This window comes from Vibrio sp. 10N.261.51.F11, from assembly GCF_041471665.1.
Lineage (GTDB): Bacteria > Pseudomonadota > Gammaproteobacteria > Enterobacterales > Vibrionaceae > Vibrio > Vibrio crassostreae_C.
This window is the reverse complement of the sequence record NZ_JBFROW010000017.1, coordinates 1-57671: the sequence shown is the minus strand read 5'-3', so window position 1 is coordinate 57671 and position 57671 is coordinate 1. Positions and strand designations below refer to the sequence as shown.

Below are 57671 nucleotides of genomic sequence, written 5' to 3'. Positions count from 1 at the left end.
CGCCTGGCTCGTGAAATCCATACTAAACTATGACCTTATACTGACACATATAGTGTTTTGTAAACTATACTTTGAACCCATCAAGTTACACTTATCCGGTAACTTCGTTCTTTCCTTTGGAGCCTTATAATATGAAGTTTAGTTCAAAAAAATTACTAGCAGTAGCCGCTTTACCTATGATGCTAGCAGCATGCACAACAACAGGTGACAACGCGATGCAAGTAACACCAACCGATCTACAGCACCATAATTGGGAACTTGCGCAAATTGATGGCAAGGACATTGTGAAAAGCGAAGACCAAGCAGCTCCTCGTCTAGAGATCGGCGAAAAGATGACTGCAAACGGCATGGCTGGTTGTAACAACTTCTTCGGTCAAGGCGAGCTGAAAGACGGTCAATTCCGTATCAAGCAAATGGGCATGACAATGAAAATGTGTCACGGCTCTGCGATGGAAATCGAACAATCGGTTTCTGCTACTCTAAGCGAGTGGAGCGACGTAACGCTAACAAACGATACGCTAGTACTGAAAAACGATGTACACACGCTAACGTACACAATTCGTGACTGGGTAAACTAATCCGTCATCGAAACCAAATACTGATTAAAGGAGCCTGATGGCTCCTTTTTTATTGTCAGCTTGCCCTCACTACTTCTTCAAAATTGACGCTCATCGCCGACTTTTCGTACCAACCTCCAATAAACCTCAAAAATCTCTCATTTAGATGCAATAAATTCAACGGTTCAGCGGTCTGTTGCTAGGATGGCAAAAGCCTAGAGTCTGTCGAGTTTTCGAGATGATTACGTATCGAACAAAACTCGACCGCGAACTCCCTGCTTGTTCTCAAGTAATTGATTGAATTTACTGTTGAATTAGAATTTATTTCAGAAACAGATAGAATAACTATTAGGGCATGTTGATCTTTCGTTAACCACGAAGGGTCAATACGCACTGGGGAGTTCGAAAATACAATGCTCTTGCCCGTTCACTACCAAATGGAAAAGTTTATGAACAAGATAGTAAGTACGTTAGGAATCATGGCAACCGTTGCATACAGCGCAACCATTTATGCTGATGAAGCAACATCCACCGACAGCTGGAACCAAATAGAACAGCAGGCAGAGGGAGAAACTGTCTACTTTCACGCTTGGGGCGGAAGCCAAGAGATCAATCGTTACCTACAGTGGGCAGGCAAGAAATTACAAAGTGACTACGGTGTCACGTTAAAGCATGTGAAAGTGACCGATATTGCGGAAACCACCACTCGACTGCTTGCTGAAAAAGCAGCAGGAAAGAACAGTGAAGGCAGCGTCGATATCGTCTGGATTAATGGCGAGAACTTCCGCTCGATGAAAGACAACGCGCTATTGTTTGGGCCATTTACAGAGTCACTTCCAAATTGGCAGTATGTCGATAAGTCTCTGCCGATTGATGTTGATTTCTCAGAGCCGACAGAAGGCTTGGAAGCACCGTGGGGCGTGGGACAACTTGTGTTCATTCACGATCAAGAGACACTACACAACCCGCCACAATCGTTTTCAGAGATGTTGAGCTACGCTCAAGCTTTCCCAAATCGCTTAAGCTACCCTCGCCCACCAGAATTTCATGGCACGAGCTTCATTAAGTCTCTATTGATTGAACTAACAAACAATAACCCTGCACTGGCTCAGCCGGTTTCAGAAGACAACTTCCAAGAAGTGACGGCACCACTGTGGGCTTACTTAGATAAATTCCATAAAGTGGCTTGGCGCGGTGGCAAACAATTCCCAGCAGGCACATCGGAAAGCATCCAACTTCTGGATGACGGACAGATCGATCTCGCGATTACGTTTAATCCAAACTCTGTTTATTCAGCACAAGCCAGTGGTCGCTTAGCCGAAACCACTAAGGCTTATGCTCTAGAAAGCGGCGCTCTATCTAACATTCACTTCCTGGCGATTCCTTGGAATGCCAATGCAACCGCAGGTGCTCAAGTGACCATTAACTTCTTATTGAGCCCGGAAGCACAATCTCGCAAGGGTGACCTCAATGTTTGGGGCGATCCTTCGGTTCTGAGCAGCAAATACCTGACTGGCAGCGCTAAAAACACCCAGCAATTTAAATCGGTTGATGAACCACACCCTAGCTGGCAAAACGCGCTCGAGAAAGAGTGGCTTAAGCGATACGGTAACTAGTCTTCATGCTACGCGCTCTATATTTTGTTGTTATAGCTGTATGCATTATCCCGACCATTCCTGGGGTAGCGGGAGTCGTGGCTTCGTCACTGAGTTTCATCCCGCCCCTTGGTTTAGAGGAGCCGACACTCAACGGTTTTAGCCAAGTCTTTCAATGGGAAGGGGCTTGGCACTCTATTGGCTTAAGCCTAGGTTCAGCAATTGCAAGCAGCTATATAGCCTGCTTCCTGACCTTTTGTATTCTTCAAGCCTCTTGGGGAAACAAGTTTTGGAGAAAGATTGAGTTTACGCTATCGCCAATGCTTGCCATTCCACATGTAGCTTTCGCTATCGGCTTTGCTTTTCTGTTTAGTCCAACGGGGCTTGGCGCAAGAGCGGTACATCACTTGCTCGGCGAATCGGCTACCAGCTCTGAATTGGCGTTATTGGTGAAAGACCCATACGCGTTCGGCTTAATTATTATGCTCGCACTCAAAGAAGTCCCCTTCTTATTGCTGATGAGCATTTCGATACTTCAGCAAATTGATGTAGAGCGTATCACCAAGGTCAGTGCATCGCTCGGTTACAGCCGCGCTCAGATCTGGTGGAAATGTATTTTCCCACAATGGTTTACTAAGCTTCGTTTCCCAATGCTGGCGGTACTCGCTTACAGTGTCTCGGTTGTCGATATTGCTTTGATCATAGGCCCAACCAACCCGCCGACCTTTGCCGTTTTGGTATGGCAATGGTTCAACGATCCGGATCTTAACCTACTTCCGCGAGCTGCTGCTGGTGCCATCGTTTTGTTTGGTTTAGCTTCGTTGATCATCGCCTTGGCGCGTTTAGTTGAATGGGCGGTTCTTAAGTACTTTCGAACTTGGCAGTATTCCGGAAGAACAGGGGCAAACCTTCCGGGGAAAACGGTATTCACTGTCCTTGCTAGCCTTTCACTGCTGATCATTCCTTTAATGGTAATTTGGAGCGTTGCTCAGCGTTGGCGCTTCCCTGATTTACTGCCGAGCCGCTACAGCACGCGCTTCTGGGAGTTCGAGTGGGAAGGCATCATGAGCACCGTTGGTCAAAGCTTATGGATTGGTCTGATTGCTGCTTCAATCGCTTTGTTGCTTGCGCTGGTTGCTCACGAATACAGAATCAAATACAAGTGGCAAGTTCCGGGCTTCATTATCGCTATTCCAATGCTAATACCACAGCTTTCAGTGTTGTTTGGTATGCAAGTCACGACCCTCTACATCGGCAGTAGTGCCTATGAGTTCTGGGTGATTTGGGCGCATGTTTTCTTTGCTTTCCCGTTTGTGTACCTGTCTTTGGATGGCCCGTGGAAAAGCTTCAATGATGGGTTGATTAAAGCCTCGCTGAGCCTAGGTAAATCGCCATTTCAGAGTTGGTATTCGATCAAACTACCAATCTTGCTTCCTGCGATTGCCTTTGCTTGGGCGGTCGGGATCAGCGTGAGTTTGGCCCAATACCTTCCAACATTAATGCTCGGCGCGGGCCGTATTAGCACGATCACCACAGAAGCCGTTGCACTTACCAGTGGTTTCGACCGCAGGGTGACAGCAATCTATGCCATTTGGCAGGCCCTATTGCCTCTGTTCTTTTTCTCTTTAGCGATATTAGTCAGCCGACTTCAACTCAGATATCGCCGTCTTACTTTTAAAGGTTTCCTAAGTAATGAGTCTGTACCTCAACGACCTCGCCATCCGTAAAACCGATGGAGATTCGCTGTTCTCAGCGCTAAACGTCACATTAGAATCTGGCCAAATACTGGCTTTGATGGGGCCGAGTGGCTGCGGAAAGTCGACCTTACTGGATGCGATTGCTGGTCACTTAAGTGAAGAGTTTTCGTACTCTGGCACCGTTGTGTTGAACAATATTCAGCTCGACGAGCTTCCATCACATCAGCGTGAAGTCGGTATTTTGTTTCAAGATGACTTGTTGTTTCCGCACCTCAAAGTATGGGAAAACTTGGCCTTTTCGTTACCGAACTCTGTTAAAGGTTCCGCTCGCCAAAAACAAGCAATGGCTGCACTAAAAGACATAGAGCTAACTCACTTAGCTGAATCTTTCCCGGATCAAATATCCGGCGGTCAACGCGCAAGAATAAGCTTGACTCGTATGTTGTTAGCCAAGCCTAAACTCGCCCTGCTTGACGAACCGTTCAGCAAGCTAGACCAAGAGTTAAGAGCACAATTTCGCGATTGGGTCTTCGAACAGCTGACCAAAGCGAATATCCCTACATTAATGGTCACGCACGACGAAGCCGATGTACCTCAAGGGGCAGAAGTACTGTCTTGGCCATGGAGAAGTAACCATGCTGGATAAGTACTCCATTAAGGTCATTAAGTGGCCATTAAATCAGTCTGCTAAGTTACTAAACCAATTGGGTATCACGGCCAATCAAACCACGTTATTCGGATTTCTGATTGGGTGTTTAGCGTTTCCAGCGTTGGCATTTCAACAATATGAGTGGGCGTTAGGCTTCATTGTGTTTAATAGAGTATGTGATGGGCTTGATGGAGCCTTGGCTCGAATCCAAGGCATTAGTGATGCGGGTGGTTTCCTCGACATCAGCCTAGATTTCCTATTCTACTCGTTGATCCCTTTTGGATTTGTCATTGCCAACCCAGAACACAACGCCATTGCCGGTGCGTTTTTGATCTTCTCTTTTATCGGCACAGGCAGCAGCTTTTTAGCGTTTGCGGTTATGGCAGGCAAGCGAGGCATTGAAAACCCAGTCTATAAGCATAAGTCTCTGTACTACATGTCAGGGCTAACCGAAGGCACTGAAACCATCGCTTGTTTCATCGCGTTTTGTATTTGGCCTCAACACTTTGCGGTTATCGCTTACACCTTTGGTGCAGCTTGTTGGCTAACCACGTTCATGCGTATTTATTTTGGTTTTCAGACACTAAAAAACCAAGCTAGTTAATAAATGAGTTAGTTTCTTGCACCTATAAAAACGCCGCTCATTGTGAGCGGCGTTTTCTATATTAGTATGGATAATGCCCGCTAAATCATGACATCAAGCTTCAGCTGAAGCCGTGATTTTAAACCTCAATACCTTTAGGCTTGAATCAAGGTCGACATCGACAAACTCAGGCGGGTTGTCCAGACGCTCAATGAACTCAACGCTTGGTGCTTCTTCTGCCATCGTCTCAATCAGGAAGTTTGGTGATACTGCTGGTGAGTTCACACACGCAATCACTTCACCGCCTTCAGTTAGAAGTTCAGGCAAACGACGTAAGATTTTTTTGTAATCTTTGGTTAGAGCAAAGCTGCCTTTTTGGAACGAAGGTGGATCGATGATAACGAGCTCGTAAGGACCGCCCTTCTTGATTTTCCCCCACGACTTAAAGATATCGTAGCCAAGGAAGTTAACCGAGCGCATATCGTGTTCATTCAGACGGTGGTTATCGCGACCTTTGTTTAGCGAGCCACGTGACATGTCCACGTTCATGCATTGACGAGCGCCACCAGCGATAGCCGCGACAGAGAAACCACAAGTGTATGCAAACAGGTTAAGAACGTTCTTATCCTTGGCATTATCTTGTACCCACTGACGACCATTACGCATGTCTAGGAACAAACCGAAGTTCTGATTACGGCCAATGTCTAATTGGTACTTAAGGCCATGCTCAACCACAACCGGAGAGTCATTCAACTCACCCCATAGAACCTCTGAAGGCGCACCATCGGCATAACGGTGTTGCAGAACAATGCTTGTGCCCTGCTTTGATTGCCAGATATCTTTGTTGGTGAGTTGAACCAATCCAGCTTTAAGAGATGACAAGAATTCGTCGTCTACTTCTTTGAACACGTTAACCAGTAGCTGTCCATCAACCCAATCACATGTCAGTTGTTCCAGACCAGGCCAAAACTTACCGCGACCGTGGAAAATACGGCGTAGTTCGTTTGGTACTTCATTAAGTTGCTGTTCAATATGACTAAAAAACAGAGGTAAAGCTGATGCTTCCATTATTTCACTCACTTAGTGTTTAGCTTTGGCCAAGTTAATGACCAAGGTTCAAGCCAACTGTCCAAACCGTTCGACACGGTTTCTTGATGCCACTTCTCACCCAAAGAGTTTAAGCTCCTTGGGTCGCAGACATATTCGTAGGCTTGTGATTGATAGGCAAATCGAATCGCGAAGGCATGTAGATAACCTCTGTCAGCCTCACTCGATGGATTATAAATAGGGTCACCAACAATGGCTGAGCCGATCGACTTCATCGCGACACGGATCTGGTGAGTTCGCCCTGTATAGGGTTTGCATAACAGCAGACGCTCACCGGGTTCAGCCGTTGCTGATAAAAACTGAGTAATCGCAGGGTTCTCTTTGGATGTCAGAAGTTTCCAACTTGAGCGTCGTGAACGCTCCATGTCTCCTGAGATCAAACCTTGCTTTTTCTTTGGCTTCTTAGAACCGATCGCAAGGTAGTATTTCTCTACTTCACGCTTTGCAAATAGCTGTGAAAGCTCGCTCGCCGCCGACGCATTTTTTGCCAGCAGCAGAATGCCCGAAGTCATTTTATCTAGTCGATGAACGAGATACAGCTTAGGCTCATTAATTGCCTTAGCAACTTCTTGAAGCAACATGGTATCGCCATCGTCTTTGTGGACGCTGACTCCAGGGTGCTTATTGATAAGTAAAAAATCAGAGTGGTTCAGAAGAATATCGAACATTAAAGGCTAGCTCCATTGTAGAACGTGGAGTATACCGCGTCTGAACCCAGATTCCAGCTACGAAAAAGCCCAACTCACTCAATAAATATTGAATCGTTGGGCTTCTTTTCAGCAACTAGCGATCAGTGCGTGGTCTTTACTCGATTACCAATAGGTAAATAGAACCAAGCTACCGCTTTACGCCAGTTTAAACTTACCAACTAATGCTTCTAGCTCAGCAACCTTAGCGTTCAAGCCTGATGTATTTTCGGAGCTACGAGTTGCTAGCTGCAGAGATTGCTCAGAGATATCGCTAATCGCGGTAATGTCCGCTGCAATTTCTTTGGTCACAGCCGTCTGTTCTTCTGCCGCAGTCGCAATAGAGTTAACCATGCTTTGTACATTGCCCGCACCGCTCACAATCGCTTCTAGAGCCGAAACAGCACCTGAGCTTTGCTCAACACCAATCTCAACTAAACGACAGTTATCTTGAGTGTAAGTCACCGCTTCTTGAGTGCCCGATTGAATCGATTGAATGATGCCCGAGACTTCTCGTGTCGCTTTGGTTGTTCTTTCTGCTAGCGCTCGCACTTCATCGGCTACCACAGCAAAACCACGACCAAACTCGCCAGCACGCGCAGCCTCAATCGCAGCGTTAAGAGCTAACAGGTTAGTTTGCTCAGCAATGTCTTCGATTACCTTGATAACGCTACCAATCTGCTCACCGTGAGAACCTAGAGTATTCATTTGCAACGACATATCGCTCATTTGAGTCGACACTTGTTGAATACTCGCCACCATCTCAACAATCACGTTGCGGCCATCTTCTGCAGAGGTTTCTGAGCGACGTGCTTCTTCATAAGTTGAAGTACCTTGCTGCGCCACTTCAGAAATGGTCAAGCTTAGCTCTTCAGCAGCCGTTGCAATCAAGTTAGCTTTGTCTGCTTGAGCTGATGCACCAGTAACGATGTCTTGGCTAATAGAAGAGAGCTCCCCTGTCACCGATTGGACTTGGTGAGTCACAGACGAGATTGAACCTAATAGGTCTACTAGTGATTTCTGCATCTGGTTAATCGACTTAGCCAGTTCAGCCAATTCATCACCAGAATCATCAATAATGTCGCCTGCCGTTAGGTCACCATTTGCTACACGTCGTGCTACTTGTTCTACACGAGTAAGACGATTGGTAATAGAGCTAGACAATAGATACGCAATCACACAACCAAAGACAATCGCAATAGCAGACAACACCATGATGGTGCGCTCGATGGTAGTAAACGTGTCGGTTAGTGTCAGTAGTGACTGTTCTGTATCTGCGCGCTCACTTGCTGACGCTTGATCCAGTAAGTTCTCAATAGGGATAAGATTGCTCTCATACAAAGATCGTAGCTGTTGAATATTGGCTAGTAGCGCAGCTTCATCATTGATCTTCGGCACAAGCTTTGATTCAAACTCTTGAGTGAAACGCCCCATCAGGTCTTCAATTCGCTGAATACGGCGGTGGTCTTCCGAACCTCTACTCTCCAAACGCTTAGCCTGCTCGATAGCTTGAGCAAATTCGTTCTTGTTGGTTCGATAATCATTGAGTGCATTATCGACCAGAGTGATTGCACCCAGAGCATCTCGATAGACATCTCCAGCTTCATCGATCAAAACAAGGTAGGTAACGGTACCCGGTACATCATCTAATCTAATCTCATCGGCGCTCTTATGAGCGCCAATAACTTCCATCCATACAATACCGACTAACGTGACAAGCACCGCCAATATAGAGCCAAAACCGGCATACAGTTTCTTTCTCACTGACAATTTCAAACAACACCTACCTAAATCAAAATATAGCTCTAACAGCTATTCGTTCCATTTATATCGGCTATCAGACGGATACCCTTAATGGTTATTTTTCTTAGATAATTAAGTTCCAGACATAAAAAAACGGGAGCTAATGAGCTCCCGTTTATCAAATTACTTTATCTTGCGATTAGAACTTCTTAGAAATCAGCGCAAAACCGGCAATGATACCAATACCTAGTAGCATGATTGCACCTTTACCGCTATCGAAGCCAGAAGAGATACCCATGAACGCAACGATTGCGATAGCTACAGGGATGATGTACTTAACTAGTGTGTACCATAGACCAAATAGTGGGAAAGAGACTTCACCGTCGTTAGTGATTTCTTTCTCTAGGTCTGCACGGTTTAGTCTCCAACCAGCGAAGATACATACCAACATACCGCCAACCGCTAGGAAAATCTTATCCGTTAGTAGGTCGAAAATGTCGAACGCGCCAGTATCAAACAGTGTTGGACCGAAGCCGCCAAGTGATAGAGAAGCGAAGATACATAGAATCGCCATTACAACACTTGCAGACAGTACCGCTGTTACACGCTTCATGCCTTTCTCATCGATTAGGTAAGAAACCACAACTTCAAGTAGAGATACTGAAGATGTTAGTGCCGCAACACTCAAACCAACGAAGAACATAAGAGCAAATAGAAGACCGATTACGCCGCCCATTTCAGCGAATAGCTGAGGAACAACAACGAATACTAAACCAGGGCCCGCTGCAGGTTCCATACCGAACGCGAACATTGCAGGGAACATTGCAACACCAGCTAGAATAGCAACACCAGTATCCATTGCGGTTACCATTGCTGTTGTCTGAACTAGGTTCTCTTTCTTCTTAAGGTAAGAACCGTATGTCATCATACAACCCATACCAAGACTTAGAGAGAAGAATGCTTGACCTAGAGCGGCTAGGATTACATTGCTGTCTACTTTAGAGAAGTCAGGACTGAATAGGAACTCAAGACCAGCCATCGCGCCCGGAAGCATAATGCCTTTGATTGATACTACAATAAGGATAATGAAAAGAAGCGGCATCAGGATCTTACCTGCTTTCTCAATACCACCAGAGATACCTTTCATAACGATAACAACGTTAAGTAGTAGGTATAAGCCCATCCACATTAGTGGTTGAACTGGGTTTGAGATAAAGCCACCAAAGCTATCACCAATTGCTTCTGGTGCGTCTAGAAGACCACCTGCAATTTTACCGATGTATGCGATTGACCAACCGCCTACTACTGGGTAGAAACCCATGATAAGTAGACCACTGAATACGCCGATAACGCCAGCGAACGTCCAACGACGGTCAGTTGTTTTAAATGCACCTACTGCTGATTTTTGCGTATGACGGCCAATCGCAAATTCAGTCAGCATGACACTGAAACCAATAAAAATTACAAAAAACAGGTAAATGGCAACGAATGCACCACCGCCACTTTCGCCTGCTGTGTATGGGAATTTCCAAATGTTACCTAAGCCAACAGCAGAACCTGCTGCAGCCATTACGAATCCTAACTTCGAACCCCAGGTATCGCGGGGTGTTGTGGTTGTATTACTAGTAGCCACGTGTACTCCAAACTTTTGTGTTATGTGATGTTGTGTTTTGCTTTGGGTGGCGTCTTTAAAAGGAAGGTGTATAAATAAATTTACACACCTAAAAGATTTGATTGACGCTCGTTGTCTAGCAAGTAAACCAGTTTAAGAATAAAATTGGAAGAGCATACCGTACAAATTTCGTTAAAGATGTAAATTTTTATGGTTAAATGCCGACTTTTCATACAAAACAATCGTTTTCTTCTTAAGTTGACCAAAACTTAACAACTTTAACCTATTTACATCTTTTGCTCTATTTTGTAAATAGTTGAATCCTTAAATTCCCATATCCGTTAAATAGCATTACTATCTAAGTGTCTCTTTTTTCGAGTATTCAATGTGGATAAGCTTTATCATTTTTTAACTTTGGCCTCTGTTGTTTTGTACTGGGTTCTCGTAGCCGGTGTGACGTTTCGTGTTGTACTAAAACGACGCTCTGTCAGCGTTTCTCTTGCTTGGCTAATGGTTATCTACATTATCCCGATTGTTGGTGTAGCTTGTTACTTCCTTTTTGGTGAGCTAAACCTAGGCAGAAAAAGGGCTGAACGCGCTCATCGTATGTTTACCCCTTTCGGCGACTGGTTCCGTCAATTGAATGATTGCCAACTTCACCAACCAGGGAAAGTCGGCTCCCCTATCCATAAGATTGACGAGCTTTGTAACAATCGAATGGGCATCCCTGCACTCAGTGGAAACACTCTATCGCTGCAATCTTCACCAAACGAGATCCTACACGCAATTATCGAAGATATAGAAAATGCACAAACCAGTATCAAGATAGTTTTCTATATTTGGCATCCAGGTGGCCTGACCGATTCGGTTGCCTCTGCGCTGATTCGCGCTGCAAAACGTGGCGTAGATGTTAAAGTTTTGCTCGATTCAGCCGGTAGCCCTCGCTTTTTCAAAAGCCACTGGCAGTCAATGATGAAGGACGCAGGCGTTCAAGTCGTACAAGCACTAGAAGTGAGCCCATGGCGTATTTTTTTACGTCGCCTAGATTTAAGACAACACCGCAAAATCATTGTGATTGACGAGACTATCGCCTATACGGGTTCAATGAACATGGTCGATCCTGCTCACTTCAAACAAAGTTCCGGCGTTGGTCAGTGGATTGATGTAATGGTCAGAGTGACTGGGCCAACCGTTAATGTGTTATCCGCTATTCATGGCTGGGATTGGGAAGTTGAGACTGGTGAACGCATTCTCCCTGATATACCTGAATGCCCAGTTGAAGAAATCATGACACATCATCCGGTTCAAGTAGTGCCGTCTGGCCCTGGCATGCCGGAATATTTGATCTTACAAGTACTGACCATCGCCATCAATCAAGCGAATCATTCTGTACGTATTACTACACCTTATTTTGTGCCAAGTGCTGACTTACTCGAAACACTTAAGATGACAGCTCAACGCGGCGTAACTGTAGAACTGATCATTCCACACAATAACGATTCACTAATGGTTAAATGGGCTTCTCGTGCGTTTTATACCGAGTTGCTTGAAGCTGGCGTGAAGATCTATGAATTTTACGGTGGCCTTCTTCATACCAAATCGGTAGTGATCGATGAAGAGTTTTGCTTGATCGGAACCGTCAATATCGACATGCGCAGTTTGTGGCTCAACTTTGAAGTGACTCTGGCTGTGGATGATGTGCATTTCACGCAAAAACTGTCTGAGCTGCAGAAATCTTATATCGCTTCATCCCACTCTGTAGAGTTAGAACAGTGGGAGCAAAGAAACCTTAGTAATCGCTTCTTTGAGAGGCTGTTCTACTTGTTCAACCCACTCCTATAATTCCAGCAATGAGTCGATTATGGCTCGTTGTTTCCCCATCGATCATTTTTAACCTTTCACTGTTAACTGAGTGAAAGGTTAAAAATCGTAAGAAAAGCGCAAAAATCCCCGCTCCGCTCTTGCTTTGAACACTCTTGGCATGTTTTAAATAGGACATAACCGATTGATAAGGAATTCACAGCATGTCCGAGAACAAAACCACTAAACTTATCACTGCCGGTCGTGATAAGAAGTGGACCAATGGTGTTGTTAACCCACCAGTACAACGCGCTTCAACTGTCGTATTTAACTCAGTAGAAGAGAAGCGTAAAGCTACGATTAACCGCGCTAACAAGACCCTTTTTTACGGACGTCGTGGAACCAACACTCATTTTGCCTTCCAAGATGCGATGGTTGAAGTAGAAGGCGGCGCGGGTTGTGCACTGTACCCGTGTGGTACAGCAGCAATTTCGAATGCCATTCTCTCTTTTGTAGAAACAGGTGATCATATTTTAATGGTTGACACCTGCTACGAACCTACTCGTGATTTCTGTGACACCATCATGAAAAAGATGGGGGTAGAGACAACTTACTACGAGCCAACGATTGGTGAAGGTATCCAAGACCTTATCAAGCCAAACACTAAGGTGCTGTTTACTGAGTCTCCAGGCTCTGTCACCATGGAAGTGCAGGATATTCCAACACTAGCGCGTATCGCTCATGAACATGACATCATCGTTATGCTAGACAATACTTGGGCGGCTGGCGTGAACTTCTCACCGTTTGATTTTGGTGTTGATATCTCGATTCAAGCAGCGACCAAATACATCGTGGGTCACTCTGATGTGATGCTAGGTACGGCAGTCGCCAATGAGAAATGCTGGGATCAACTAAGAGAGCAAAGTTACTTGATGGGGCAATGTGTCTCACCTGATGATGCTTATTTAGGGCTTCGCGGCATTCGTACTCTTGATGTGCGTCTACGCCAACACGCAGAAAGCAGCTTGAAGGTCGCAAAATGGTTAGAGACTCGTCCTGAAGTTAACCACGTTCGTCACCCTGCTCTTGAGTCTTGCCCAGGCCATGAATTCTTCAAACGAGATTTTACTGGCGGTAATGGCTTGTTCTCTTTTGTACTAAACAACTCTAATATCAAAGCGACGACAGCGTTACTTGATGGAATGACACATTTTAGTATGGGTTACTCTTGGGGTGGATTTGAAAGTTTGATTCTAGCTAACGAACCAAGCAGTTTTGACAGCTTGAGAACTGTTGCCAATCCTAATTTCGAAGGTACCTTGATACGTGTTCATATTGGGTTAGAAGATGTTGATGACCTGATTGCTGATCTAGAGGCGGGATTAGAACGTTATAGCGCTCTGATTTAATCTGAGACGATAGGTCTAATATGCAAAAAAGGCAGGATATTCCTGCCTTTTTCTGTTTAAAGCATAACTCAAAATACTCATATTTAGATACTTCAGCTCATAATACAAACCGCTCATAGTCCAGAAGCTTTCAAAGCCAATATTGAACCTTAAAGCACATCCACTTAAAGATCTCAGAGCGATGAAAAAATGGCTATGAATTTTTCAATTTCTAAGTGATTGTTCCGCTGAAATAAATAACACTTTATTTGTGTGGGCAACCGACTAAATGATCATTGACCATACCTGTTGCTTGCATAAATGCGTAACAGATTGTTTCTCCTACAAACTTAAAGCCTCTCTTCTTCAAAAACTTACTCATCGCTTTAGATTGCTCGGTAGAAGCGGGAACTTGAGACATCTCAGTCCATTGATTCACGATCACTTCATTATCAACAAATTGCCATAAGGCATTAGAAAGAGAGCCGAACTCTTTCTGTAATTCAAGCGTTGCTCGTGCATTGTTGTATACCGAAGCAATCTTACCCCTGTGTTTAACCACATCGAAGTTTTCAATGATGTGCGGCACGTTGTCTTCATTCAGCTCAGCTAGCTTGTTTAGATCGTAATCATCGAACGCGGCACGATAGCCTTCACGCTTTTTAAGGATCGTAATCCAACTCAGACCGGCTTGAGCACCTTCTAAAGTAATGAACTCAAACAGAACTTGGTCATCATAAACAGGCACGCCCCACTCTGCATCGTGGTACTCCCTTTCAAGCTCATGTTTAAGCGCCCATGCACACGTTCTATCCACTGTATTCGCTTCCATTTCGATAGTCTCTTTTAGTAATCGTACATAAAAATAATGCCCCAATTAGGGGCATTATTTCAAAGGTTAGTTGACGTTAAGCCACTTCAATTTTATGGAATAAACGATACAGCACAGGTACTACGATTAGCGTGAGTACAGTCGCAAAGCCTAAACCAAACATGATGGTTACTGCCATTGGTTTAAAGAAGATGTCCGGTAGTAGAGGGATCATACCAAGAATGGTGGTGATCGCAGCCATACATACCGGACGAACACGACTCAGTGCCGCATCAACAACCGCTACATATGGATCTTTACCGGACTTCATCTCAATCTCAATTTGGTCAAGCAGTACGATACCGTTCTTAAGTAGCATCCCGGATAAACTCAAGAAGCCTAGCAATGCCATGAAGCCAAATGGTGTATTCAAGGCTAATAAGCCTGTCGTTACCCCGATTAGCGCTAATGGAACCGTTAGCCAAACAATTAGCGGTTCTTTGACCGAGTTGAACAAGAACACGGTAATCAAGAACATGAACAGGTAACCCATCGGCATAGTGGTAAACAGAGACGCTTGTGCATCAGCAGATGACTCATATTCACCACCCCACTCCAACGAATAACCCGGTGGCATCTCAATCGCTTCAATTTGTGGCTGTAAGCGTTTCTGTAACGTCGAAGCCGTTTCTTCACCCAATAGGTCGTTGTCGGCCATTACCGTCAGCATACGCTTACGGTTCTTACGGATGATAAGTGGATCTTCCCATTCCAATTCGTAGCCAAGCGTCACTTGCTGCAACGGAATATATTCGCTTAATGCCGGGCTCCAAATCTTCATACCTTCGATGTTGCGAATATCAACTCGCTCATCTTCAGGTAAACGAGCCACAATAGGCATCAACGTAGTACCATCACGATACACACCAATCGACTTACCAGAGAAAGACATCGCTAGGAAATCATCAACGTCAGACTTGGTAATACCATAACGACGCGCTTGGCTTTCATTGAACTGAGGCTCTAATACCTTAGTTCTTTCACGCCAATCATGACGAACGTTAAATGCTCCGTCATCAGCACGCATGATGTCCATAACTTGAGCTGCGATTGAACGTAGCACGGTTGGGTCTGAACCGACGATTCGAGCCTCAATTTTCGCACCGCCACTAGGGCCTAATTCAATTTGCTTAAGTTTGTAATCAATTTCAGGGAACTGACTGTCAACGTGTTCACGGAAGCGACGCATCAGCCCTTCAAGTACCTGATAATCTGTCACACGAACCGTGATTTCGCCATACGCGCTATAACTCTTCTCGGGTGAGTAGGTCAACATGAAACGCTGCAGACCTTTACCGGCCGTGGTCGTGATATGTTCAACTTCACTTTGTTCCGACAACCAACTCTCAAGCACTCTCAACTTGGTATTAGTTGCTCGAATATCCGTACCTTCTGGCATCCAAACATCCACTTGGAACATCGGAGTAGTTGAAGATGGGAAGAATGCTTGTTTCACAAAGCCAAAACCGTACACACTCGCACCTAAACCAATCACCAGAACGATCATGGTTAGCCACGCGCGTTTCATACAGAACTCAAGGAAGTTTTTATAGATAACAAAAACCATCCCGTTGTATGGGTCTTTGCCTTCGTTATCGGGATCAACCTTCTGTCCTCTGAAGAAGATATCGGCAAAAAACGGCGTGATCGAGATAGCAGTAAACCAACTCAGCATCAATGAAATCAATAGTACCGTGAACAAGGTGCCACAGTATTCGCCCGTTGAATCTTCAGACAAACCAATTGGAGCAAACGCGGTGACCGCAATCACCGTTGCACCGAGCAGTGGCCATTTGGTTTGGGTCACGATATCAGTGGCGGCCTGCATCCGGGTTCGCCCCTTCTGCGTGCCGATCAATATCCCCTCCACCACCACAATGGCATTATCCACCAGCATCCCCAAGGCAATAACCAACGCGCCCAGTGAAATACGTTGAAGGTCGATTTTGAAGTACTGCATGAAAATAAAGGTGCCGAATACGGTCAATAGCAGTATCAAACCAATCAACAGACCCGATCGTACTCCCATGAAGAACAGTAACACCACGATTACGATCGCAACCGCCTGCCCTAAACTCACCACAAATCCGCTTACCGACTTGTTCACCTCTTTAGGTTGGTTATAAACCTCGGAGATGTCGATACCGACGGGTTGTTGATATTTAAGCTCGGCGAGTCTTCGATCAAAGTCTTCACCCACTGCGACCACGTTCACGCCTTGCGCAAAAGAGACACCCAGGTTAAGCGCGAGTTCGCCGTTATAACCAATGATGTTACTCGGTACCTCAACGTAACCACGAGTTACATTCGCCACATCTTTTAGATAGATAAGCCCTTGAGCGCCACCTTCCGTAAGAATCAAATCTCCAAGCTGTTCAACGTTCTGGAACTCACCCGTTGGATGGATTCGAATATATTCATCACCAATCCTTACCGCTCCTGCACTTGATACAATATTTTGAGTCGATAAAAGATTAAATACCGTGCTTGGAGACAGACCTAAGGAGCTTATCCGCTTCATCGATATCTCAATGAATACTTGCTCTTGTTGTTGACCAGAAACAGAGACCTTACTGACCCCATCAACCAACTCCAGCTCTCGCCTTAGATAATCAATGTAATCCAGCAGCTCTTTGTAGCTATAACCATCACCCGTCACCGCAAGCAAGATCCCGTAAACGTCACCGAAGTCATCAATGACTTGAGGATCATTGACCCCAGGTGGCAGTTCAACCTTAAGATCATTCACTTTTCGGCGAAGTTCATCCCAAATTTGCGGAAGATCGTCCGGACCATAGTTATTCTTCATCGTTACCGTTACCTGAGACAGGCCACGGCTTGAAATAGAGTTCACTTCGTCGACATAGGTAAGCTGTTGAATCGCTTTCTCTAGTGGGTAGGTAACTTCTTCTTCCACCTGCTGAGGCGTTGCCCCCGGGTATGAAGTCACGACCATTGCATCTTTGATGGTAAAGGCAGGATCTTCTAAACGCCCCAAACCGAAGAATGCTGAAACACCACCAATAAGAAAGATCAGAGATAGCATCCAGCTAATGACTTTGTTACGTATAAAGTAAGAAGCAACACCTGTGATCTGATCATCACCCTGTTGATCGTCATTTTGGGGCTTGTTTTTTACTTCACTCATTGTTCGTCTCCTGAGACAATACTTCCACTGTCATCCCATCTCGCAATCGCGATACGCCTGCAACAACGACATGCTGCCCCATTTCCAATCCTTTCACTACCTGCAATGTTTCCTGGTTTGCTTTTCCTAACACGACTTGTTGTTTCGAGACTGTCTTGTCGTCGTTAAGAACCCACACATAAGAGTTTTTACGATCCAGTTCATCACCGTCTGCATTGAATACCGCTTCGATCGGAATAAGTACACCAGCTTTTAGCTCCAAACCGATATCCCGCCCGTTTGAAGTCACATCAACGGCCATACCATCAAGAATCAAATCGTCTTCTGGCATCGGCAAAGCTAATGTAACCGTGAAGGTACCCGTACTTGGATCGGGTTCAGTGGTGAACTCTTTAATACCTGCGGTGTATTCATTACCGCTTGGCACTCTCACCACAGCTTCCACGTTCGAGAGGAGCGTTTCATTGGGTTGATTCACATAAATTTGGTCAGGGAGCTGAATCACAACTTCGACATCCTCAACACTGTGAATGTTCACAATCTGTTGGCCTACCTGAATATTTTCATATTGGTCGACACTGACTCGAGAAATAATCCCATCAACAGGCGCACGAAGCATAGTGAACGATAAGCGCAGTTTCGCCAGTTCCAACTCGGCATAAGCAATCTGGCGTTGAGCGGCAATTTCATCGAATTGCGACTTAGCCAATAAGCCTTTCTTCACTAGCGGACTCGAACGTCGGTATTGACTATTGATTACCGTGTAACGAGCTTGAGCATTGTCCACATCCAATTGATAATCGGTAGGGTCAAGCTCGGCAATGATGTCCCCTTTGGCAACTCGTTCACCTTCCTTCACATCTAGCTTGAAGATTTCACCCGCAACTCGGAAACTGAGGTGAGCCTTCTCAGCAGCGTTTGCTACCGCAGGGAAATAGAGTTTGTCGCTAAAATCGATGACTGAAATCTCGATAGCTTTAACCAAGGGCGTGTTATTCACTTCTACAGCTTGCTTATCTTCACAAGCCGTCAGTAAGGCTAAACACGACAGGCCAGCAGCCACTTTAAGTGTTTTCATGTTATAGCCCCCTTTCCTTGATCCACTCTCGAACTTTAATGCCCGACTCAAGACCATTGACGCCAGAAGTCACAATGCGATCGCCATCGTTCAATCCAGAGACGATATGGCGTTTTTCATCGATGACAATGGCAACATTTTCAACAATGCCGTCGCTATTCACACGCCATACAGAGACATCATCCCCATCGGTCATCATTGCTGACGTTGGTATTTTGGTGGCCGCCGCTAACGATGAAACGAGATTTACCGAGCCAGACATACCGGGCAAAATACCCACATCGGTGGGTCTTTCCATTACCATGGTGACTTTGTACGAACCTGTTTTCGGGTCAGCTTCGGTATCCACTTCTTGGAAGGTTAAAACGTAAGAGTTTTCAGGAAACGCATCAAAAACCATGGTTGCATCAATCTCGACCCCTGATGAAAAGCGCGTAATAAGTTGGTCGGGTAATAAGAAGACGACTTTAAGAATTTGATTGGTTTGAATATTCATCACGCCTTGTTTAGCCGCAATGTATTCATGGTTTTCAGCAGGAATGATGGAAATGGTTCCGTCATACGGCGCAACCAAAGTGGTGTAGCGAAGATTCGCGTTAGCTTGATTAAGCACCGCGCGAGCTGAATTGTGGTTCGCTTTCGCTTGGTCGAAATCTTGCTCTGATACCACACGATCTTTACGAAGTTTGATCGCACGTTGATATTGAACATCGGCTAGCTGAAAATTCGCTTTTGCTTGCTTCTCTAGTAGTTGATATTCATCGGGATTTAACTTAGCAAGCTCGTCGCCTTTAGACACGTGCTGCCCAGCGGTCACATCGATGCTCTGCAATAACCCAGGAACACGGAATGCGAGTACCGCTCTGTCACCAGCTTCTGTGGTAGCAGGGAAATTACGCTCAAAGGCATTATTACCGACGGAGACAGTGAAGAGTTTGGCGGGTCTGGACTCAGGTTCAGGCACGGGAGGAAGCTCCTTACCACACCCAGACAACCCAGCTAAGGCAGTCAATAGGACAAGGGAGGCTCTATACATTGGTGATCATCCATATCTATAAATATTTTTATAACATAGATTAATCACATGTAACTTACCAGTCAGCGTAAGATTTATTTAGAGAAAATTATTAAAAAAAATAACGGCTTGGAATAAATTTTCCTAAACCGTTATCTAATCCTTTTTAGGTTTTACCACTACATGTTCTTAAATTCACGATTCACTTTAAACGTATCTGAGGTGACATAAGCTTCCATGTTGCGGACACTGGTCTCTAACTTCTGGAAATCACCCTCTAAAGTGTTCAATAGCGACTCTGCAGTTTGCCCTTTTTCCCAAGGCTTTTGCTTCAGCGTATGCTCTTGTTTCGCCTTCATTTGGTCGACATACTGAGGTGGTTGTTTTTCAAGCATAAATGTCAAAGCTAAATACGCTAATAACACCAGAAAACTACCACCAAGCAGTGCTGCTGAGATAACTAAGATGCGAACCAACCACACTTCAAGGCCAAAATAGTTCGCTAACCCTGCACACACACCAGACAATTTGCCGTTAATCGTGTCGCGATACAGTTCTCTACTCATAGTTTCGTCTCCAGTTAGGCGACTCCGCATCCAGTATTTTTTCTAGCGTTTTCACTCGGTCTTGCATGGATTCGGCTTGCGCAGAAAGCTTATGCAGACGTTGAAGATCCGTTTCAGAAAGACCATTGCTGGATTTCTTCTTGCTGCGGTAATGTAAGAATAACCATAGCGGTGCCACGAAGATTAAAAAGACAATCAGTGGACCTGCAATTAGAAATGTTGACATAGACAACTCCTAGATTATTTATCGCGGTTTTCAACTTGTTGCTTCAGTTTCGCTAGCTCTTTTTCGATTTCATCTTGAGCTTGTAGCTCGGCAAACTCTTGGTCTAAAGATTTTGCGTTGCCAGTCTTAGCGTAAACGTCCGCTTCAGCTTCTAATTCATCCACTTTACGCGAGAATTGCTCAAACTTCGCCATTGCTTCGTTGGTTTTGCTTGAGTGCAGGTGTTTTTGAACATCACGACGGTTGCTTGCCGCATTGTTACGAATCATTAATGCTTGTTGCTTTGCACGAGTTTCTGCGATTTTTGTTTCAAGTTTACCAATTTCACTCGTCAATTTTTCGATGGTTTCATGAACCAAGGTTTGTTCGGTGTGAAGGCTCTTGATGATGTCTTCCAGTTTTTGCTTTTCGATTAGCGCCGCTCTCGCCAAATCTTCGCGTTGTTTGGTCAGGGCAAGTGTCGCTTTATTTTGCCAATCTAGAATCTGTGTTTCGATAGCTTCTACTTTACGCGCTAGCTCTTTCTTGTCAGCAATTGCTTTTGCTGAGTTGGTACGAACTTCAACTAAGGTGTCTTCCATTTCTTGGATAATAAGACGAATCATCTTTTCTGGATCTTCAGCCTTATCTAATAGTGCACTGATGTTTGAATTTACAATGTCTGCAAAGCGAGAAAAAATACCCATGAGGAACTCCTTAATTACAATGATGGCAAATGCGTTTCAAATCGTTGTGCGACTTTATCAATCCACTTGCTCAAAAATTTACGTTTGTTGTTAAACCTACCATAAATAATCCAAGTAGCGTGCCAACTTTTAAGCCATTTATTATCAGTTACTTACAATAAAATGGTGATTAACTCGAACCATGCTATGATGAATTTAGCCAAGTATTGGTATTTTTCACCACTATGGCTCTTACATGACCTCTCCAGCGATTAATTCATACAAGGACCCGCTATGCAGCAGAACCTCATTGGTGAATCACCTAGCTTTCTCTCTGTGTTAGATAAAGTTTCCCAACTCGCACCAATAGAAAGACCCATTCTGATCATTGGCGAACGTGGCACAGGTAAAGAGTTGATCGCACAAAGACTGCATTACCTTTCAAGACGTTGGGATCAACCTTTGATCTCATTGAACTGCTCAACCTTAAGTGAAGGTTTGATTGATTCAGAACTGTTTGGTCATGAATCGGGATCCTTTACGGGTTCGAAAGGGCGTCATCAAGGTCGTTTTGAAAGAGCAGAAGGCGGAACGCTGTTTCTGGATGAGCTGGCGACCACTCCCCTTGCGGTTCAAGAGAAACTACTGCGCGTTATTGAATACGGGCAATATGAACGTGTCGGTGGGCAAAAGGCACTAAGTGCCAATGTCAGACTGGTGTGTGCAACCAATGCCGACTTACCAGACATGGCATTAAAGGGCGAATTCCGAGCAGACCTATTAGATAGACTGGCGTTTGACGTCATTACTATCCCTCCTTTGCGTGAGCGAAAAGAAGACATCATGCTACTGGCAGAATATTACGCCATTAAGATGTGTCGTGAATTGGAATTGGCGTTGTTTGTTGGCTTTGCCCCCTCTGCCGTTGAATCGCTTTTGGATTATTCTTGGCCAGGGAATGTACGAGAACTCAAAAACGTCATTGAGCGAGCTATCTATCAGCACGGAAAAGATCCATATCCTATTGAATATTTGGTGTTTAACCCATTTAAACCCGCATGGAAAACAGAGCAAGATTCCTCTCCGGAAACTGGCAATGAGCCGTCTAACAGCCATACTTCATCAGAGAGCTTGTTTTCTTTGCCGCTTGATTACAAAGCATGGCAAGAACAACAAGACATCAAGCTACTCAACCAAGCCCTCAAACAGAGCAAATATAACCAGAAACAAGCCGCAGAATTACTTGGGTTAACCTACAACCAATTACGTGGAATGGTGAGGAAGTACGCGATTGTCGGACAAGCTAACGATAAATAGCTGTCCACGCTTGATTATTATTTGGAGCCGAATAAATAAAATGTTAAATTGTCCGGATCTTGAGGCTCCTCTAACGCCTCGTTTCGAAAAGTATTTCTTTTTATGAAAGCACTAATAAGACTATCACTGAGCATCTGTACGCTGAGCTTTCTCGCTGGATGTGGTGAGAGTGTGAATCACGAGCAAATCCGTGAAAAAGGCTTCATTTATTGCGGCCAAGGTAATCCTAGTACCTTCAACCCACAGCTGGTTGATAGTGGCATTACCGCAGAATCGCTGAGTCCTCAAATTTTCGATACACTGCTCACTCTTGATCCGATGACGTACCGACCAAAACAGAACTTGGCGACAAGTTGGTCTGTTGATAAATCAGGTACAGAGTACACGTTCAAACTGCGCCCAAATGTTGCGTTCCAAACGACAGACTGGTTCACCCCTACTCGTAGCATGAATGCACAAGATGTGGTGTTTAGCTTTGAACGTGTCATTGATAGTTCAAACCCATTTCATTATGTGGGTGGCGGCCTATACCCGTGGTTTGCCGGAATCGACTTCAAGACCCTGATTGTCGATATCACCGCGGTTGACGACCTAACAGTGAAATTCCAATTAAGTCGCCCAGACAATTCATTTCTCAATAACATCGCCACCAGCTATGCGGTCATTCACTCTAAAGAGTATGCCAATCAGCTCATTGCAGCGGATGAGAAAAATCGAATCGATTCCAATCCAGTCGGCACTGGCCCTTTCTACTTGGATGAATACCAAATCAACGACCTAGTGCGCTTGAAAAAGAACAAGCACTACTGGAAGGGTGAAGTACAAATGGACCAAGTTGTGTTCGATACTTCGCAACGTGGAACAGGCACACTTGCCAAGCTTCTGCGTAGTGAGTGTGACGTGCTCAACTCACCAATTTCTAGCCAAATCCCTATTATTCAGGCTCATGAAGAGTTGAAGATTTCTGCTACTCCGGCGGTTAATGTCTCTTTCATCGCGCTGAATACTGAGCACCCTGCACTGCGTGACTCTCGAGTTCGTAAAGCGCTCAACTTAGCTATCAATCGTCAGAACATTCTTGATTCTGTGTATTACGGTACAGGAACCAAAGCCTACACCTTGCTTCCTCCGACTTCTTGGGCTCACCAAAAAGACAGCGTTCAAGTTCGCTACGACCGAAACTATGCGGTTGCGCTTCTCAAAGAAGCTGGCGTTGAACCTGGGTTAGAGCTTTCAATGTGGGTACCACTAGAGCCACGCGCATACAATCCAAGTCCAAGAAAAACGGCAGAACTTATCCAAGCAAACTTAGCCGATATTGGTATTGAATTGAAACTCTATACCGACGACCGATTTGACCGCACACAGTTGTCCTCTATTTCCTCAACAGACTTGTTGCTTACAGGCTGGATAGGCAATACCGGTGACCCGGACAACTTCTTACGTCCGCTGCTCTCATGCAGCTCTGAGCGTGCAGGGTTAAACGTCTCGATGTGGTGTAATTCAGACTTTGATTTCCTTCTCGACTTAGCATTAGAGATCAATCAACAAAGGCACCGTGTGAACTTGTACCGACAAGCCCAAAACATTCTCAATGAAGAAGTTCCTGTGATTCCTTTAGCTCATGGCGTGCAATTTCGCGTGCACGATCGTTCGCTAACAGGCTTTAAAGCAAGTCCTTTCAATGCCCAACCTTTTGATCAAGTCAGAAGAGAGGTGCAGTAATGTTTTGGTATACATTAAGACGTGTAAACTTATTCGTTATTACGCTAGGAATTCTGACCTTGGTAGGTTTTTCCCTGCTTCGATTAGACCAAACCTCACCTTGGGCAATTCAAGATTTTTGGCCCGGTTGGATTAGCTATATCACTGAATTATCGACGCTAAACTTTGGCCTAAGCAAACACGGTGTGCCTATCATCGATGAGTTGGTCCTGGTGTTCCCTGCAACGCTAGAGCTGTGCTTCTTTGCCTTTGTGTTGGCACTCATCATCGGTATCCCTTTCGGCACCATTGCTGGTATGAGACAAGGTAAATTTGTTGATACCACCATATCGTTCACCTCAATGGCCGGTTACTCTGCGCCTATATTTTGGGTCGCGTTGCTGATGATCATGGTGTTTTCACTGCACTTTGAAATGTTCCCAGTTGGTGGCCGATACGACCTACTTTACGAGATTGAACACGTGACTGGATTCGCGATGATTGACGCCTTTTTTGCCGAGGGTCGCTACCGTGCGCACGCACTACAAAGTGTTATCGAGCACATGGCGTTGCCTTGTCTTGTTTTAGCACTGGCGCCAACGACTCAGGTCATCCGATTGATGAGAGCGTCAGTGGCTGAAGTAATGACGCAAAACTACATCCGCGCTGCGCGAATTAAAGGTCTTTCCACTAGAGAGATCATCACGCAGCACGTGCTAAGAAACGCGATACCTCCGATTATTCCTAAGGTCGGTGTTCAGCTATCGAGTATGTTAACGCTTGCTATTGTTACCGAGTCTATCTTTAACTGGCCGGGCATTGGCCGCTGGTTATTGGATGCCTTATCGAATCAAGATTACGTTTCAATTCAAGCTGGTGTAATTGTGGTGGCTACCTTAGTTTTGACCGCTAATATTCTGTCCGATCTACTGGGCGCGATGATCAATCCACTGGTAAGGAAGGAATGGTATGCTAACAAATAACGTCTACCAAGAAGAACAGATTCCAACCCAGTTCGAACGTTTCTGGCGCAGCTTCCGCAGCAATAATCTAGCTATGTTTGGCTTGTGGTGTTTGGTGCTTATCATTCTGGTCACCGTCACTTCACCGTGGCTAACCCCGCATGATGCACAAGAACAAACCGGTCACCTATTAACGCCGCCCTCTTGGGATCCTGCGGGAACGGTAGAATACTTTTTGGGTACGGATGACTTAGGCAGAGATATTCTCTCTCGCCTAATAATTGGCTCTCAGTTAACCTTCGGCGCCGCGGTGGTGATTACCTTTATCGCAGCCGTCATTGGTTGTCTGATTGGCGTACTTGCTGGTATGACGCGCGGTTTACTATCAAGCACGCTAAACCACCTGCTTGATACTGTTATGTCGATTCCATCTCTTCTGCTGGCGATTATCTTCGTGGCATTCCTTGGCTTTGGGGAGTTTAATATCTTGCTCGCCTTGTGCTTGGCACTGATCCCGCGCTTTATACGCTCGGTGTACATTGCCGTGCATGCTGAAGTAGAAAAAGACTATATTCTGGCTTCTCGCCTTGATGGTGCGAACGATTTTTACCTGCTATGGAACTCAATCCTTCCGAACATCCTTACCGTGATCGCTCTTGAAGTTACGCTGGCACTGTCAGTCGCAATTCTTGATATCACGGCTTTAGGTTTCCTAGGGCTTGGCGCTCAAGCACCGAGTACCGAATGGGGCTCCATCTTGGGTGATTCGGTCGAGTTGATTTACCTTGCGCCATGGACAGTTACCCTACCCGGCTTAGCTATTATGTTTACAGTTATCGTGATTAACCTCGTCGGTGAAGGTGTTCGCCAAGCGCTAAATGCAGGAATCGAATAATGCCGTTACTTGATATTCGACATCTAACCATCGAGATTGAGACCCCTCAAGGGATGGTTAAAGCCGTAGATCGAATGAGTATTACCCTCAATGAAGGGGAAATTCGTGGCTTAGTAGGTGAATCAGGCTCAGGTAAGAGTTTGGTTGCAAAAGCGATCGTCGGAGTATGTAAAGAAAACTGGAAGGTTTCTGCAGACCGAATGCGCTTAGGTAATATCGACCTACTGCAACTGACGCCGAAAGAAAGACGCCGAGTGATCGCCCGCGATATCGCAATGATCTTCCAAGAGCCATCAACGTGCCTTGACCCTTCTGAAAAAGTAGGTAACCAGCTCGTTGAAGCGATCCCTTCCCATTCGTTTGAAGGTCGTTGGTGGCAACGATTTAAGTGGCGTAAGAAGCAAGCGATCGCATTACTACACAAAGTCGGCATCAAAGACCACTCTCGCCTAATGGACAGTTACTCTTATGAGCTGACAGATGGTGAGTGTCAAAAAGTCATGATCGCAATGGCGATCGCTGCCAAGCCAAAAGTCTTGATTGCTGACGAGCCAACCAACGATTTAGACCCAATTACACAGTCTCAAATATTGCGTCTTTTGAGTCGTATGAACCAGATCAATAACACCACCATCGTGTTGATCGGCCATGACTTAACCACCATTACCCAATGGGCGACTCGCATTACCGTGATGTACTGTGGTCAATCGGTAGAATCCGCTGATACACCGAAGCTGTTGGATGCACCAAAGCACCCGTACACCGTTGCTTTGTTAAAAGCGATGCCAGACTTTAACGACTGGATTCCCCACAAGGAGAAGCTCCAGTCTTTGCCGGGGTCAATTCCACCGCTGCAACATCTTCCTATTGGTTGTCGATTAGGGCCTCGCTGCCCATACGCACAAAGGCAGTGTGTCGAGATCCCACATACGAAACGTATCAAGAACCATAAGTTCAACTGTCACTTCCCTCTGAATATGGAGAAGAAAAAGAAATCATGAGTGCATTATTAGAAGTCAGTGATTTGTCTAAAGACTTTACGACTCGCTCTGGTCTTTTCCGTAAAAAGATTCATCAGGCGGTGAAGCCAGTTAGCTTTTCTCTTGAAGCAGGCCAGACAATTGGTTTTATCGGCCAGAATGGTTCTGGCAAATCAACATTAGCCAGAATGCTCGCAGGCATGGTGGAGCCAACCGCAGGCGAGATCCGCGTGAATGGCGAAAAGCTAGAGCACAAAGACTACTCGACTCGTTGTAAGCTGATTCGAATGATCTTCCAAGATCCGAATACGTCACTTAACCCGCGCATTCAGATCGGTCGAATTCTTGAAGGTCCATTAAAGCGAAACACCAACATGCCTCCAGAAGCTCGTATGCGTCGTGTGAAAGACACACTACTGCGCGTAGGCCTTCTACCGGAACATGCGTATTTCTACCCTCAGATGCTTGCTGCAGGCCAGAAACAAAGGGTTTGTTTGGCTCGTGCCTTAATACTTCAGCCATCCATCATTGTTGCTGATGAAGCTTTAAATGGTTTGGACATGGCAATGCGCTCGCAAATCATCAATCTGTTCTTAGAGTTACAAGAAGAGATGGGCGTATCGTTCGTTTATGTATCTCAACACCTCGGTATTGTTAAGCACATTACCGACAAGATTATTGTCATGCATGAAGGCAATGTGGTTGAGAGTGGGGAAACAGATCAAGTGCTAACCAATCCAACTCACCAAATCACCCAAAGATTGGTTGAGAGCCATTTCTCCAAAGCGCCGAACCACTAACCTGGAATCACGCTACATTTAGCAGAGGGGAAAAGTATGTATCGAACAGCTTCAATGCTTCCCCTCTTGTTGGTGCTGTTGTCCTTTAACGCGACAAGCACACCGCTCACATGGCTAGATAGAAGCTTCGTCGAAACTGCCTTTTATAACGTCGCGCTTCAACACGAATACTCCCAAGGCAACAAACCGCTCGCCAAGTGGAAACAACCGATCAAGATTTGGATCGATCATCGAGTGGGCGATGAGGAACTGCATCAAGAGATCACAGAGCTTCATATCAAACACTTATCTGAAGTCACCCAACATCCAATAACAATCGTCAGTAAAGAGTCCGAAGCGAACGTTAAATGGATATACACAAGGCAGAGCCAGTGGGTATCTGAGGCGAAATCGGTGCTCAAGCTCAAATCAACTCAACATTTAAATAGAGCCATCTGCACGGCGGGCTATAGAACCAATTCTAAAGGCGAGATTGTATACGCTGGGATTGTAATCCCGGTTGATCAGGCAAGATCGCGAGGTAAGCTGGTCGCCTGTATCGTGGAAGAGATCACACAAGTTCTAGGCCTGCCGAATGATTCAGATAAAGCCTACCCTTCTATTTTCAACGACCACACGCCAGAAGACTTATTATCGCCGTTAGACGTAGTGCTACTGCAATTGCTGTATGAACCAGAATTGAAAGCTGGAATGACAAAATCTGAAGTAAAACCTATCGTTCGAAAGATACTCAAGAGATACAGCAAAACAGGTGTGCTTCAGCAAGCTTCTAAAGCCGCACAGCAAGCGCCTTTGTATCAGTTGATTGGGTATTGACGAATATACGTTGGAAGTAACTTAGATGGGATAATTGAATGATAGCGCTGCCTAAGAAAGGCAACGCTGACTTACGATGTTACTGTATTACGAAAGAACTAGCGCTTAGCTGCCTGCTTTTTCAATTCGAAGTCGAACTCATCCGGGAACAAGATAACGCCTTCTTCTTGCTCGTTCGGGAATACTACAACAGCAAGTTCGTCGTCTTCTAGACCGTTCGTCCAGCGACTGTGCCATTTGTTCAACGAAATAGACTCAGCTTTACACTCAGACCAATCACCCGTTGCCCATGATTCTGCGAACTCTTGGTTTGGCCATACTGGAACACAATCTTCATCTTCTGTGTTCAGCATTACACAACCGTGTTCATCGGTTAAGATCCATACTTCACGGTTTGCTACGATTTCTTTCACACAGTATTTCAGGCGTTGCTCGCCCGTATACTTGTTGATTTCAGCGATTTTTTTATCGTCTAGCTGTGTAGTCATCTTAATTTCCTACTTTAGTCAGTAACTTTGCTCTTAAAGCTATTTTATGCCGAGTGTTGTTAACTTCAAACATTATCGATGAAGAAGAAAGTCTACTTCAAAGAAAAACGCCTGCTAAATAAGCAGGCGTTTAATATTAAGCGACTTGATTAAACAAGCTCACCTTGTAGCCAAGGCCAGCCTTGCTTCTTACGGCTTAGTGTATTTTCCATCATTAATACGCCGCCTTTCTCGTGCTTAACCAATTTCTCAGCCCACTCACCTTTGTATAGAAGACGAGTTTGAGCAGTAGTGATATCTGTTAGCATTACCGCAGCGAACGCTAGACCGTCTTTCTCACAACGCTCTTCAAGATCAGCTTCTAGCGCTTCGATCATGCCGTCTACTTGCTCAAGAGTCGCAAGTTCAACTTGACCAACAACAACATCACGACCGTTGAATGGGTAGCCTTTAAGGTCTTTTTCTACTAGCTGTGCAGCAGATAGGCCTTCGATGTTTGTTTTTGCGATTAGAAGCGCTTTGATGAATGCATCAACGTCAGTTACGCCAGCAATTTCAGCAAGCTCAGCAACCGCGTCTTTGTCTTTTTGAGTACATGTTGGAGAAGCGAAACCAACTGTGTCTGAAAGAATTGCAGACATCATTAGTTTAGCGATTTGTTGAGAGATTGCGTGACCTTCAATCTTGAACATGTTGAAAAGTACAGTGTTTGTACAACCAACAGGCCAGATCCAAGCTTCCATTGGGTTTACTGTCATCACGTCGCCTAGACGGTGGTGATCAACAATACCTACGATCTCTGCATCAGCAACATCATCTGGTGCTTGTGCTAGATCTGAGTAGTCTACTAGCCAGATTTTCTCACCAGCAACAGAAGTACGAAGCTCTGGCTTTTCAGCACCAGCGACTTCTAGAATGTGTTGAGTTTCGCGGTTGATCTCGCCTTGGCGAATTGGTGTCGCTTCCTCGCCACGAGCCTTAAGAAGCTCAGTTGCAACTAACGCACTACAAATACTGTCACTATCAGGGTTTTTGTGACCAACAACTAAAATCATGTTTCTTCCTATTACACTAACAATTATGACTCTACCTTTAGAGCCTCTCTTTATTAGCCATACTTTACCTCATTTTTTTAGATTGGTCATGTTTCGTGGGTTTAGCCAATAGTAACAATAGATAAAAAAAAACAAATGCAATTGATAATTATTATCATTAGTATATATTTATCTTAAGCCACTAATTTTGAGTAACACCTATGGATCGACTAATCTCTTTTTTGCCAAGCAGTAGTGCTGCGAAAACAACTCAGTTTTCACTGTCATTTAAGCGCCTGCTTTTGCCTGTCTCACTTGCAGCTTTGGTTGCAGCGCCTGCTACGCGAGAACTGACGGTGACTACTTTGTCAGACGCGTTTTGGGCAGTGTCTTGTTATGTTGCTTTAACCTTGGCTATTTACCACTGGTTAAGTCTGTACATAAACAAAGATAACGTCTTCAATAAGCTCGTCCATCAATCTCGTTCAAACCAAGTGGTATTCGCGGCTCTCATGGGCGCGTTGCCCGGCTGTGGCGGTGCGATAGTGGTAACCACACAATTTATCTCGGGAAAACTCGGATTTGGTGCGGTAGTTGCGGTGCTCGTCTCAACCATGGGTGACGCGGCGTTCCTGCTCATAGCGAGCGAGCCTAAGACAGGTTTAGCCATGATGGCGATGGGCGTGATCGTGGGTACTGCGTCAGGCCGAATCATTAACTTGTTTCACGCAGACGACTTCTTACGCCCAAAAAAAGCAGAGAAAAATGAAGTGGTGAGCAGCTGTGCTTCTCAATCTCAAGACAAAGAATCGGTCTCTAAAAAAGCGATAAACCTGCAAGATTACCTGTGGTCTGTACTGATTATTCCGGGTGCTGCCGTTGCCCTACTTGGCTCTTTTCAAGTCGATGTGAACGAGCTGCTCGCTTTGCCTGAAATGTCGATGGAATGGGCGGGGACAGTTTTGCTGATCAGCTCGATGTTTCTGTGGGGGCTAACCCGTGAAATTGAAGATTACAAATCAGCAGTAAGTGAAGATGAGAAATGTTTAGGCTCACATCCACTGCAAAAAACCGCTCAAGACACCAACTTTGTGACAGCGTGGGTTGTGGTTGCCTTTCTTTTCTTTGAATTTGGCTCTGTGATAGCAAATGTTGATTTTGCGACGCTATTCTCAAGCTGGGGCATCATGCTCCCCCTGGCTGGCGTGTTGATGGGTTTGCTACCGGGCTGTGGACCGCAATTATTGGTCACTAGCTTATACCTTTCAGGCGCCCTGCCACTTTCGGCTCAGGTAGGTAACGCAATTTCAAATGATGGTGACGCGCTATTCCCTGCGATTGCGATGGCTCCCAAAGCGGCACTGGTCGCGACCTTATACTCTAGTGTGCCCGCACTAATCTGTGCTTATAGCTACTGGTTTATATTTGAGATCTAACTTGAGTAGAGTTAACTACATAGGCTTCTGTAAGGTCGGTACTTTGTATCGGCCTTTTTGTTTCCGTCTGCTTAAGTCTTTCCACAGGTTCTTTTTACATTCCCTTCCTGCTTCACTGCTTCTACCACCTCTCTCAAACAGCGCGTTACAGCCTGTCTCAAAAACGCCCTCTATTAGCCCTGTATAATGCTTATTTAGAAACACCAACACTGATATCAAAAATACAAAAAGCCCCTGTAAGAGTGCTTACAGGGGCTTTAATTCAAGCTTTAATCTTGGTTCTTAAGACAAGACTTAAGAAACTTCGATTGGACCACCGAATGAAGTTACTGGAGGCAGTTTGCCTTGGAACTTCTCGAAATCAACCAAACATGTGTTTGCTGACGTTGCTTGAGCAAGTTCAGACGTACCGATATCTTGAGTCAGTGTGTTTGGATCGCCGTATGTATCTAGCGCGCCCACTTTCTCGTTGATCGGACCGTACCAAGCACCTTCTTCGATACGAACAACACCAGGAGCGTAGCTATCCATTAGAACAGCACCTGCTAGTAGTTGACCACGGTCGTTAAACACACGTACTACATCGCCATCTTTGATGCCTTTCTTCTTAGCATCTACTGGGTTGATGTAGATTGGCTCACGGCCTTGTACCGCGTAAGTCGCACGCCACTCTTCAGATTCACACATCTGAGAGTGAAGACGCTTGTCTGGGTGACAAGATTGTAGCCAGTACGGGTGCTTGTCAGAGCCTGGACCACCGTGTGAACGTTCAGATTTCTCGAACCACATTGGGTGTTCTTGACAGTGCTCGTAACCCATGTTGCCAACAGTACGGCTTGTGATTTCGATGAAACCAGAAGGCGTGCCTAGTGCGTTGATCTCTGGATCTTCACGGAATGAAGCGTGACGAGTCCATGGCTTACCTTTGCCGAAGTCTAGGAAACCTTTCTCCCAGAACTCAGCAAACTCAGGCATTTCGAAGCTACCTTCGTTTGATGCGCGACATTCGTCGTACAGAGATTTAACCCACTGCATTTCGTCCATACCACGCGTGTAATCGTCGTAACGACCCCAACGCTTAGTTAGGCTAGACATGATCTCGAAGTCAGTCTTAGACTGGAACAGAGGATCCACTAGCTTGTGCATTGCGATCAAACCACGGCCAGAGTATGCGCCATAACCATCAATATCGTTTCGTTCCCACTGAGTACATGCAGGAAGCACGATGTCAGAGTGACGACAAGTTGCAGTCCAAGCAAAATCAACAGCCACTACAGTTTGTAGGCTCTTGAATGCTTTACGCATCTTGTTGCGATCTTGGTGGTGGTGCCACGGGTTGTTACCACTAAATACCATCATCTTGATATCAGGTAGTGTTACCGTTGAACCATTCGCTTTGATCTTCTTACCAGGCTCTAGCAAGCTATCAACCCAACGAGCAACTGGGATTACGCGGCTGTAGCCGTTGTAATCTGTGTTGGTGTACTTAGGTGATTGACCTTGGTCGATGTTCAGCGGGAAAGAACCCGGAGCAGCGAAGCCAGTTGAAGATACACCGATACCAGAGTAGTGGTGACCGTAAGAGATACCACCGCCCGGTAGACCAATTTGGCCAACCATTGCTGCGATAACTGCACACATCCAGTAAGGCTGTTCACCGTGCTCTTGACGTTGGATACTCCAACCAACAAGAATCTGTGTACGACCGTTAACCAGCATCTTAGCGAAGTCACGAATAGAGTCCGCGCTTGCGCCACAGATAGCAGAAGCCCATTCTGGCGTCTTCTCAACTCTGTCTTTCGTTTCACCTTGAACGTACTTGATGAAATCTTCAAAACCTAGACAGTAAGTTTCGATGAACTTCTTGTCGTATAGGCCTTCGTTGTAAAGAACGTGAGCAACACCAAGCATGAACGCCACATCAGTTTGTGGGTTGATGTACATTTGCTCGTTTTCTAGGTAACGACCTGTTTTGTTTTTAACAGGGTCAACAGAAACAACGTTGATCTCTTTCTTAGCAACTTTTTCTTTCAGCTGTTCTAGGTATGCGAACGACTCGTGAGTCTCACATGTCCAACCTACTTGAAGGTTTTTAACTGGATCGTTACCCCAAAGAACAATGTTGTCACTGTTTTCTAGGATAAGTTCCCAAGATGTACCTTGTGCGTAAACTTCAGTAGAACCTAGCACGTAAGGCATGATCGTTTGACCAGCACCTGTTGAGTAGTCACCGATTTTCTTCACAGAGTAACCGTGAAGTGCCATTGCACGTTGCATGTGGTTAGTACAGCTATGGAACTGACCTGTTTGTCTCCAACCAGTTTGACCTGTGTGAAGCGCCCATGGACCGTAATCTTTCTGTACGCGCTCTAGCTCGCGGTAAACAAGGTCTAGTGCCTCATCCCAAGTCACACGAATAAAGCGGTTGTTACCACGCGTGTCTGCGCTGTACTTATGCTTCTTCAACCAATCTAGGCGAACCATTGGGTAACGCACACGTGATGGGCTGTAGATAATACCTTTAATACCTTTCAGCATCTCTGTTGGGTGCTGATCGATTTCTAGAGGTTTAATTTCTTGTACTTTACCCGCGTAAACGCGAGCTCGGAATGCACCCCAGTGAGAACCAGAGACTTTCCACGCGCCGTCTGTTTCTGCAGCAGATGCTGAAGCCGACGCCAATAAGCTTGGACCGATAACCGATGCCGCACTTGTCGTCGCGACACCTTTCAGAAAACTTCTTCTTGTAATTGCCATTGTGTTACTCCAATTGACGTCTTATTAGTGATGGCCTTCAGAAAAATCTGATGAGTGCTTCTGTAGATACTTAAGAACAAGTGCTTCTGTATCTGTATCGAAGTTAACGAACGCAATCATACCATCTAGCATGCCTACCCAACCGTTAGCGCTGAAGTGAGCTTCATCTGGCTGTGAGTGACACGTTGAACAGTTAGATTGGTACGCTTGACCAGCTGCGTTCCAGATTGGATCGAAGTTATCAACCATAGACTCTTTCTTCATCCAAAGTGCTAGGTTAACTTCTTCCCAAGGAAGACCAGTTAGCTCATCTTCTTTCTTCTCACCAACAGTGATTACGTCACTTTGAGATACTTCTTTCGTCAAGATTGCAGTCGAGATGTTCATACCGAAGTCTTCTTGGATTACACGTCCGAAGCCTTTCGCTTTACGCCAACCGTCGATTTGAATCTTAATCATGTCGCCTTTTTCGTCGATCACTGCAACTTTACTTGCAGGGCTTAATAGACCCGCTTCAACTGTTGCTGTCTCATCCGTATACATTGGTAGGTGACGAATAGAGATTACGTCTGAACCATTTGCGTAAGATGTGCTGCTTGCTACATTTTCTAGCTCGCCAACAATACCGCTCGCTGATGCCATATCTAATGGAAGGTTGTGAGCAATACCTTTGTGACAGTCAACACAGCTTTGATCACGCTCTGCCGCGTTCTTCATCTGGATACGCGCTGTTGGGCGCATGTTTTCGAAATCCATTGAATCGTAGTTGTGGCAGTTTTTACACTCTAGAGATTTGTTCGAAGAGAAGCGATCCCATTCGTGTTTAGCCAGTTCGATACGACGAGCTTCGAATTTCTCAGGCGTATCTAGGTCACCAAATACTTGAGCGAATACTTCTTTAGAAGCTTGCATCTTACGAGCGATTTTTGCTGTCCATTCATGTGGAACGTGACAGTCAGGACAAGTAGCACGTACACCAGAAGTGTTTTTCCAGTGAACCGTTTCTTGTAGTTCTACGTATACGTTGTCACGCATGGTGTGACAGCTTACACAGAATTCTTCTGTATTTGTGTGCTCTAGAGCTGTGTTAAAACCGCCCCAGAAAATAACACCGGCGATAAAGCCACCCATAGTTAGTACACCAAGACTGATGTGTACTGCTGGGCGAGTCATTGTGCGCCATAATTTAACTAAAAATGATTTCATGTTTAGCTCTCTTAAATATTGATTTTAAAAAATGTTGTTACTTAGAGGGCATTACATGCCGCCGTGAGCACCTGGAGGTCCGAATACAAACACTTGCAGTGCCCAAACTAGGAAGCCGTAACCGCCTACAAAAGCCACACTTAATATTGGGAAGAGAACCACCGCGATGAAGAGGAAAGACTTCCACTCCAGCGAATGTTTTTCGCTAGTTTCAATTTTATTAACATCACTCATACATTTTGCCTATTTTGTATTTAGTAATTTCGAGTAACCCATTCTATGGGGCTAAAGTTCTTAAGTATCTAACGACAAATTTTAGACCATACTCAAAGTAGGGTTCAATCAAATCTCCCGTTATAACCCTTGCTAATCAATACTTTTTTGAGCTCATCCAAAGTTGTTTTTAGTTAAACAAAGTTATTAAAAAGTATTAACAAATGTGAAGAATTAAGTATATTTCACAAATGTTAAATTCCAACAACTACGCAACCGTATTGTAACCAATTTTAACGTTTTACCTACTAAGTAGTAGCCAAAAATGCCTCAAAAAACCAATATTTTGTGGTTTGATTGTTAAATTATTGATCGTTTTTCGAATCGATGACTTTGCAGTTGAAATGCATCATTTGGCACTTTCATATATGATAGAAGCCTTATTAAAAGGAAGCATTATGCAAGACGTTATTGATATATCTTGGTGGCAATTATTGTTTTTCAGTTCACTTCTCTTGCTGCCAATTGTAATCAACTACAAGCTAAAACTTGGCCTTGGCAAAGAGGCTTCTATCAGCATCATTCGCATGACTGTTCAGCTATTTCTGGTTGGCCTCTACCTAGAATACCTGTTCACTTTGAATAGCTTGTGGGTCAATTTACTGTGGTTATTTACGATGATTATCGTTGGGGCAAGCTCGATTGTTGAAAAGTCCAAGTTACCCCGAAACCTCTTGTTAGTCCCAGTCGCTGTGAGCCTAGCGGTAACCTGTGTACCCATTGTCTTGTTTATCTGCTTATTCATCATTAAACCAACACCGGTTTTTAACGCACAGTACTTAATCCCTATTGCAGGGATGCTGTTAGGTAATAGCTTAAGCAGTAACATCGTGGCATTGCAGAACTTGTTCGGTGCTTTTGAAACGCAGAAATCAGAGTACGAAGCGGCTATCGCTTTAGGTGCCTCTCCTTCCTATGCTGCAGCGCCTTTTGTGCGTAATGCTATACAGAAAGCGATGTCTCCTATTATGGCCTCAATGGCAACCACAGGCTTGGTAACGCTACCAGGAATGATGACAGGACAAATCTTAGGGGGTGCTTCACCAATGATCGCGATTAAGTATCAACTGATGATCATGTTGGCTATTTTCGTGATGATGAGCTGCTCCTTAGCGCTTGCACTTCACCTATCGTTAAAGACTTCTCTGACCAAAGAAGGGCGAGTTCTCGCTCAAATACAGCCTTCAAAATAACCTCCCGACTCATCTTAGATCTGGTTACTCACTGAATTTGATACAGGTTATCCACAGAAATTGTGGATAACCAAATCAATATAGATCCTTTTTTGTCCATTTCGGCTCGCGCAAAGATCATTGCCATTGATCCTTGGGTGATTTCAAAGACATATACACACGTGCAGAACTGCGTTGTTGAATTTTCAGATGATCATTAGAGAGATGAAGAAGTAGGTTTTCCACAAATAAAAAACGGCCTGCAATGCAGGCCGTCTTGTAAATGTCATAAGTCAGTTCAGTGTTTCCACAGAGCGTTAACTCATCTCGTCAACTGAGTTAGTCACGCCATCTTTGTCGATAGCGCCACCTTTATTAGTCACGTAGGTAGATCAACCAGTACCACATACCAACAAAGATACCGCCGCCAATGATGTTACCGATGGTAACGGGCAGCAAGTTGTTCATCAAAAAGTCCGCCATGTTCAGATCAACATAGTCCGCTGGGTTAGCGCCTGTCATTGTCCAAAATTCAGCCGAAGCAAATGTTTTGATGCCGATAGCTAAAGGCACTTGGAACATATTTGCAATACAGTGCTCAAAACCAGCCGATACGAACATCGCTACAGGTAAAATCATTACCGCAATTTTGTCAGTCAGAGTACGTCCACTAAACGTCATCCATACCGCGATACAAACTAATACATTACACATGATGCCGAGCGCGATAGCTTGGATAAAATCATGGTGCATCTTATGTTGAGAGATCGCCATTGCATTCAAACCCACTTGGCCGTGGTCGAACATGTACTGTTTGGTCAGTAACATACAAGCCACCAGCAGCAATGCGCCAATCAAGTTACCTACATAAACCGTAGCCCAGTTCTTAACAAGCGTGCGCCAAGTAATCTTGCCACTTGCACGAGCAACCAGAGTCAGCACCGAACTGGTAAATAGCTCACCACCGGTAACAACAACGAGAATTAAGCCCAAGCTAAATGCAAGGCCACCTAATAAGCGAGTAATACCCCACGGCAAATCACCAGCACCAGTCGTTACGATGGTGTAAAACACAAACGCAATACCGATATGTATGCCAGCGGAAATCGCTAGGAGAAAAGATTTGATTGGATCTTTGGTTGCTTTACCTACGCCAATATCTGCAGCGCGCTCAGCCATTTGTGGCGGTAATAATGAGTCAAATTGGTTTAGATTCATGATGATTTACATTTTGAAACATGTCGTCGGGAGCGCGATAATCCTCTCTTTCATTTCTGAATTCAAGAGCTATTTTAGGCACAAAATAGCTCTCACAGCCTTGTTGAAAGCAAATAGTCCGAGTTATTCCAAATTCATACGACTTTAGTAGTAAAAAGAAAACTCTGCTGAATGATTAGTTATCAGCATAGAAAATAACACATCTATAAATATCAACAAGTTACGTTAAAAATCAAAGAATAACGTACACTAAAATGGCTCACAGAGCGCTTTTATTTCTAGATTTTGACATAGATCAACAGAACGTAAAAAAGCGCCCTAAGGCGCTTTTAACTCAATCACAAATAAAGAAATTAGTGATGCTAAACCGAAGGTTCAATCACTTCTTCTGATGATTGTTCTAGGGTTGAATCCTCTAGAGTAGATTCAACAGCTGGGGACATCACATCAGAGTCACTTTCGTTGGCCACTTTGCCACCTAAGCTTTTCAAACTATCCACTAACTCTTCTAAGCTTTTAATGTGAGCATCACTCTTGGTAATCTGCTCACCGAGCAACTCACTGTGCTTGGTTGCTTCAGACAGTTGCTGCGCTTGCTTCTGGTTTTCAGACTCCAGCTTAGCTAATTGCTCAGTCAAAGTTTTAATCTCTGACTTTAATGACGCCGTCATGTCTGAGCCTTTCAGCGCTTTAACACTCGCTACAATTTTTTGAGACTGAAGACGCAATACAACATCACGGTGATCTTCATCATTAACCACTCGTGAAATGCTCAATAACTGGTTCTCTGCATTCAAAACCGACTGTTCGAACTGGTCGCCTTTTACGCTCGCCAGCACTTTGACTTCATGAGCAACACTGCGTACGTGGTTTAATTCGAACTCCGCAGCGTGAACTGCGTCTTCAATGATAGACTTTTCACGGGGACTGGCTTTCACTTGGCTTTCTGCCAAAGCAATTTGAGATGCCGCTTTAGCAAACGTCAGTGGAACAACGTCATCGAAATCTTCATCTTCCAAGAACTCTAATTCGTTCTTCAAAGGTTCGATGTATTTCTTATGCGCCACTTTAACTTCTAGTAAGCGAGCATTGTTAAGAAATTCCACCTGCGCTTCTTGAGCGTCTTCAAGCTCATCGACCAGCACATACTCGAACAACTCGCTGTATTCTGAATACAAACGTTTGTAGCTCGAGGTAAACATGGTATCTGCGCCAAGAAACTTCAGGTAATCCATTTGGACAATCGAATCCGCGAGTACTCGATCAGCCTTCTTCTTTAACACTAAGATCGAGTCATAGTTTGATTTGATCAAAGCGATTTTTTCATCGAAGGCTTCAGCGTAAGTTAGGCTCGAAAAAATGGAGTAACTCTTGGTTATCCGAGTTTCGTCTTTAAGTAAGTCCGCATAAATGCTTTCAGCATCATCCCATGCGTCTAATAGTTCATTGTAATTCTCTGGTGCATAGAGAGACAATTGAGCATGGTCTTCAAGCTTAACTTCCCATTCGGAGTAAACGCTTTGGACAGACTGAAATGAACGGACCTCTATTGTCGATTCATTATTGTTGTTTGTGGTTTGGTTCGCGTCTGTCTGCTCTGAGGGTGTACTTTGACAACCTGAGATAGCAAATAGCATACTGATCGTTAATGCTACTTTGTTCGCTCTCACTTATGCATATCCTTTTTATACAATATTCGCTCAATGCAAATTATTTCTAGTCACAATATATTACAACCACTTAGCAATAAACATCACTGATGATTTAAGTGGGTGCAAATCACCCAATATAACCAAAATAAACTCATCACTCGATGATTAATCAATCAATTTGGTATCACTTATCAATTCTCTTTATTTGCTATTGCCTGAGCCGAGAATGCGCACTAAGGTGAAGGTAGAGAACGTTATGAATATATAGGTCAATTATGAAGTACAACGCTGAACATATTGCTGATTTAAACCTCCTTCTTCAATTTGATGTAAGTAGTGCAGCTACTGGAATTAAAGTCCATCAAGAGGCAGCTCAAGAAACTCAAGACGCTGTTAAGCGCCTATTCGAAAAAAACCTTTGTACTCAGCCAGACGGCGGTTACCTAACAGATGAAGGTATCGAGATGGCAGAGCGCGCAGACAAGCTTCTTCGCGTACTAAACTAAAGCTCCATTGTTCTAGTAAAAACTCCACTTGCTTCGGCCGTGGAGTTTTTTCATTTTTGGGCAAAGCTTTGTTAGGCTTATTGTAAATTCGTCATTTGCAGTTGTGAGGAACACATGGCTTCTATATTTATTGTCGGTGCAGGATGGGTAGGTGCACCTTTATCTGAACATTTAGAAAAACATGGTAACCGAGTAGTGGTCACGAAAACGACCCAAGCGGGAGCAGATGCCATTGGTAGCGAACAAATTCCATGTAAAGTGTTTAGCTTTGATTCATCCGATCCACAACAGACTATCGGGCGACTCTATTCATTGTTACTCGAAAACAACACTGAAATTGTGATTGGCAGCTTCCCTCCTGGCTTTAGAAAAGGAGCAGGACAAGAGTATGCCGACTACTGGCAGCAACTCACCAATGCATGCCAAAAGGCCGACATTAAAAAGCTCATTATGGTTAGTTCAACTACGGTATACCCAACTAAGCCGGGTGTGCTGAACGAGCTGGATGCATCACTCCCCCTTTCGACCTCAGATAACGAGCACGCGTCTTTATTTTCCGATAACGCACGAATCATGCTGCAAGCTGAACAGTCAGTGATTGATTCCGGTATCGACTACACCATTCTTCGCTTTAGTGGCTTAATCGGCCCAAGCCGTCACCCATCACGCTTCGCAAGCAAGTTAAAACAAGTCAGCACTCAAGCTCCAGCCAACATGCTGCACCTTGATGATGCAATTGGTGCTGTCGATTTCGCTATCAGTCAACTGCACAATGAAATAGTTAACGTGACCACACCAAATACAGTCAGTAAGGCGGAGTTTTATGCCGCGGCACTGAAAAGCGCCAACAGCAGTGAGCCTCTGCCCGCTGTTGTTGATACCCCAGACAAGTTAATCTCTTCGAAGAAGATTCTCGACTTAGGTTATTCATTTAAATTCGAATCCACACTGGACGCACTTCATGACTGAACAATCTATTGCTAACAAAAATCCCAACATAAAACTGCATCGCTCAGTCGACACCCTTTGGAACTTTATGTCGATGGGTCACAAGGTTACGCCTTCCGACTGTATCTTTGTATTGTGTAGCAACGATACTCGCGTAGCTGAATATGCAGCCGAGCTTTATCACCAACAGATCGCGCCTTACATCGTTTTTTCTGGCGGTGTGGGACGCTTTACCGAAAGAAGCTTTGAACGCTCAGAAGCAGAAACATTCGCTTCTATCGCACGAGATTGTGGCGTGCCTGACTCTGACATTATCATAGAGAAACACGCAACAAATACTGGGGAAAATGTACGATTCACTCATGAGTTGCTGACAGAAAAAGGGTTATCGCCGAAGAGGCTAACCTTAGTTCAGAAGCCCTTCATGGAGAAACGTACCTACGCAACCTTCAGTAAACAATGGCCTGACGAAACTTCCGAGATTACCGTGACGTCGCGATGGCAAACTTGGGATGATTACTTTAACGAAGAGTTGCCGTTAGATATGGTGTTAGGCGCATTAATTGCTGATTACGAGCGAATCAAATCCTACCCAGAGAAAGGCTTTCAGATTGAGATGCCGATCCCCGACGACGTTGACCACGCCTATCAAGCATTGAAGAAGCTCGGTTTCGAATAAGCAAAAGTTAGACTTTGAACAAAGTAAAAGCTCGGCTTGGAAGAAAGCAAAACACAGGCCCAATAAACAAAAACGGTGACACTTGGTCACCGTTTTTCGTTCTTTCGCGTTAGCAAATAGAGCTGCTTATTTACCTAACGCTTCTTTGTAGTGCAGACGGCAAACAGAAACGTATTTGTCGTTACCGCCAATAGCCACTTGGTCGCCCTCAGCAATCGCCACACCGTGCTCGTCGGTACGAATTACCATGTTCGCTTTACGGCCACAGTGACAAATTGTTTTAAGCTCAACAAGTTTATCTGCCCAAGACAGTAAGTAACGGCTACCTTCAAACAGTTCACCCAGGAAATCGGTACGTAGGCCGTAACAAAGTACAGGGATGTGCAGCTTATCAACCACTTCTGTTAATTGGTACACCTGCTCCTTCGATAAAAATTGGCACTCATCGATCAAAACACAATGACGCTTTTCTTCCTCATTGAGCTTTTTGATCGCATCAAACATGTTGGTGTCATTTTTAAACAGCTGAGCTTCAGATTGCAGACCAATTCGTGAGCTCACTTTACCGATACCATAGCGATCGTCCAAAGCTGCCGTAAAGATCACTGGCGTCATGCCACGTTCTTGGTAGTTGAATGAAGATTGAAGAAGCGTTGTTGATTTACCCGCATTCATTGCCGAGTAATAAAAATACATCTGAGCCACAGAAATATTCCTGTTAATTAAAAGTTGAAGATAGAAAAGGTGAAAATAGAGAATTCGTGCTAGAAAAAAGGGCTGAAAATCAGCCCTTTTTATAAGATTTACTTACGACGCCAAGTCGTACCTTCTGGGCCATCTTCCAGAACAATACCCAACTCGTTTAGCTTATCACGTGCAAGGTCGGCATTTGCCCAATCCTTTGAAGCACGAGAGTCGTTACGCAGTTTGATCAACGCTTCGATTTCAGCCACTTCGTCGTCGTTACCTGCCGCATCACCTTGTAGGAAGGCTTCTGGCTCTTGGTGAAGAATACCGATGATGTCTGCTAGTTCACGCATCAATGCACCCAGTCCGCTTGCTTTTTCAATGCTTTCAGGCTTGATACGGTTGATTTCACGAGCCATTTCAAACAGTACTGAATAAGCTTCAGGTGTGTTGAAATCATCGTTCATCGCTGTAGAGAATCGAGTCACGTACTCTTCGCCACCGGCAGGAGCGGCTGTAAGGTCTAGGCCACGAAGTGACGTGTATAGACGCTCTAGTGATGCGCGAGCTTGGTTTAGGTTATCTTCGCTGTAGTTTAGCTGGCTACGGTAGTGACCAGACATTAGGAAGTAACGTACCGTTTCAGCATCGTAATGTGCTAGCACGTCACGGATAGTGAAGAAGTTACCTAGTGACTTAGACATCTTCTCTTTGTCTACCATCACCATACCACTGTGCATCCAAGTATTTACATACTGAGTGCCGTGCGCGCAGCAAGACTGTGCGATTTCGTTTTCGTGGTGAGGGAACTGCAGATCTGAACCACCACCGTGGATATCGAAGTGGTTACCAAGAATAGACGAGTTCATTGCTGAACATTCGATGTGCCAACCTGGACGACCCGGGCCCCATGGCGATTCCCATGTAGGTTCACCTGGCTTAGACATCTTCCAAAGAACGAAGTCTAGTGGGCTGCGTTTTGCAGATTCAACATCAACGCGAGCACCCGCTTGAAGCTGATCAAGGTCTTGCTTTGAAAGCTTACCGTATTCGTCGAATTTCTTTACTTCAAACATCACGTCGCCGTTGCTTGCAACGTATGCGAAACCACGTTCAATCAGCTTTTCAACAAGCTCGATGATTTCAGTGATGTATTCTGTCGCACGAGGCTCAACATCTGGACGCTTCATGTTCAATGCATCAAAGTCAGCGTGCATCTCACCGATTAAACGCTCAGTCAGAGAGTCACAAGACTCACCGTTTTCGTTAGCGCGTTTGATGATTTTGTCATCGATATCTGTGATGTTACGAACGAAATTCAAATCGTAACCAAGGTAACGAAGGTAACGAGTTACTACGTCGAAAGAAACGAACGTACGACCATGACCAATATGACAGAGATCGTATATGGTTACCCCACAGACATACATGCCGACTTTGCCAGCTGTAATTGGTTTGAATTCCTCTTTCTGTCTTGTGAGCGTGTTATATATCTTCAGCATGATCTCTATCTATTTTATGGATTAATCAAAATAAGCTCGCAGTATAACAAGTCATACCTTAATAGGTAATCCCTAAAAGCAGGAATTATACCAATCACGGTAAGTAGATGGTCATAAATAGCGCAGAAAAAATGCTTGAGAACAAGGAAGCTCTTTTCGACAAAAAGTTTCGATAAGTAGTTATTCTACATTCAAAATTTCTAACGACGTTATCAAGTGTTTTAACAAGCTAGGATGGCCAGTTATTTACTACGATTGGTATTACCTCAAACATCCAAGTTAAGTTAATGATTTGGTGATTTGAAAGTCTGCCAACATGCGCTAGAATTCGAACTTCATATTAAAAAGACAGTAAGGTAACAATCATGATCATCCTTCACACAAATTTTGGTGATATCAAAGTTCAACTTAACGAAGAAAAAGCACCAGAAACAAGCGCAAACTTTCTACAGTATTGCCGTGACGGTTTCTACGACAACACACTATTCCACCGTGTTATCGATGGTTTCATGATTCAAGGCGGCGGCATGACTTCTGGCCTTAAAGAAAAGGCAACTCGTGCAACGATCAAGAACGAAGCAAACAACGGTCTAGCGAACAAAGTTGGTACGCTAGCAATGGCTCGTACTATGGAACCGCATTCAGCGAGCTCTCAGTTCTTCATCAACGTTAACGACAACTCTTTCCTAAACTTCCGTAGCGAAAGCCTAGACGGTTGGGGCTACTGTGTATTCGCAGAAGTTGTTGAAGGCATGGACATCGTAAACAAGATTAAAGGTGTTAGCACTGGTTCTATGGGTATGCACCAAGATGTACCTCTAGAAGAAGTGATCATCACTGGTACTACAATCGAAGCTTAATTCATCGCTTTCGGTTAGTATTGATGAGCCGATAAAATCAGGATATAGGGAGCGAATCGCTCCCTTTTTTTAGACCTATGAAAACATATTTTATATCAGATCTGCACCTTTCTCCGTCACGAGAAGACATCACAGACTGCTTCTTAACCTTTATGAAGAAAGAAGCCGTAGAAGCGGATGCACTTTACGTATTAGGTGACCTTTTCGAATTCTGGATTGGTGACGATGATAAGAGTGAATTCGCGACTTCTATCCGCCAAGCGTTTATCGACTTAGTGAAAACAGGCGTGCCTTGTTACTTTACTCAAGGGAACCGCGACTTCTTAGTCGGCAAAAAATTTGCTAAGCAAACGGGCGTACAACTTCTCGACGAAGTTTCTACGATCGATATCTACGGGCAAAAAGCGGTAGTATTGCACGGAGACACTCTATGTACTGAAGATGTAAAGTACCTCGCCTTTCGCGAAAAAGTGCATCAGCCATGGTTACAATGGGTCTTCAACCGAATTCCATTTTTCATCAAGAAGAAAATTGTTTCAAAGGTTCAATCAGATATCAAAGATGACAAGCAGACCAAGTCTCTCGACATCATGGATGTGACACAGCAAGAAGTCGAAGATGTGATGGAACGAAACAATGTCGATCTGATGATCCACGGCCATACTCACCGCCCAGACATCCATACATTTAATGCTAACAATTGCACTAAAACCCGTATCGTACTTGGCGATTGGTATACGCAAGGCTCAGTGCTGGTGTTCACGCCGCAAAGTTTTGAACTACAGAATCGAGCGTTTAGCAATAGCTTTTAACATAACGCTTAAACTTTCACTTTGATTATTATTGTCGGTCAGACTTTCTTAGAAAGTGTATGGTAATTTCTAGTGAATTAGCTATTATCTCTCTACCAGAAATAAACCGAACACAGTACCAAGTTGAAATATTCATACGTAGCGCGTCAACCAATACTCGACACAGGCAAGAAAACCATAGGTTACGAGTTGCTATTCAGGGATGGTCCTAAGAACACTTTCCCTGAAGTAGAGCCGGAGCTCGCTACTAGCCGTTTGCTTTCCGATCACTTCTTATCGACCCACTATAATACGTTGGGTGATAAGCTTGGGTTCGTGAACTTCCCATATGCAAGCCTAATCAACTTAGTCCCTACTCTGTTCCCCAAAGAAAGCCTCGTTGTTGAGGTTCTTGAAGACTGCGAACCAACAGACGAATTACTTGAAGCAATCAAAACCATCTTTGACGCGGGTTATACCATTGCGCTAGACGACTTTGTGCCAAGTAAAGCTTGGAAGCGCTTCTTACCCTACGTTTCAATTATCAAGTTCGATATCCGTTTGACGCCAATTGCCAAAGCAGCGATGTTTATGAACTCTCTCAAAGGGCTAGATATCAAGTTCCTTGCTGAGAAAGTAGAAACGTACGAAGAATACCAAGAAGCGAAAAAAGCAGGCTTCACCTACTTTCAAGGTTATTTCTTTAGCAAGCCAGAGATGATCCAAACGCGTGCGCTCAACCCGGCATTCCTGACGACCGTTCAGCTGTTAAAAGAGATTGCGCACGACCCTATCGACTTTGGTGAAGTAGAGCGTTTGATTACGCTCGATGTGACCATGTCGTATAAGCTACTTACCTACGTAAACTCCGCTGGCGGTTCACCAACAACGATTCGTTCATTCCGCCAAGCGCTTATTTACCTTGGTGAACAAAAGCTGCGTAAGTTCGTTTCACTTGTGGCGATCGCATCAGCGAAAGAAGACAAGCCGGACTCACTCTACGGTTTAGCGGTATTACGCGCGCGTCAATGTGAGCTCTTAGTCGAGAAGATGAATGTGAAGGTTGAGCCAGGACAAGCCTTTTTGACCGGTATGTTCTCGCTACTGGATTCACTGTTTGACCAACCGTTGAAGCAAGTACTGGACTCAGTGCCAATCGACGATGAGATTAAACAGGCCCTTATCCAACGTAAAGGCGTGTTAGGTGCGATTTTGGCCATGGTTATTGCTTATGAACAAGCCCGATGGGACGAAGCAACGCGCATTCGTAAACTTCTCAAGCTCAGTGAGGCTCAACTAGGCCAAGCTTACGATGAAGCAACGACTTGGGCACAAGAGCTATTGTCTCCAGCCTTGAAATAGTAAACTTCGCGCTAACACTTTGATAATTTCAATAACTTCAACAGAAACCAAACTTTGGTGAGCGATCGTTTCTTGGTAAACTCCCACGCATTCACTTATGGCCTCTTAATAGAGGCCATTTTTACAGGATCTGACTATGTCTTTATGCCCATGCGGTAGCAAAAATACTTACCAACAGTGCTGTGAATCAGCGCACCTTCACCACAGTGCTGTTGAAACGCCTGAACAGTTGATGCGCTCTCGTTATTCAGCGCACGTGTTGGGTTTAGTTGACTATGTTGTTGCGACTTACCACCCTAGCTGCAACGCAGAAGCGCAAAGAGAAGGTATTGCCGAATCTATCAACAGTGATTGGGCAGGACTAGAAGTCATCGATACTGCGGTAGGCTCGCACCAAGACGAAGGCTTTGTTGAGTTTAAAGCTTACTTCAATGAAGAAGGCGCACAATACTGCATGCAAGAACGCTCTCGCTTTATACGTGAAGACGGTCTTTGGTACTACATTGATGGTACCTTCCCAGAGCAGGAACAGACTACACAACCAGAAATTGACCCACGCTTAAATCAAACCGTTGAGAGCTTTAAAATCGGCCGTAATGATCCGTGTATTTGTGGCAGTGGTAAGAAATACAAGAAGTGCTGCGGGTAACTCGTTCGACTAAGAAGTCAGATTAAGAGAAGAGATTCCTGATGTCGCTTAGGCTCCTCGGAATGACGCAAAGTCAGAGGTTAGAAAAGTGACGTAGGGCTTAGAAATCTTGAAATCTTGAAATCTTGAAATCTTGAAATCTTGAAAATTAAAAAACTAAAAAGCCCCGTAAACATGTTTGTTTGCGGGGCTTTTGTCTGTCTTTTACGCGGTTCTATTAATCTAAAGAGAGCTTACTTATGACGCTCTTTCAGCTTATTTACCACATCATCCATCGATAAGCCTTGGTCTTGAAGAAGAACCATTAGGTGGTAAATCAAATCTGCTGATTCACACACTAACTCCGCCTTATCGCCCGACGTCGCCGCAAGCGCGACTTCAACGCCTTCTTCGCCCACTTTTTGCGAAATACGCTTGGTGCCACGGGCATATAGACTGGCAGTATAAGAAGATTCAGGATCGGCGTCCTTGCGGGCAGCCAATAGCTGCTCAAGCTGATGAAGCCACACCATCTGAGACTCTTCTTGCTTGTCTCCATCCCAACACGTTGTTGTACCTGTGTGGCACGTTGGACCAATGGGATTAACTTTAACCAGTAAGGTGTCGCTGTCACAGTCCAAGGCGATGTTTTGCAGTTGCAATACATTGCCCGACGTTTCACCTTTCGTCCAAAGACGCTCTTTTGTGCGAGAGAAAAACGTCACATTGCCAGTTTCACCCGTTTTCTCAAGTGCGGCTGGGTTCATGTATCCCATCATTAGCACTTGGCTTGACTGGTAATCTTGAACAATCGCTGGCACTAAGCCATCTACTTTTTCCCAGTTAATACGCTCTGACAATGCGCCTACTTCTGTTTTTGATAAGCTTACGGGTTCAAAACTCATAGTCGCACCTCTACATCTTGTTGTTTTAAATACTGTTTAAGTTCACCAATATTGATGACTTGTTTGTGGAATACCGAAGCCGCAAGTGCTCCATCCACGTTGGTCTTTTTATAAGCTTCAGCAAAGTGCTCCATTGCACCAGCGCCACCAGAGGCAATCAATGGCACATTACACACTTCACGCACCATGTTTAACTGATCGATATCATAGCCGTTACGAACGCCATCTTGGTTCATCATGTTTAACACAATCTCACCTGCGCCACGCTTCTGTACTTCCTGCACCCAATCTTTGGTTTCCCATTTGGTTGCTTTAGTACGCGCTTCATCGCCTGTAAATTGGTAAACCTGATATTTACCGGTTTCTTTGTCGAAGTATGAATCGATACCGACAACGATACACTGAACGCCAAACTTATCAGCAAGGTCAGTAATCAGCTGTGGATTAGCCAATGCCGGTGAGTTGATTGACACTTTATCCGCACCAAACTCAAGAATGCGCGCTGCATCTTCTGCTGATTTAATACCACCAGCGACACAGAAAGGGATATCGATCACTTCAGCTACGCGTTTCACCCAGCTTTTATCGACCACACGGCCATCACTTGATGCGGTGATGTCATAAAATACCAATTCATCGGCGCCCTCTTCTGCATAGCGTTGTGCTAGCGGAACGATGTCACCAATAATTTCGTGGTTACGGAACTGAACGCCCTTAACCACTTGTCCGTCACGGACATCCAAACAAGGGATTATTCGCTTTGCCAACATGCAAATGCCTCCTCTGCGGTAAACTTGCCATCAAGTAGCGCACGACCCACAATCACACCCGCAACACCGCTGCCTTTAAGCGCTTCGATATCAGCTAGGCTGCCAATGCCGCCCGATGATTGGAATTGCACTTGTGGGTACTGCTTACAAAGATCAACATAGAGCTCTACGTTTGATCCTTCTAGCGTGCCGTCACGTGAAATATCGGTACACAGCACGTGTTTAAGGCCAACCGTGAGGTAGTCTTCAATCAGCGCTTCAATAGTCACACCTGAATCTTCTTGCCAACCTGAAATCGCCACTTTACGTGTGCCGCTTTCATCAATGTTGATGTCTAGAGCCAGCACGATTTTTTCCGCGCCATACTTCTCCATCCAACCTTTCACCAACTCAGGTTGCTTAACGGCTGTAGAACCAACCACAACGCGCTGTGCGCCAGCTTCTAGCAGATCAACGACATCTTGTTCGTTACGCACGCCACCACCAATCTGGATGTTCGCAGGCGTGCTAGCAAGGAGCTTAGCAATCAAGTCTAACTGACGAGCCGTTGTGTCTTTTGCGCCCGTTAAGTCAACAAGGTGCAGCCAGCCAGCGCCAGCTTGGTGGTACAGATTAAACTGCTCTGCTGGGTCTACTTTGTATTCTGTTACTTGCCCGTAGTCTCCTTGGAATAAGCGAACTACTTGGCCTTCAATTAAATCTAACGCGGGAATAATCATTTACATTCCTTATATGGCAACGTTAGCCGCTGCCTAATCCTTATTACAATTCCAAGAAGTTCTGAATCAGCTTAGAGCCAGCTTTCGAAGATCGCTCTGGGTGGAACTGAACACCATAATAATTGCCACTTTGAACCGCCGCAGTGAACGGATTACCGTAATCACATTGTGCGATTGTGTAGTCGCCCACTGGCATTGCGAAGCTATGAACAAAGTAGAAGTATTCGCCTTCTTCAATGTCTTTAAATAGAGGATGATTAGGTGTTGCCGTTACGGTGTTCCAACCCATGTGTGGTAATGGCAAGTCGCCCGTTTCAAGTAAACGAACTTCACCATCACACAAACCTAGGCATTCAACTAACTCATCAGCCTTTTGACCTTTCTCTTGAGACAGTTTGCCTAACAGCTGCATACCTAGACAGATACCCAGCAGAGGCTTCTCAACTTGCTTGACAAGGGTAACAAGGTCACGCTCTTGCAGGTTCTTCATTGCCTCACTTGCTGTACCTACACCGGGTAGGAATAGCTTGTCGGCAGCAAGAACCACTTCTGGTTCTTTTGAAATTTCAACTGCGTAGCCCAAACGTTCAATCGCAAACTTCACCGATGAAACGTTGGCACAACCAGTATCAATAATAACGACTTTTTGATCTTTCATTGTTTTTCCTTGCTAACGTTAGCCTTACAGTACGCCTTTGCTGCTTGGTAACTCGTTACCTTCAACTTTGATTGCTTGGCGAAGAGTACGGCCAAACGCTTTGAACAGGCTCTCAATGATGTGGTGATCATTATTGCCATCAGAAGAAAGGTGTAGCGTACAAGCCAATGTATCAGTTAGAGAACGGAAGAAGTGAACCACCATCTCGGTTGAAAGATCACCCACTTGCTCACGGCTGAATTTAGCATCGAACTTCAGGTATGGGCGACCAGAAAGGTCTAACGCACACTGAGCCAAACACTCATCCATTGGTAGGCTGAAACCAAAACGGCCAATACCACGTTTGTCGCCTAGTGCATCTTTCAATGCTTGGCCTAAAGCAAGAGCGGTATCTTCTACCGTGTGGTGATCATCGATGTGCAGATCGCCTTTCACAGTCAGGTTCATTTGGAAACCACCGTGTGTCGCGATTTGATCAAGCATGTGGTCGAAGAAACCCATGCCGGTATCGATCTTGTTGCCACCGGTTTCATCAAGGTTTACTGCAACCTTGATATCTGTTTCTTTAGTGGTACGAACTACTTCAGCAATACGCGCATTAACCGTCAGATCTTTAACGATTTGTGGCCAGTTAAGCGTGCCTTCAGTTTCCGCATCCGGGCTATATTGAATACCGCGGATTGCCATGTTCTCTGCCAGTTGAAGATCCGTCATTCGGTCGCCAATCACAACAGAGTGTTGGAAATCGACTTTACCGCCTTGTAGGTACTCTTTAACCATACCCAGTTTAGGCTTACGGCAAGAGCAGTTGTCTTCGTCAAAGTGAGGGCAAATAAGCACGTCGTCAAACTTAACGCCTTGAGATTCGAAGAACTCCATCATCATATTGTGTGGTGCATCGAAATCTTCTTGTGGGTAGCTATCGGTACCTAAACCATCTTGGTTAGTCACCATCACTAGACGGTAACCAGCATCTTGCAAAGCAAGCAGGCTAGGAATTACTCGCGGTTCGAATTTTAGCTTGTCTAAACGGTCTACTTGAAAGTCAACTGGCGGCTCAACAATTAAGGTGCCGTCACGGTCTATAAAAAGTATTTTCTGTTGTTTACTCACTTGAACTTCCTTTTAATTTTAAATCTGGTGGCCTAGCTAAAATCAAACGCTAACCCAAAATATTGGTTTCACTTGCCAGCCCAATTAATCAACTCAAACTGGCAAATGTTATTACTGGTAAGCCTTTCATTACTGATAAAAGTTACGAATGAATCCAAGTGTCTTTTCGCACTCTTCGCGGTTACCAATACTAATACGAACACAGTCTTCAATAGGTGAATTACGCAAAATAATGCCCGTATCCCAAGCCGCTTTAAATAACTCATCGCCGTTCGGGAATTTCACCAGTAAGTAGTTACCCCAGCCATCAAAAACCGTCACTTGAGGCATACCTAATAGACCCGCCTGCAAATACGCTCGGTTAGCACTTAAATCTAGAACTTGGAACTTAGCTCGCGCTAGTCCTTGCTCTGAGAGAGCTTGAACGGCAATGTCAGCAACAGGGATTGGCACTGGATAAGGAGCAATCACTTTCAACAGTACATCGATAAGCTCTTTGTTCGCTAGCGTAAAGCCACAACGTAAGCCCGCCAAAGCAAAGGCCTTCGACAAGGTGCGCAGAATCGCTAGGTTTGGATATTGCTCAAGCAAATCAACGGTTGACGCTTCTGGACAAAAATCGATATACGCTTCATCCATCACCACAATCGCTTTGTCTTGTGTCATTTCAAGCAGCTTGATGATGTCTTTACGATCAACTAAATTACCGGTTGGGTTATTTGGGCTACAAACAAACACCACTTTTACGTTGTCGAGCTGAGCTTCGATAGCTGGAAGATCCAATTGCCATTCAGAAGTAAGAGGCACAACTTTACGCTCAACACCAATCGTCTCTGCACTGATTGCGTACATACCGTAAGTAGGTGGGCAGTAAAGAATAGCGTCTTCGTTCGGCTCACAGAAAGCACGAATCAATAACTCAATGCCTTCGTCAGCACCACGAGTCGTCAGTGTTTGCTCTGATTTCACGCCTGCGTATTGAGCGTAAGCATCAATCAGCTCTTTTGGCTGACATTCGCTGTAACGGTTAAGACGAGACAAGTTCAGGTTGTACTCGTTATCAAACGGAGATTCGTTGGCGTTTAGCCATACATCACCAGTACCGCCTATGCGTCTTGCAGACAAGTAAGGTGTTAGAGCCTGAACTTGTTTTCTTGCTAACTTTTCCATGCCCTACCCTTATTTCGCTTTATTTAACTTTTCAACTCGGATAGTCACAGCGCGTTTGTGTGCATCCAAACCTTCGGCTTCCGCCATTGTTACTACTGTTGGCGCTAGGCCTTTCAACCCATCGGCTGTTAGCTCCTGCACCGTCATTCGCTTAGAGAAATCAGCCAAACCTAGGCTTGAATACGTCTTGGTATAACCGTAAGTCGGAAGAACGTGGTTTGTGCCGGATGCGTAGTCACCTGCAGATTCTGGAGACCAGTCACCAAGGAAAATTGAGCCTGCATTATCTAGCAATGGCAGCAATTCACGTGGGTTCTTGGTTTGAACGATCAAGTGCTCAGGACCGTAGAAATTCGAAATCGCAATCGCTTGAGTGATCGATTCAGCAATGATGATTAAGCTTGAAGCCAATGCTTGCTGAGCGATGTTCGCACGAGACAGTTCTTTCAGTTGCTTTTGAACCGCTTCTGTTACTTGGTCTGCAACCACTGGTGATGGAGTTACCAATACTACTTGAGAGTCAGGCCCGTGTTCCGCTTGGCTCAACAAATCCGCTGCAATGAAGTCTGCATCAGCCGTTTCATCAGCAATCACTAACACTTCAGATGGGCCAGCTGGCATATCAATAGCTGCTCCGCGGAAGTCATTACTCACTTGGCGCTTTGCTTCCGTAACGTAGGCATTACCTGGGCCGAAGATCTTATCGACTTTAGCCACACTCTCGGTACCGTAAGCCATTGCTGCAACCGCTTGACCACCACCAACGTTGTAAACTTCGTCGATCTTACAAAGCTTAGCGACATACAAGATTTCATCAGCGATTGGCGGAGGTGAACAAAGCACAACCTTACGACAACCTGCAATTTGAGCAGGAACACCTAACATAAGAACCGTTGACGGTAGTGGCGCACTGCCACCGGGAATATAAAGGCCAACAGTATTAATCGCGCGCGTCACTTGCTCACACACAACACCAGGCTGTGTCTCAACCTTAATTGGCTGCGGCTTTTGAGCTTCGTGAAACTTCGCAATGTTGCTATAAGCTTGCTCTAACGCTTGCTTCATCTCTGGTGTTAGACGAGCACACGCCTCTTCAATCTCACCCGAACTGACTCGGATAGATTCTGGAGTTACACCATCAAACTTTGCAGTCAGCTTTTTAAGCGCGGCATCGCCTTCATTTCGTACTTTTGCAATAACATCAGAAACAGTCGCTGTGATGTTTGCACCTTCAGTAATAGCTGGACGCTCTAATACCGAGTCTTGCTGTGATTCACTTAAAGATTGCCAAACAACGGTTCTCATCGTCACTACCCCATCATTTTTTCGATTGGTAATACTAGAATCGAGCTTGCACCCAACTCTTTCAGCTGTTCCATTGTTTCCCAGAACAAGTTCTCTGTACTTACTAGGTGCACGGCAACTTTGTCTTTGTCTGTAGATAGAGGAAGAACCGTTGGATCTTCAGCACCAGGCAGTAATGCTTTGATTTGCTCTAGTTGAGAGGTTGGCGCGTGAAGCATGATGTACTTCGACTCTTTCGCTTGTTGAACACCCTGCATACGAGTCAGTAGTTTTTCAATCAGTGCGGTCTTGTCTGCGTCGAAGTCGCCAACACGTTGAATCAGTGTTGCTTTCGATTGGAAGATAGCTTCTGCTTCTTTTAGGCCGTTCGCTTCAAGCGTTGCACCTGTAGAAACTAAATCAGCGATAGCGTCTGCAAGGCCAGCGCGAGGCGCGACTTCAACCGAACCTGTTAGCATACAAGTGCTGAACTCAACACCCTGCTCGTCCATGTAGGCTTTAAGTAGTTGTGGGTAGGTTGTCGCAATACGTTTGCCCGCTAAGTCTTGTGGGCCGTTGTATTCTTCGTCTTTATTAATAGCGATTGAAAGGCGGCAACCACCGAAGTCTAAACGACGTAGTGTGCGGAACTCTGAAGGCTCTTTAAGAGCAACACGATCTAGACGAACTTCTTCTAGTTCATTTTCACCGATGAAACCAAGGTCAACTACACCATCCATGATAAGACCTGGGATGTCGTCATCACGAACGAGTAACAAGTCGATTGGCATATTTAGTGAGTGAACCACTAGGCGCTCACCCATGATATTAAATTTAACACCACATTTTTTAAGTAGGTCTTGGCACTCTTTACTTAAGCGACCTTTCTTTTGAATTGCGATTCTTAGGCGTTGTGTCTGCATTGCTGTATCCCTGTGCAAATATTTGAATTTATTGATTATTTAAAAGCGCTAAAACTAAAAAACCCTCGGGGACTTTATCATCCCGAGGGTTTAAATCTAAATTCTTTTGACTTAACCTCCGGGAGTAATCTTGCTCCCGGGTATACGTAAATCTCCCCGAAAGACTAGATAGGGTGATGATGGTGATGAATGTTCATTACTAATTTACGCATACTTATCAGCTCTTAGGTTGTTTGCTGTCTTGTCTCCACACTAACTAAGCTGACATCCTTTTTCAACCATTTATTCGAACTTTTTTCACGAAACTTAAAATTAAATTAACAGGCACAAAAAAGGGAGGCAAACGCCTCCCTGATAGTTTACTGATTAACTTTCAATTTTAGCTTTTGCACGTCGCCATTTTGCAGCGAGAGAAGTAAGCCAATGCAAAACATACAGCAACAAACGTTAGAGACGCTGCGCCAAATGCGATGCCAATTGAAGATGTCATACCTAGAGTGATGAAACCAATGCACGATACGAACGCTACAGACAACGCGTATGGAAGCTGAGTCGAGACGTGGTCGATGTGGTTACAACGAGCACCAGTAGAAGACAGAATCGTCGTATCTGAGATTGGAGAACAGTGGTCACCAAATACTGCACCCGCTAGAACCGCACTTAGCATTGGAAGAATCAGTGCGATATCCGATGCTGCAGCCATATCACCCGCGATTGGTAGCATGATACCGAACGTACCCCAAGATGTACCTGTAGAGAACGCCATAACGCCCGCTAGAAGGAACAACATAACCGGTAACCAGTGGTAATCAATGCTGCCTGTTACTAGAGACGATAGGTAAGAACCCGTTTTCATGTCGCCGATAACAGAACCGATAGTCCATGCAAACACAAGAATCAGAATCGCGCCAAACATAGAGCTAGCACCGATCCACATTGTTCTTGCGATATCAGTCATAGATAGCTTTTGCTTGAATACTGTCGCTAGTGCTACTAGTAAGCCAATAACACCACCGTAAACAAGAGACTTACCTACATCCGTGTTTTCGAATGCGCCTAGAAGGTTGAATGCTTGGCCATCAGCAGCCAGCGCTTGGCCGCCTGTGTAAAGCATTGCAGCCACTGTCGCTACAATTAGCGATACGATTGGCATAACAAGATCAGAAACTGAACCGTTTTCGCTCTCTTCGATATCTAACTCTTCGTTTAGATCGTGAGCTTGCTTTTGATCGTTGTCACCTTCAAAGCCACGGCCTTGAGATGCTTCGATCTCATGCTCACGCATCTTACCAACGTCTAGACCGAACCATGCTACTGCGAACACCATTAGTAGTGCGAATACAGCGTAGAAGTTCATTGGGATAAGACGAACGTAAGCACCCAGTGCAGAATACTCTGTCACACCGTGTGTCACTAAGATGCCACCAATGATCGTGATGATGTAAGCACCCCAGCTAGAAGCAGGCATGATCACACACATAGGAGCAGCAGTTGAATCTAGGATATAAGCAAGCTTAGCGCGAGATACATAGAAGCGGTCTGTTACAGGACGAGAGATAGCACCAACCGCTAGGCTGTTAAAGTAGTCATCAACAAAGATGAATACACCTAAGAAAGCAGCAAGTAGTTTTGAACCACGTTTGCTCTTAACGCGAGACTGTGCCCACTCCGCGAATGCGCGAGTACCGCCAGACAGTGTTAATAATGCCGTTGTCATTCCAAGAATAATTAGGAATGCAATGATGCTCATGTTCCAAGTGTTGATGCCACCATCTTCGATGAAAACACCAGATGCTTTAGTAAACACGTAGCTAGCTGCGTTACCTACTGAGTAATCAGCAAGTAGAATCGCACCCATGATGATACCGACACCCAAAGAAACCAATACACGGCGGGTAACAATAGCAAGGCTCAAAGCCACAAGGGGCGGAAGCAAAGATAAAGGTGATGTTGCAAAATCTATTAAATTCATGATCTTCAAAAACCAGTTTTTTATTTGGCTAGAGATCTACTGCAGACAAACTTGATACGGCTGACCAAGCTCATGTTGAACTAAGCGAAAGGGAAGTGAACACTTCACCCAACCCTACAGTAGCGCTCCATAGTTTAAAATTAAGACTATGGCAGTGTTGTACCTATTGAGCACAACCCCAGCAAATTGCTTAGATATACAATTTACTTCGGCAATTACACCTTTCATTCCCGTTCATTGGCATCACCCCAACGGAAGTTACTTTTTATAATTGCACCTCTACGTGCGATAACATTATTAACCGTGTAAACCAGAGTTTAACAACAAATTAACCAACACCTCGCATCAGGTAGCCGCAATTGTACTCATCAAGAGCAACAATGCAACATATCATTCCGAGAAAAATAGCTTTTTGTTAATGAACTAATCAATAGAAGAATAGTCTACATAAGTTGACTACTCCACCTGTCACATATCATTTTTTAAGATATTCTTAAT

52 protein-coding genes, 1 riboswitch and 1 other annotated feature are annotated in these 57671 nt (G+C 44.8%); of the genes, 23 read left to right on the top strand and 29 right to left on the bottom strand.

The window, feature by feature from the left end; genetic code table 11:
• Positions 1-131 precede the first annotated feature (131 nt).
• The 5 genes from AB4351_RS06030 to AB4351_RS06010 all read left to right on the top strand — a co-directional run bounded on the left by AB4351_RS06030 (position 132) and on the right by AB4351_RS06010 (position 5102).
• Positions 132-578 (top strand): META domain-containing protein, encoded by a 447-nt coding sequence (locus AB4351_RS06030; protein WP_004734625.1) that lies wholly within the window; start codon positions 132-134, stop codon positions 576-578.
• A 428-nt stretch (positions 579-1006) separates the two neighbouring features.
• Positions 1007-2173 (top strand): ABC transporter substrate-binding protein, encoded by a 1167-nt coding sequence (locus AB4351_RS06025; protein ID WP_017060323.1) that lies wholly within the window; start codon positions 1007-1009, stop codon positions 2171-2173.
• A gap of 5 nt (positions 2174-2178) precedes the next feature.
• The gene (locus tag AB4351_RS06020) at positions 2179-3879 is read left to right on the top strand and encodes an ABC transporter permease (RefSeq protein ID WP_017065762.1); all 1701 of its coding nucleotides are present in this window, start codon (positions 2179-2181) and stop codon (positions 3877-3879) included.
• Positions 3845-4495, top strand: a complete 651-nt coding sequence (locus AB4351_RS06015; protein ID WP_017065359.1) for an ATP-binding cassette domain-containing protein — start codon at positions 3845-3847, stop codon at positions 4493-4495. The genes AB4351_RS06020 and AB4351_RS06015 overlap by 35 nt, the downstream gene beginning before the upstream one ends.
• Positions 4485-5102: a CDP-alcohol phosphatidyltransferase family protein gene (locus AB4351_RS06010; protein WP_017060320.1), complete on the top strand. Its 618-nt coding sequence runs from the start codon at positions 4485-4487 to the stop codon at positions 5100-5102. Before AB4351_RS06015 ends, AB4351_RS06010 begins: the two co-directional genes overlap by 11 nt.
• Before the next feature lie 93 nt (positions 5103-5195).
• Here AB4351_RS06010 and AB4351_RS06005 read toward each other — a convergent pair whose 3' ends face one another.
• The 4 genes from AB4351_RS06005 to AB4351_RS05990 form a co-directional block, all read right to left on the bottom strand.
• A complete protein-coding gene (locus AB4351_RS06005) occupies positions 5196-6149 on the bottom strand; it encodes a class I SAM-dependent methyltransferase (protein WP_017071833.1) in 954 nt (317 codons plus the stop codon).
• Between the two features lie 8 nt (positions 6150-6157).
• Positions 6158-6856: a TIGR01621 family pseudouridine synthase gene (locus tag AB4351_RS06000; RefSeq protein WP_017060318.1), complete on the bottom strand. Its 699-nt coding sequence runs from the start codon at positions 6854-6856 to the stop codon at positions 6158-6160.
• Positions 6857-7033: 177 nt separating this feature from the next.
• On the bottom strand, positions 7034-8650 hold the full coding sequence (locus AB4351_RS05995) for a methyl-accepting chemotaxis protein (RefSeq protein WP_137002277.1): 1617 nt from the start codon (positions 8648-8650) through the stop codon (positions 7034-7036).
• Between the two features lie 166 nt (positions 8651-8816).
• A complete protein-coding gene (locus AB4351_RS05990; RefSeq protein WP_050543975.1) occupies positions 8817-10250 on the bottom strand; it encodes a sodium-dependent transporter in 1434 nt (477 codons plus the stop codon).
• A 366-nt stretch (positions 10251-10616) separates the two neighbouring features.
• On the opposite strand from AB4351_RS05990, the gene cls reads away from it, so the two are divergent.
• Both cls and AB4351_RS05980 read left to right on the top strand, forming a co-directional pair.
• The gene (cls, locus tag AB4351_RS05985) at positions 10617-12071 is read left to right on the top strand and encodes a cardiolipin synthase (protein ID WP_372125347.1); all 1455 of its coding nucleotides are present in this window, start codon (positions 10617-10619) and stop codon (positions 12069-12071) included.
• 182 nt (positions 12072-12253) lie between these two features.
• Complete coding sequence (locus AB4351_RS05980; protein ID WP_017065338.1) at positions 12254-13438, top strand: cystathionine beta-lyase; 1185 nt, start codon at positions 12254-12256, stop codon at positions 13436-13438.
• Positions 13439-13682: 244 nt separating this feature from the next.
• On the opposite strand, the gene AB4351_RS05975 is transcribed toward AB4351_RS05980, so the two are convergent.
• The 7 genes from AB4351_RS05975 to pspA form a co-directional block, all read right to left on the bottom strand.
• The gene (locus AB4351_RS05975) at positions 13683-14249 is read right to left on the bottom strand and encodes a DNA-3-methyladenine glycosylase I (protein ID WP_102320255.1); all 567 of its coding nucleotides are present in this window, start codon (positions 14247-14249) and stop codon (positions 13683-13685) included.
• Between the two features lie 76 nt (positions 14250-14325).
• On the bottom strand, positions 14326-17436 hold the full coding sequence (locus tag AB4351_RS05970) for an efflux RND transporter permease subunit (protein ID WP_102320256.1): 3111 nt from the start codon (positions 17434-17436) through the stop codon (positions 14326-14328).
• On the bottom strand, positions 17429-18514 hold the full coding sequence (locus tag AB4351_RS05965) for an efflux RND transporter periplasmic adaptor subunit (protein WP_017060312.1): 1086 nt from the start codon (positions 18512-18514) through the stop codon (positions 17429-17431). Before AB4351_RS05965 ends, AB4351_RS05970 begins: the two co-directional genes overlap by 8 nt.
• A 1-nt stretch (position 18515) precedes the next feature.
• Complete coding sequence (locus AB4351_RS05960) at positions 18516-19550, bottom strand: efflux RND transporter periplasmic adaptor subunit (protein WP_029235302.1); 1035 nt, start codon at positions 19548-19550, stop codon at positions 18516-18518.
• Between the two features lie 158 nt (positions 19551-19708).
• Positions 19709-20095 carry an envelope stress response membrane protein PspC gene (pspC, locus tag AB4351_RS05955; RefSeq protein ID WP_017065334.1) on the bottom strand — a complete coding sequence of 129 codons (387 nt, stop codon included), beginning with the start codon at positions 20093-20095 and terminating at the stop codon, positions 19709-19711.
• A complete protein-coding gene (gene pspB, locus AB4351_RS05950; protein ID WP_004734605.1) occupies positions 20088-20321 on the bottom strand; it encodes an envelope stress response membrane protein PspB in 234 nt (77 codons plus the stop codon). Before pspB ends, pspC begins: the two co-directional genes overlap by 8 nt.
• A 14-nt stretch (positions 20322-20335) precedes the next feature.
• A complete protein-coding gene (gene pspA, locus AB4351_RS05945; protein WP_010440091.1) occupies positions 20336-21007 on the bottom strand; it encodes a phage shock protein PspA in 672 nt (223 codons plus the stop codon).
• A 273-nt stretch (positions 21008-21280) separates the two neighbouring features.
• On the opposite strand from pspA, the gene pspF reads away from it, so the two are divergent.
• The 7 genes from pspF to AB4351_RS05910 all read left to right on the top strand — a co-directional run bounded on the left by pspF (position 21281) and on the right by AB4351_RS05910 (position 28460).
• On the top strand, positions 21281-22303 hold the full coding sequence (gene pspF, locus AB4351_RS05940) for a phage shock protein operon transcriptional activator (protein WP_372125345.1): 1023 nt from the start codon (positions 21281-21283) through the stop codon (positions 22301-22303).
• Between the two features lie 102 nt (positions 22304-22405).
• Positions 22406-24028, top strand: a complete 1623-nt coding sequence (gene sapA, locus AB4351_RS05935) for an ABC transporter substrate-binding protein SapA (protein ID WP_017060308.1) — start codon at positions 22406-22408, stop codon at positions 24026-24028.
• Positions 24028-24990, top strand: coding sequence for an ABC transporter permease subunit (locus AB4351_RS05930; protein WP_017060307.1), 963 nt, complete (start codon positions 24028-24030; stop codon positions 24988-24990). Before sapA ends, AB4351_RS05930 begins: the two co-directional genes overlap by 1 nt.
• Entirely contained in the window at positions 24977-25864 is an 888-nt protein-coding gene (locus tag AB4351_RS05925) for an ABC transporter permease subunit (protein WP_102320257.1), read from the top strand. The genes AB4351_RS05930 and AB4351_RS05925 overlap by 14 nt, the downstream gene beginning before the upstream one ends.
• A complete protein-coding gene (locus AB4351_RS05920; RefSeq protein WP_017060305.1) occupies positions 25864-26865 on the top strand; it encodes an oligopeptide/dipeptide ABC transporter ATP-binding protein in 1002 nt (333 codons plus the stop codon). Before AB4351_RS05925 ends, AB4351_RS05920 begins: the two co-directional genes overlap by 1 nt.
• The gene (locus AB4351_RS05915; protein WP_017060304.1) at positions 26862-27644 is read left to right on the top strand and encodes an ATP-binding cassette domain-containing protein; all 783 of its coding nucleotides are present in this window, start codon (positions 26862-26864) and stop codon (positions 27642-27644) included. The genes AB4351_RS05920 and AB4351_RS05915 overlap by 4 nt, the downstream gene beginning before the upstream one ends.
• 36 nt (positions 27645-27680) lie before the next feature.
• A complete protein-coding gene (locus AB4351_RS05910) occupies positions 27681-28460 on the top strand; it encodes a DUF2927 domain-containing protein (RefSeq protein WP_102320258.1) in 780 nt (259 codons plus the stop codon).
• 98 nt (positions 28461-28558) lie between these two features.
• Here the strand turns inward: AB4351_RS05910 and AB4351_RS05905 are convergent, their stop codons facing one another.
• Positions 28559-28948, bottom strand: a complete 390-nt coding sequence (locus tag AB4351_RS05905; RefSeq protein WP_004734596.1) for a DUF2750 domain-containing protein — start codon at positions 28946-28948, stop codon at positions 28559-28561.
• Between the two features lie 149 nt (positions 28949-29097).
• Positions 29098-30003: a manganese-dependent inorganic pyrophosphatase gene (locus tag AB4351_RS05900; RefSeq protein WP_017065328.1), complete on the bottom strand. Its 906-nt coding sequence runs from the start codon at positions 30001-30003 to the stop codon at positions 29098-29100.
• A gap of 200 nt (positions 30004-30203) precedes the next feature.
• Between AB4351_RS05900 and AB4351_RS05895 the strand changes: the two genes are divergently transcribed.
• On the top strand, positions 30204-31418 hold the full coding sequence (locus AB4351_RS05895; RefSeq protein ID WP_372125343.1) for a putative manganese transporter: 1215 nt from the start codon (positions 30204-30206) through the stop codon (positions 31416-31418).
• Positions 31419-31712: 294 nt separating this feature from the next.
• Here the strand turns inward: AB4351_RS05895 and torA are convergent, their stop codons facing one another.
• The 3 genes from torA to torE are packed head-to-tail and all read right to left on the bottom strand — an operon-like array spanning position 31713 to position 35615.
• Complete coding sequence (gene torA / locus AB4351_RS05890) at positions 31713-34175, bottom strand: trimethylamine-N-oxide reductase TorA (protein ID WP_102320260.1); 2463 nt, start codon at positions 34173-34175, stop codon at positions 31713-31715.
• A 24-nt stretch (positions 34176-34199) separates the two neighbouring features.
• A complete protein-coding gene (gene torC / locus AB4351_RS05885) occupies positions 34200-35381 on the bottom strand; it encodes a pentaheme c-type cytochrome TorC (RefSeq protein WP_004734592.1) in 1182 nt (393 codons plus the stop codon).
• Between the two features lie 51 nt (positions 35382-35432).
• The gene (gene torE, locus AB4351_RS05880) at positions 35433-35615 is read right to left on the bottom strand and encodes a trimethylamine N-oxide reductase system protein TorE (protein ID WP_017060298.1); all 183 of its coding nucleotides are present in this window, start codon (positions 35613-35615) and stop codon (positions 35433-35435) included.
• A gap of 437 nt (positions 35616-36052) precedes the next feature.
• Between torE and AB4351_RS05875 the strand changes: the two genes are divergently transcribed.
• Positions 36053-36847, top strand: a complete 795-nt coding sequence (locus AB4351_RS05875) for an ABC transporter permease (protein ID WP_102332942.1) — start codon at positions 36053-36055, stop codon at positions 36845-36847.
• Between the two features lie 354 nt (positions 36848-37201).
• Here AB4351_RS05875 and focA read toward each other — a convergent pair whose 3' ends face one another.
• Positions 37202-38044 carry a formate transporter FocA gene (gene focA / locus AB4351_RS05870; RefSeq protein WP_017072124.1) on the bottom strand — a complete coding sequence of 281 codons (843 nt, stop codon included), beginning with the start codon at positions 38042-38044 and terminating at the stop codon, positions 37202-37204.
• 362 nt (positions 38045-38406) lie between these two features.
• On the bottom strand, positions 38407-39714 hold the full coding sequence (locus AB4351_RS05865) for an ATPase (protein WP_017065323.1): 1308 nt from the start codon (positions 39712-39714) through the stop codon (positions 38407-38409).
• Positions 39715-39971: 257 nt separating this feature from the next.
• Between AB4351_RS05865 and AB4351_RS05860 the strand changes: the two genes are divergently transcribed.
• From AB4351_RS05860 to AB4351_RS05850, 3 genes are all read left to right on the top strand, one after another.
• Positions 39972-40202, top strand: a complete 231-nt coding sequence (locus tag AB4351_RS05860) for a TIGR02647 family protein (protein WP_017060280.1) — start codon at positions 39972-39974, stop codon at positions 40200-40202.
• A 114-nt stretch (positions 40203-40316) separates the two neighbouring features.
• Complete coding sequence (locus AB4351_RS05855; RefSeq protein ID WP_372125341.1) at positions 40317-41171, top strand: NAD(P)H-binding protein; 855 nt, start codon at positions 40317-40319, stop codon at positions 41169-41171.
• A complete protein-coding gene (locus tag AB4351_RS05850) occupies positions 41164-41829 on the top strand; it encodes a YdcF family protein (protein ID WP_032545711.1) in 666 nt (221 codons plus the stop codon). Before AB4351_RS05855 ends, AB4351_RS05850 begins: the two co-directional genes overlap by 8 nt.
• 126 nt (positions 41830-41955) lie before the next feature.
• On the opposite strand, the gene AB4351_RS05845 is transcribed toward AB4351_RS05850, so the two are convergent.
• Both AB4351_RS05845 and cysS read right to left on the bottom strand, forming a co-directional pair.
• A complete protein-coding gene (locus tag AB4351_RS05845) occupies positions 41956-42534 on the bottom strand; it encodes a thymidine kinase (RefSeq protein WP_017060277.1) in 579 nt (192 codons plus the stop codon).
• A gap of 98 nt (positions 42535-42632) precedes the next feature.
• On the bottom strand, positions 42633-44018 hold the full coding sequence (gene cysS / locus AB4351_RS05840) for a cysteine--tRNA ligase (protein ID WP_017060276.1): 1386 nt from the start codon (positions 44016-44018) through the stop codon (positions 42633-42635).
• 365 nt (positions 44019-44383) lie between these two features.
• Here cysS and AB4351_RS05835 point away from each other — a divergent pair, with 365 nt between their 5' ends.
• From AB4351_RS05835 to AB4351_RS05820, 4 genes are all read left to right on the top strand, one after another.
• Positions 44384-44878 carry a peptidylprolyl isomerase gene (locus tag AB4351_RS05835; RefSeq protein ID WP_017060275.1) on the top strand — a complete coding sequence of 165 codons (495 nt, stop codon included), beginning with the start codon at positions 44384-44386 and terminating at the stop codon, positions 44876-44878.
• 77 nt (positions 44879-44955) lie between these two features.
• A complete protein-coding gene (gene lpxH / locus AB4351_RS05830) occupies positions 44956-45690 on the top strand; it encodes a UDP-2,3-diacylglucosamine diphosphatase (RefSeq protein ID WP_017060274.1) in 735 nt (244 codons plus the stop codon).
• Positions 45691-45813: 123 nt separating this feature from the next.
• Positions 45814-47031: an EAL and HDOD domain-containing protein gene (locus tag AB4351_RS05825; RefSeq protein WP_029235300.1), complete on the top strand. Its 1218-nt coding sequence runs from the start codon at positions 45814-45816 to the stop codon at positions 47029-47031.
• Positions 47032-47167: 136 nt separating this feature from the next.
• Positions 47168-47680, top strand: coding sequence for a YchJ family protein (locus tag AB4351_RS05820; protein WP_017060272.1), 513 nt, complete (start codon positions 47168-47170; stop codon positions 47678-47680).
• Positions 47681-47913: 233 nt separating this feature from the next.
• Here the strand turns inward: AB4351_RS05820 and hisIE are convergent, their stop codons facing one another.
• From hisIE to AB4351_RS05775, 9 genes are all read right to left on the bottom strand, one after another.
• Complete coding sequence (gene hisIE, locus AB4351_RS05815; RefSeq protein ID WP_017060271.1) at positions 47914-48564, bottom strand: bifunctional phosphoribosyl-AMP cyclohydrolase/phosphoribosyl-ATP diphosphatase HisIE; 651 nt, start codon at positions 48562-48564, stop codon at positions 47914-47916.
• Complete coding sequence (gene hisF, locus AB4351_RS05810) at positions 48561-49334, bottom strand: imidazole glycerol phosphate synthase subunit HisF (protein ID WP_017060270.1); 774 nt, start codon at positions 49332-49334, stop codon at positions 48561-48563. Before hisF ends, hisIE begins: the two co-directional genes overlap by 4 nt.
• On the bottom strand, positions 49316-50053 hold the full coding sequence (gene hisA / locus AB4351_RS05805) for a 1-(5-phosphoribosyl)-5-[(5-phosphoribosylamino)methylideneamino]imidazole-4-carboxamide isomerase (RefSeq protein ID WP_012604374.1): 738 nt from the start codon (positions 50051-50053) through the stop codon (positions 49316-49318). Before hisA ends, hisF begins: the two co-directional genes overlap by 19 nt.
• A gap of 43 nt (positions 50054-50096) precedes the next feature.
• A complete protein-coding gene (gene hisH, locus AB4351_RS05800; RefSeq protein WP_371700918.1) occupies positions 50097-50711 on the bottom strand; it encodes an imidazole glycerol phosphate synthase subunit HisH in 615 nt (204 codons plus the stop codon).
• Positions 50712-50735: 24 nt separating this feature from the next.
• Positions 50736-51824, bottom strand: a complete 1089-nt coding sequence (hisB, locus tag AB4351_RS05795) for a bifunctional histidinol-phosphatase/imidazoleglycerol-phosphate dehydratase HisB (RefSeq protein ID WP_017067390.1) — start codon at positions 51822-51824, stop codon at positions 50736-50738.
• Between the two features lie 129 nt (positions 51825-51953).
• Complete coding sequence (gene hisC, locus AB4351_RS05790) at positions 51954-52994, bottom strand: histidinol-phosphate transaminase (protein WP_017060266.1); 1041 nt, start codon at positions 52992-52994, stop codon at positions 51954-51956.
• Positions 52995-53003: 9 nt separating this feature from the next.
• The gene (gene hisD, locus AB4351_RS05785; protein WP_017065318.1) at positions 53004-54305 is read right to left on the bottom strand and encodes a histidinol dehydrogenase; all 1302 of its coding nucleotides are present in this window, start codon (positions 54303-54305) and stop codon (positions 53004-53006) included.
• On the bottom strand, positions 54305-55201 hold the full coding sequence (gene hisG, locus AB4351_RS05780) for an ATP phosphoribosyltransferase (protein ID WP_017060264.1): 897 nt from the start codon (positions 55199-55201) through the stop codon (positions 54305-54307). Before hisG ends, hisD begins: the two co-directional genes overlap by 1 nt.
• 53 nt (positions 55202-55254) lie before the next feature.
• Positions 55255-55390 (bottom strand) — a sequence feature (His leader region).
• Positions 55391-55580: 190 nt separating this feature from the next.
• Entirely contained in the window at positions 55581-57173 is a 1593-nt protein-coding gene (locus AB4351_RS05775) for a Na+/H+ antiporter NhaC family protein (RefSeq protein WP_017060263.1), read from the bottom strand.
• 112 nt (positions 57174-57285) lie between these two features.
• A riboswitch (Lysine riboswitch) is annotated at positions 57286-57463 on the bottom strand.
• Between the last annotated feature and the right edge of the window lie 208 nt (positions 57464-57671).

What these genes read in the sequence shown, in the direction of transcription:
- AB4351_RS06030 (WP_004734625.1), top strand. Translation starts at nt 132, where the DNA reads ATGAAGTTTAGTTCAAAAAAATTACTAGCAGTAGCCGCTTTACCTATG.
- AB4351_RS06025 (WP_017060323.1), top strand. Translation starts at nt 1,007, where the DNA reads ATGAACAAGATAGTAAGTACGTTAGGAATCATGGCAACCGTTGCATAC.
- AB4351_RS06020 (WP_017065762.1), top strand. Translation starts at nt 2,179, where the DNA reads ATGCTACGCGCTCTATATTTTGTTGTTATAGCTGTATGCATTATCCCG.
- AB4351_RS06015 (WP_017065359.1), top strand. Translation starts at nt 3,845, where the DNA reads ATGAGTCTGTACCTCAACGACCTCGCCATCCGTAAAACCGATGGAGAT.
- AB4351_RS06010 (WP_017060320.1), top strand. Translation starts at nt 4,485, where the DNA reads ATGCTGGATAAGTACTCCATTAAGGTCATTAAGTGGCCATTAAATCAG.
- AB4351_RS06005 (WP_017071833.1), bottom strand. Translation starts at nt 6,149, where the DNA reads ATGGAAGCATCAGCTTTACCTCTGTTTTTTAGTCATATTGAACAGCAA.
- AB4351_RS06000 (WP_017060318.1), bottom strand. Translation starts at nt 6,856, where the DNA reads ATGTTCGATATTCTTCTGAACCACTCTGATTTTTTACTTATCAATAAG.
- AB4351_RS05980 (WP_017065338.1), top strand. Translation starts at nt 12,254, where the DNA reads ATGTCCGAGAACAAAACCACTAAACTTATCACTGCCGGTCGTGATAAG.
- AB4351_RS05975 (WP_102320255.1), bottom strand. Translation starts at nt 14,249, where the DNA reads ATGGAAGCGAATACAGTGGATAGAACGTGTGCATGGGCGCTTAAACAT.
- AB4351_RS05970 (WP_102320256.1), bottom strand. Translation starts at nt 17,436, where the DNA reads ATGAGTGAAGTAAAAAACAAGCCCCAAAATGACGATCAACAGGGTGAT.
- AB4351_RS05965 (WP_017060312.1), bottom strand. Translation starts at nt 18,514, where the DNA reads ATGAAAACACTTAAAGTGGCTGCTGGCCTGTCGTGTTTAGCCTTACTG.
- AB4351_RS05960 (WP_029235302.1), bottom strand. Translation starts at nt 19,550, where the DNA reads ATGTATAGAGCCTCCCTTGTCCTATTGACTGCCTTAGCTGGGTTGTCT.
- pspC (WP_017065334.1), bottom strand. Translation starts at nt 20,095, where the DNA reads ATGAGTAGAGAACTGTATCGCGACACGATTAACGGCAAATTGTCTGGT.
- pspB (WP_004734605.1), bottom strand. Translation starts at nt 20,321, where the DNA reads ATGTCAACATTTCTAATTGCAGGTCCACTGATTGTCTTTTTAATCTTC.
- pspA (WP_010440091.1), bottom strand. Translation starts at nt 21,007, where the DNA reads ATGGGTATTTTTTCTCGCTTTGCAGACATTGTAAATTCAAACATCAGT.
- pspF (WP_372125345.1), top strand. Translation starts at nt 21,281, where the DNA reads ATGCAGCAGAACCTCATTGGTGAATCACCTAGCTTTCTCTCTGTGTTA.
- sapA (WP_017060308.1), top strand. Translation starts at nt 22,406, where the DNA reads ATGAAAGCACTAATAAGACTATCACTGAGCATCTGTACGCTGAGCTTT.
- AB4351_RS05930 (WP_017060307.1), top strand. Translation starts at nt 24,028, where the DNA reads ATGTTTTGGTATACATTAAGACGTGTAAACTTATTCGTTATTACGCTA.
- AB4351_RS05925 (WP_102320257.1), top strand. Translation starts at nt 24,977, where the DNA reads ATGCTAACAAATAACGTCTACCAAGAAGAACAGATTCCAACCCAGTTC.
- AB4351_RS05920 (WP_017060305.1), top strand. Translation starts at nt 25,864, where the DNA reads ATGCCGTTACTTGATATTCGACATCTAACCATCGAGATTGAGACCCCT.
- AB4351_RS05915 (WP_017060304.1), top strand. Translation starts at nt 26,862, where the DNA reads ATGAGTGCATTATTAGAAGTCAGTGATTTGTCTAAAGACTTTACGACT.
- AB4351_RS05910 (WP_102320258.1), top strand. Translation starts at nt 27,681, where the DNA reads ATGTATCGAACAGCTTCAATGCTTCCCCTCTTGTTGGTGCTGTTGTCC.
- AB4351_RS05905 (WP_004734596.1), bottom strand. Translation starts at nt 28,948, where the DNA reads ATGACTACACAGCTAGACGATAAAAAAATCGCTGAAATCAACAAGTAT.
- AB4351_RS05900 (WP_017065328.1), bottom strand. Translation starts at nt 30,003, where the DNA reads ATGATTTTAGTTGTTGGTCACAAAAACCCTGATAGTGACAGTATTTGT.
- AB4351_RS05895 (WP_372125343.1), top strand. Translation starts at nt 30,204, where the DNA reads ATGGATCGACTAATCTCTTTTTTGCCAAGCAGTAGTGCTGCGAAAACA.
- torA (WP_102320260.1), bottom strand. Translation starts at nt 34,175, where the DNA reads ATGGCAATTACAAGAAGAAGTTTTCTGAAAGGTGTCGCGACGACAAGT.
- torC (WP_004734592.1), bottom strand. Translation starts at nt 35,381, where the DNA reads ATGAAATCATTTTTAGTTAAATTATGGCGCACAATGACTCGCCCAGCA.
- torE (WP_017060298.1), bottom strand. Translation starts at nt 35,615, where the DNA reads ATGAGTGATGTTAATAAAATTGAAACTAGCGAAAAACATTCGCTGGAG.
- AB4351_RS05875 (WP_102332942.1), top strand. Translation starts at nt 36,053, where the DNA reads ATGCAAGACGTTATTGATATATCTTGGTGGCAATTATTGTTTTTCAGT.
- focA (WP_017072124.1), bottom strand. Translation starts at nt 38,044, where the DNA reads ATGAATCTAAACCAATTTGACTCATTATTACCGCCACAAATGGCTGAG.
- AB4351_RS05860 (WP_017060280.1), top strand. Translation starts at nt 39,972, where the DNA reads ATGAAGTACAACGCTGAACATATTGCTGATTTAAACCTCCTTCTTCAA.
- AB4351_RS05855 (WP_372125341.1), top strand. Translation starts at nt 40,317, where the DNA reads ATGGCTTCTATATTTATTGTCGGTGCAGGATGGGTAGGTGCACCTTTA.
- AB4351_RS05850 (WP_032545711.1), top strand. Translation starts at nt 41,164, where the DNA reads ATGACTGAACAATCTATTGCTAACAAAAATCCCAACATAAAACTGCAT.
- cysS (WP_017060276.1), bottom strand. Translation starts at nt 44,018, where the DNA reads ATGCTGAAGATATATAACACGCTCACAAGACAGAAAGAGGAATTCAAA.
- AB4351_RS05835 (WP_017060275.1), top strand. Translation starts at nt 44,384, where the DNA reads ATGATCATCCTTCACACAAATTTTGGTGATATCAAAGTTCAACTTAAC.
- lpxH (WP_017060274.1), top strand. Translation starts at nt 44,956, where the DNA reads ATGAAAACATATTTTATATCAGATCTGCACCTTTCTCCGTCACGAGAA.
- AB4351_RS05820 (WP_017060272.1), top strand. Translation starts at nt 47,168, where the DNA reads ATGTCTTTATGCCCATGCGGTAGCAAAAATACTTACCAACAGTGCTGT.
- hisIE (WP_017060271.1), bottom strand. Translation starts at nt 48,564, where the DNA reads ATGAGTTTTGAACCCGTAAGCTTATCAAAAACAGAAGTAGGCGCATTG.
- hisF (WP_017060270.1), bottom strand. Translation starts at nt 49,334, where the DNA reads ATGTTGGCAAAGCGAATAATCCCTTGTTTGGATGTCCGTGACGGACAA.
- hisA (WP_012604374.1), bottom strand. Translation starts at nt 50,053, where the DNA reads ATGATTATTCCCGCGTTAGATTTAATTGAAGGCCAAGTAGTTCGCTTA.
- hisH (WP_371700918.1), bottom strand. Translation starts at nt 50,711, where the DNA reads ATGAAAGATCAAAAAGTCGTTATTATTGATACTGGTTGTGCCAACGTT.
- hisC (WP_017060266.1), bottom strand. Translation starts at nt 52,994, where the DNA reads ATGGAAAAGTTAGCAAGAAAACAAGTTCAGGCTCTAACACCTTACTTG.
- hisG (WP_017060264.1), bottom strand. Translation starts at nt 55,201, where the DNA reads ATGCAGACACAACGCCTAAGAATCGCAATTCAAAAGAAAGGTCGCTTA.
- AB4351_RS05775 (WP_017060263.1), bottom strand. Translation starts at nt 57,173, where the DNA reads ATGAATTTAATAGATTTTGCAACATCACCTTTATCTTTGCTTCCGCCC.